This window comes from Mycobacterium sp. E1747 (genome assembly GCF_001667775.1).
Taxonomy (GTDB): domain Bacteria; phylum Actinomycetota; class Actinomycetes; order Mycobacteriales; family Mycobacteriaceae; genus Mycobacterium.
The window spans coordinates 1-56416 of record NZ_LZJI01000047.1 but is presented as its reverse complement, the minus strand read 5'-3'; the positions used below and the strand labels follow the sequence as shown (position 1 = coordinate 56416).

The window sequence follows — 56416 nt, the reverse complement described above, 5'->3', positions numbered from 1 at the left end:
TGGACACCGTCGCGGGCGTGTTCTTCCCGCGCGGCGGCGTTCGCGCCCTCCCCGACGCGCTGGCTGCGGCCGCCGCCGACGCGGGGGTCGAATTCCGTTACGACGCCACCGTCACCGGGCTCGACCGCGCCGCTGGACGGGTCAGGGCGGTGCTAACCGATCGCCTGGACCCCATCACGTGTGACGCGGTGGTGCTGACCACCGAACTGCCGCAGACCTACGAACTGTTGGGCCGCACACCGCGGCGCCCCGTGCGGCTGCGCCCGGCGCCGTCGGCGGTCGTGGCCCACCTGGGGTGCCGCCGCGTCGCTTCCGGCGTGGCTCATCACACGATCCTGTTCGGTGATTCCTGGGATCAGACCTTCACCGACATCATCCGCGATGGCCGCCTGATGCAGGATCCCTCGCTGCTGGTCACCCGCCCCACCGCCAGCGACCCGACCCTGGCACCGGACGGGAACGACCTGCTGTATGTGCTCGCCCCGGCGCCGAATCTGGATCGCGGGACCATCGACTGGGACACCGTCGGCGCGCGCTACGTCGACAACCTCATCGACCAGGTCGCGGAGCGGCTGTTGCCCGGGTTGCCCGGGGACGCAACGGTATTGGACGCCGTCACGCCCGCCGACTGGGCGCGCCAAGGCATGGCCGCGGGCAGCCCCTTCGCGCTGGCCCACACCTTCGGGCAGACGGGGCCGTTCCGGCCGGCCAATATGCTGCGCGGCGTCGAAAACGCGGTGCTCGCCGGGTCGTCAACGGTGCCCGGCGTCGGTGTCCCCACCACGCTGATCTCGGGTCGCCTCGCCGCCGACCGCATCACCGGCCCCAGCGCCGGCGGGGCCAACCGGATGACGACGCACCACGACATGAGGGCCGGGCTGACATGATTCGCAGCGAACTGGACGCGGCCGGAATCGACGATCCGCGCCTGCGCGAGGGGTATCGGCGCTGCCGCGAACTCAATGCCGCGCACGGCCGAACCTTCTTCTTGGCCACCCGCCTGCTGGCACCCGACCAACGTCCGCCGGTGCACGCCCTGTACGGTTTCGCGCGCTACGCCGACGACATCCTCGACGACCTCGACCCCAGCCTGAGCACCGACGTACGCGGCGCGCGGCTGCAGCAACTGGCCGACGAATTCTTCTGCGGCGGACACCATCTCGATGATCCCGTGCTCGCCGCGGTCACCCATACCGCCCGTCGGTACCGCATCGGCGCCCAACTGTTCGACGACTTCCTGGCGTCGATGCGGATGGATCTGACGGTCACCGACTATCCGGACCGCAAGGCGCTCAATCTTTACATGCGCGGATCCGCCGAAGCCATTGGCTTGCAGGTGCTTCCGGTGTTGGGCACCGTGGCGCCGGTACAGGAGACCGCGCCCTACGCCGCGGCGCTGGGCAGGGCGTTTCAGCTCACCAACTTCCTGCGCGACGTCGATGAAGACCTGTTGCGGCAGCGGGTCTACCTCCCGGCCGACGAACTCGCCGCACACGGTGTGGATCGCGAGCTGCTGACGTGGTGTCACCGCAATCGCCGCACCGACCCACGGGTGCGCGAGGCGCTGGCCGCCCAGCACGAGATCACCCGCGAGACTTACCGGTTCGCAGCCACCGGCATCGCCATGCTGAGCCCGCGCTCGCAACCGTGCGTCGCGGCCGCGGCGGCGCTGTACTCCGAAATCCTGGACCGCATCGAAGAGAGCGACTTCGCGGTGTTCAATCACCGGGCCACGGTCGGCCGAGCTCGACGACTGCAGGTCGCCGGCATCGGGCTGATACGGTCGTGGCGGGCGCGCAATACTTCGCCCGGCGTTACCGATGCCCCGGGGGCCGCATGACCGATCGCTGGCAATATCTTCTGGTCCTGGCCGCCTGCCTGGGGATCACCGCGCCCCTGGAGTTCATCGGTCCCGGCGTCTACCGGCAGTGGCGGCGACTGGTGAAGGCCGTCTTCCCGGTGGCCGTGGCGTTTCTGCTCTGGGACGAGATCGCCATCGCGGCACACGTGTGGACGTACAACGGCGCGTACATCACCGGCGTGGACATCCCGTTCCGGGTGCCGATCGAGGAGGTGCTGTTCTTCGTTGTCATTCCGATTTGCGCGTTGCTGACCTACAACGCCGTGAGCACGATCCTGGACAGGGTCAACCGGCGGTGAGCGGCCTGGGGTATACCGTTCCGGCCGTGGCGTCGGTATTCGCAGTCTGCACACTGGAATTGGCGGTCCTGCGCACCGGCCTCTTCCGGCGACCGGCCTACTGGTTGTCGATGCTGATCATTCTCGGGTTCCAGGTTCCGGTTGACGGGTGGCTGACCAAGCTCAGCTCTCCCATCGTCAGCTACGACCCTCACCACATCACCGGACTGCGGTTCCCGTTCGACATCCCGGTCGAGGATTTCTTGTTCGGCTTCGCACTGGCCACCGCGGTGCTGCTGGGTTGGGAACGCCAACGTGCGCGTCGGTGAGGCCGGCCCGACGCCAGGCGAACTATCGGCCGCCTTCGACGCCGGGGCGACAGCCTACGACCGCCTGGTGGGTGCCAGCCCGGGGTATCACCAGCAACTGCTGCTGTCCGCCCGCCGCATGCGGATACGCCACCGCGGCAAGGGCTTACGGCTGCTGGACGCCGGGTGCGGCACCGGCGCGTCGACGGCCGCACTGCTGGCCGTCGCCCCGGAGGCCGAGATCGTCGCCGTCGACGCGTCGCGGGGCATGCTCGACGCGGCGGTCGCGAAAAACTGGCCCCCGTCGGTGCGGTTCGTGCACACCCCGGTCGAGCAGCTGGTCGAGCACGGGATCACCGGGCCGTTCGACGGAATCTTGGCCGCCTACCTCGTCCGCAACCTCGCCGACCGGGACGGCCAACTGCGGAAACTTCGGACGATGCTGCGGCCCGGTGCCACGCTCGCGGTGCACGAGTACTCGGTGCGCGACTCCCCCGCCGCGACCCGCATTTGGCACGCCGTGTGCTGGGGCATCATTATTCCCGCGGGATGGTGGCGCACCCGTGACGCGGCGCTGTACCGCTACCTGTGGCGCAGCGTGCTGGAGTTCGACGGCGCGGCCCGATTCCGGGACCGTCTCGCCGATGCGGGTTTCACCGCCGTGCACAGCGAAACGATGCCGGGCTGGGAGGCCAACATCGTGCACACCTTCCTGGCGGACGCGCCGCTATGACGACCCTCGCCACCGATCGCCGAAGCGAAACACTGCCCGCGCCAACCGGTTTCCCGGACGCCAGTGCGCTACCGTTGACGCCCCGAGCGGTCGTCGTGGGCGGTGGCATCGCGGGGCTGGCCGCCGCCACCGGCCTGGCCGAACGCGGCGTCGCCGTCGACGTGATCGAGCGCGAGGAATATCTCGGCGGCCGGGTGGGCGGCTGGACCGAGCGCGAAGACGGCACCGAGCTTGCGATGAATCGGGGCTTCCACGCGTTCTTTCGGCAGTACTACAACCTGCGCGCCCTGCTCCGCCGCGTCGAACCGCAGCTGCGGATGCTCACACCCGTCGACGACTATCCGCTCATCGACGGTGCGGGCCGGCGCGACACCTTCCGGGGGCTGCCGCGCACCCCACCGTGGAACGCGGTGGCCTTCGCCGCTCGCAGCCCGACCTTCCGCCTTCGCGACTTCCTGCAGATCGACGCTCGCGCCGCCGCGCCGCTGGCCGCGGTGTCGGTGCCCGGAATCTACGAACGCCTCGATCACTTCGATGCCGCGACTTTCCTCAAAAGCATCCGATTCCCAGAAGCGGCAAGGCATCTGGCGTTTGAGGTGTTCTCCCGCAGCTTCTTCGCCGACCCGTCGAAGCTTTCCGCGGCCGAGCTGGCGGCCATGTTCCACATCTACTTCCTGGGCTCGTCCGAAGGCCTGATCTTCGACGTCCCCACGTCCAACTACGACACCGCCCTCTGGCAACCGCTGCGCGGCTACCTCGAGGCGCGCGGGGTGGGATTCCGGCTCGGCACCAGCGTCTCTCGCATCGAGACCGGGTCGACGCAACCGTTCCGGGTGCGGACGGATTCGGGCGATCACCTGGACGCGGACGCCGTGGTGCTGGCCACCGACGTGGCCGGCCTGCAGCGCGTCGTCGGGGCCTCGACCGGCCTGGCCACCGGCGACTGGCGCGCACAGATCGCGCGGCTGCGGACCGCGCCGCCGTTCGCGGTCCATCGGCTGTGGCTCGATCGTCCCGTCACGGCGCAGCGGCCGGCGTTCCTGGGCACGGCCGGCCACGAGCCGCTGGACAACATCAGCGTGTTGGAACGCTACGAACGCGAGGCCGCCGAGTGGTCGCGTGCGCACCACGGTTCGGTCGTCGAACTGCATTCCTACGCCCTCGACGCACCGCCGTCGCGCGCGGCGGCGCTGCGCCAGCTGCGCAGGGTGTATCCGGAAACCGCTGCGGCGCAGATTATTTGCGAGCGAATACTGCATCGCAGCGATTGCCCGCTGTTTGCGCCCGGCTCCTACGCGGACCGCCCGGCGGTGGTCACCCCCCAGCAGGGCCTGCTGTTGGCCGGCGACGCCGTGCGCGTCGACTTGCCGGTCGCACTCATGGAGCGCGCCGCCACCACCGGTTGGTGCGCCGCGAACCATTTGCTGAAAAGATGGGGACTGGCCGGGCACCCGTTGGTCACCGTACCCACCCGAGGCCGGTCGGCCCTGTTGCGATGGCTCGCCACCCGCGAAGGATCCACTCAACGATGAATATTCGCGAACAGCTTCACCAGCTATGGCCCGGGCCGCGGCCCAAAAGCTGGCCCTTGCAGGCGATCCCACGCACTCCGTGGGCCGGCCAGCGCCCGACCTACCGCGAGGCGCAGCCCGCCATCATCGACGACGCCCTGAATCGGGCCCAGAGTAGGCCGACCGGGAACTGGTTCGCGTTCGCCGGCAGCGCCGACGTGCGGTCCGGACGGCCCTTCGGCGCCCGGGTCGCAGGGGTCGACATCGTCGCCTGGCGCGACGACGAACGCCGGCTCCGCGTCGGCCCACGCAGTTGCCCCCACCTGGGCGCGGACCTGGCCACCGGGACGGTGCACGGCGGCACCCTGATCTGCCGATGGCACGGACTGGCCCTGGACGGCCGGGCGCGCGAATTCGGCTGGAGCCCGTTGCCCAGCCACGACGACGGCGTTTTGGCGTGGGTGCGGCTCGACAAGGCCGGCGGCGAGGAGCCGTCGGCCGAACCGGTGCTACCGGCCCGGCCGACCGGTGACACCCTGGCCGCCGTCGCCCGCATGGCGGGCGTGTGCGAGCCCGCCGACATCATCGCCAACCGACTGGATCCCTGGCACGGCGCCTGGCTTCACCCCTATTCATTCACCCGGCTCGAAGTGCTCACCACCCCAACTGAAACCGTCGATCGCTTCTTGGTGGCGGTGACCTTCCGGATGGGTCGCCTGGGCGTCCCGGTCGTCGCGGAGTTCAGCTGCCCGGAGGCCCGCACCATCGTCATGCGCATCGTGGACGGCGAGGGAACCGGCAGCACGGTCGAAACCCACGCCACCCCAATCGGATTGGGCTCGGACGGCCGTCCCCGCACGGCCGTGCTGGAAGCCAGCATCGCGCATTCGGACCGGCCGGGGTTCGCGCGCGCGTCGCGGGCCGCCCCAGTGATCACCCCGCTCATGCGCTTCGCCGCCAACAGGCTCTGGCGCGACGACCTCGCTTACGCCGAGCGCCGCTACCAGGTGCGCGCCGGCCTGGGCTGACGGGGGCATTGCCGTGCGGAAAGGGTATGTCGCCGCTGTCGTCGTTACCGTTGGCGTGCACCTCGCCTACTTGGCCTACGTGCCCGTCGGCGGCTTCCTCGCGTTGCGCTGGCCGCGCACCATCGTGCTGCACCGGGCGGCCGTGGCCTGGGGCGTCGCCGTCATCGCGCTCAGGCTGCCCTGCCCGTTGACGTCGGCGGAATCGTGGGCGCGCCACCGGGCCGGCATGGATCCCCCGCCCACCACCGGGTTCGTCGACCGCTATGTCGTGGGTCTAGTCGTGCCCGCCGGCCGCGTCGGCGTCGCGCAGGCATTCGCCTTCCTGGGGGCCGCGATCTCCTGGGCCCTGTTCGCACGGCGCGTCAGCCGCTGAGGCCAGGCCGTCCCCCCGAAACCCCGGCGACTGCCGAATCCGTGACGGGCGGCACCGCTACGTGGTCAGGCCGACGGGACTTGCGCTGCCACAACGCCCAAGCGGCAACCGAAATCAAAATGGTCGAGAGGATCACGGTCGGCCAGAGGGCCAGCTCCGCCAGCCACAAGTCCCGCTGCACGCGCGCCACCGTACGCCGCCCGCGCCAGACGCGCCTCGGCATCTCTTTCACAGTCATCGCAGCCCTCATACCCCGCACCGGGCGAATCAAACGCCACGGCCCGAAAGGATCTCGAGCTTTGAAGGGGTTTGGCTCGCCGCGTTGGCGGCTAGTCACCAGCATGAGCACTGAGTCCCGCGTTCCCGCCGAGCCGTCATCGCAATCGTTCACCCGGCTAGCGGCCGCCTGGTGGGCACTCGTGGTCGGCCTGCTGATCCTGATCGTGCTGCTCATCTTCGTCGCACAGAACACCGACTCGATAACCGTGCACTTCCTCGCCTTCCACTGGAACTTGCCGGTGGGAGTGGGCTACCTGCTGTCGGCGGTGGCCGGCGCCACGACGACGGTGCTCGTCGGTGCCGCCAGAATGATCCAGTTGCGCAGGGCGGCCAAGAAACAACTCAAGGCGCTTTGATTCTCACCGCCCGCAAAACCCCTTGCTCAGCAGGCATTCCCGAATGCAATGTACTGGAGCCTTCGCGATCTGATCAGTAACTTAAATATTAACCGAATTAACGTGCTGGGTGACCTCCGAGCGATTCGGCGCGGGTCTTAGCGGGAATGCCACGGCGACGGGGCGGGAGGAAACCATGAGCCATAACGGAACTAGTGATGCGGTCGCGCAGGCGGTGGGCAAAGTCACGGAGGCTCTGGAGACCATCGAGCGAGCCCGCGGACACCTGTATTCGTTTCATCAGCTGACCGGGCGCGCCGACCTACAACTCGACGAGGCGGTGGCCCGGCTGAAGGATCTCGGACACGCCGACCTGGCGGAACACCTCAGGCGGGAACTCATCGGGCGCAACGTATTACCGGGGCGGTGGAGCTTCCAGGTCGTCGACGACTACGACGACGGCTATTACCGCTGTTTTCAGGAGATCGAGCGGCTGGTGCGAGACCGGCTCACCGGCGGACGTCGTCATCTCCACGAAGCGCAGCTGAAGGAACGCCGGCGCACCGCCGGGCATCCGGCCCACACCGCCACGCCCCACGACCACTCGTCGAAGGACTGAACTGATGCATTGCGTCGTGTTCGGCGCCACGGCATCCCTGGGCACGCGGCTCTTCCCCCAGCTGCTCGCGGCCGGGCACACCGTGCGGGCGCCTGACTCCGCCAGCTCGACGACGTCGCGTGGCACGCGCGAGTCGAGGTCGTTCAGGGCGACGTCATCGACACCGGCGCCGTACGGCGGGCACAAGACGGTCAACAGGCGCTGTACTACCTCGTGCATTCGCTGATGCCCAACGGGAGTGAGCTGGGCGCCAAGCGCCACCTGGCCCAACGCCCCCACGGCAACATCGACGAGAGCACGTGGCGGTATTCGCTGATGAACTGGGGTCACGACCCGATGAAGCCCTAGAGCGCCGGCGCGCGGTCCGCGCGGCGCCCGGGTGGTTCGCCGGCGGATCCGGTGCAAATGCGAGACACTTATCGGGGTTCGCGGGCCGCGTGTGGCGGTCGCCGATACGCTGGTCGGCGAATCTCGCAAGAAGGACACAGATTAGTGACCAAGCGCGGCGCCGCAAACCGGCGAATGGACCGAGCCGAACTCGAAAAGCTGATGTCGGCCGACATGCGTGCACTCACAGCGCAATCGGACCGCATCGGCCGGCACTTCGCCCGCCAGCATGACGTCGGCGGCACCGACTTACACGCCTTGTTGCACATCATGGTCGCCGAAACCGCCGGAACGCCGCTGACGCCGGCGCAGTTGCGCCACCGCCTCGACGTGTCGCCCGCCGCTATCACGTATTTGGTGGACCGGATGATCGACTCCGGCCACCTCCGCCGCGAGCCGGATCCCGATGACCGGCGCAAGACGCTGCTGCGCTACGAGGAATCGGGTATGGCCCTGGCCCGCTCGTTCTTCACCCCGCTCGGTGCGCACCTGCACGAGGCCCTTGCCGACGTCTCCGACCGCGATTTGACCGCCGCACACCGCGTTTTCCAGGCGATGATGGCGGCGATGTCCACCTTCGAATCGCAACTCGCCACGCCGGGCCAGAAACCGCCGGAAACGGACGGCAAGCCCGCCCCCACCAGGGGCCGGCGTCGTGCGGTGCACACCGGCGACCAACCTGGCTAGGGCACCGGTCGCCGGGCCGCGGAACCAAGCACCCGCTGCTCGATCAGCTCGGCCCCGCGCCGCACCCCGCCCGTCGCGGCGAACCCGGCGGCCACCCGACGAGCGCCGTCCGCCATCGTCATCGCCGCGCGCACCTTCGCCCGCAACCGTGCGGCCGTGAGGCTCTTAGCCGCCAGGCGGGTGCCGCACCGAGCGACCTCCACACGCCGAGCGACCTCCGCCTGGTCGCGCGCGAACGGCACGACGCAGACGGGCACGCCACGGTCGAGGGCCTTCAGCGTCGTGCCCATCCCGCCGTGCGTGATGGCGCAGCTGGCTCGCCGCAAGAGGGCTGCGTGCGGGACGAAGCGGCAGACGGTCGCGTTGGCCGGCGTGGGAAGGTCCGGCGGAATACCGGCCGGAAACGTCGCCACCACGTGGACGGGCTCGTCGGCCAGCGCCCGCAAGGCGATTCGTCCGAGGGCGGCGTCTGGCTGCCTGATTGACGAGGTGTTCACCAGCACCACCGGTCGGTTGATGTCAGCGACCCAATCCGGGGTGGACGCCTGCGGAGGTTCGAATACGCACGCGCCGATGTGGTGCACCAATGCGGCCCATCCCGGGTGGGGATACTCGAAGGGCTCGCCGCCGACGGCCAGCAGCAGCGGCGCCCGCCGCACGAAGTCGTCGACCGACACCACGGGCGACAACCCCAGCTCGGCGCGAATCGCGTTGACGCGCGGCACCACTGGCCGGTCGAACAGATGCCGGACGATCGGCCGCACTGAGGCGTCACGCAGTTCGCCCAGGATGCCCGGCAACGGGCGCAGCCCCGGACCGAACGGCGGCACCCCGCGCGACCGCAGGTACGGCGTGAACGGCGAGAAGACCAGCCACGGCGTATCGCCTGCCTCAGCGGCCGACATCGCCCCCCAGCAGTTCGCGTCCACAATCACCGCGTCCGGTCGCACGGCGCACAACGCACGTCGCAGATCCTCGACTTCGAGTACCGCGCGCCGGCACAGCACGTCGATGGTTAACTTCAGCACTCCCAATGCGTTTCGGGCGCGCCAATCCTCACCGACGATCGACTCGATCGCCGGGTCGACCGGCTCGGCGTGGACGCCGACCGCGCGCATCGTCGCGACGCCAGCCGCCATGGTGCGCACGTGCACCTGGTGACCGCGGCCGGCGAGCTCGGTCAGCAGCGCGCCCGCCGGCAACAGATGCCCCAAGGCCGGCGACCCGTAGGCCAGTATCACCGCCATCTCGCACGCGGCTACGGGACGGGGGTCAGGTCGACGGCACGCAGGCCGGAGAGGCTTGCGACGCCACAGCCGTGCAGACAGACGCGGAGCTCGTCGATGAACGGCTGCAGCCAATCGACAACGGCCGCAGCCGAATCCATCGCGGCCGGAAGCAGGGGGCGAGCCACCGCTACCACGTCGGCTCCCAACGCGATCGCCTTCGCCGCATCCATACCGGTACGGATCCCGCCGGAGGCGACCAGCGGAAGGTCCGGCAGCACATCACGCACCTCCACGATCGCCCTCGCCGTCGGGATGCCCCAGTCAGCCAGATGCGGATAACGCAGCTCGCCGTAGCGGACGAATTGCTCGACCCGCGACCAGGAGGTGCCGCCGGCGCCCGCGACGTCTATTCCGGCGACCGGCAGATCTCCCTCGGCCCCAACCAGTTCCGTGGCGGCCGCCCCGCCGATGCCGTGACCCACCTCCTTGAGCAGCACAGGGCAATCGATCGCGTCGGCCGCATCACGCAGCCGGGCCAACGAGCCGGAGAAATCGGTGTCACCGTTGCGCTGGATCGCTTCCTGCAACGGATTGGTATGCACCGCAAGCGCATCGGCGCCCACCCGATCCAGGGCCTTCGCCAGATCGGGCACGGTGGCCTTGGTCAGTTGGGCCAGGCCGATGTTGCCGAACAGCAAGACATCCGGGGCCACGTCACGGACGGTGAAGCTTCCGGCGGCACGTTCACCCAACGCGCTGTCCAACATGATCCGCTGCGAGCCGAGCATCATCCCGATGCCGAGCTCTTGCGCAGCCGCGGCCAGGTTCCGGTTGATGGTCCCCGACAACTCGGCGCCGCCGGTCATCGCGCCGATCAGAACCGGGAAGCGCAGGTCCGCGCCGAACAATGTGGTCGACAGGTCGATGTCATCGAGGCTGGTCTGGGTCAGGGCGTTGTAGGGCAACCGGTAACGCTCCAGCCCGGTGGTCACATGCTCGTAGTTGACCGGCTCGGCGAGGCACACGTCGATGTGGCGCCGCTTGCGGGTGGTGGGCGCCCGATCCGCCGTCACGGCAGCCACCCCGGGGCGACGAAGCCGCGCCCGCTCGCATCCATAATGTCCATAGTGCCCCTTGTTGCGCACCGCCAATGTGCAGCGGCGCATAATTTCAGTTGATTAATGTTTAACATACTGAAAGACTTCACAGCGTGGTGTGGGATCGCTTGGCCGCGGCCGTAACGGGACGATGCTCGTGGCTGATCGCGCTGGCCGCCGTCCTCCTCGGCGGCGTTTTCCTCGCGCTGATCGGCGCCAACGGCGCGGCCGGACAGGCGCCGCTGTCGGTGCCGACCCGTTCGGACTCGGCGAAGGTCGACGCCATGTTCCGCCATTTCCCCGGGGGAGACCGTGTCCCGCTGATCCTGGTGGTCAGCCGCACCGATGGTGCCGCGCTGGGTCCCGCCGACGTCGCCGCCGCCCAAGCCGCCCGGGACCGCATGCAGGCCGCCGCCACGCCGGGTGGGGCGACCGGAGCCGCGCCCCCGCAGGTGTCGGCCGACGGCAAGGCGGCTATCTCGGTGGTGCCCATTGGCGCCGACCTCTCGGGCCTCGACTTAAGCGACGCGGTCGCCACGCTGCGCCGGGCCGCCTCCACCGGCCTGCCGGCGCAGCTGGCGGCCCACGTGACCGGCGGCCCGGCGTTCGGCGCCGACATTGCCGGCGCGTTCACCAATGCCAACGTCACCCTGCTCGCGGTGACGGCATCGGTGGTGGCGCTGCTGCTGGTCGCCACCTACCGCTCCCCCGTGCTGTGGCTGGTGCCGCTGCTGGTGGTCGGGTTCGCCGACCGGGTCGCGGCGGCGGTGGGCACCGCGGTGGCGTCGTTGACCGGGCTGAGCTTTGACGGCGCCACGTCCGGGATCACCAGCGTGCTGGTCTTCGGGGCCGGCACCAACTACGCGCTGCTGCTGATTTCGCGGTATCGGCAGGAGCTTCGGCGCCATCCCGAACATCGAGATGCGTTGCGCCGCGCGGTGCGGATGGCCGGTCCGGCGATCGTCGCCAGCAACGCCACCGTGGTGCTGGCCCTGCTCGCCTTGCTGTTCGCCTCAACCCCGAGCACGCGCAGCCTGGGCGCGCTGGCGGCCTGCGGACTGGTGGTCGCCGCGGTATCCGCCCTGGTGATACTCCCCCCGCTGCTGGCGCTGTGCGGCCGGCGATTGTTCTGGCCGTTCGTCCCGCGTCCCGAGGACACCGCCACCGCGGATTCGGGTGCCTGGCAGCGCATCGGCGAATGGGTGAACCGGCGCCCGGCATTGGTGGCGACGGCCGCGATCGCGGGCCTGGCGGTGCTTGCCACCGGCCTGCTGGGCACACGAATCGGCTTGTCGCAGACCGACCAGTTCCGGGTGCACGCGGATTCGGTCTCCGGCTATGACATCGTGGCGGCGCATTTCCCGGCCGGCCTGGTCAACCCCACGCTGGTGATCGCCCCCACCGTGTCGCAGATGCCGCAGGCCATCAGCGCGACTCGCGGCGTGGTGTCGGCGACCGAATCGGGCCGCTCGTCCTCGGGCCTTTCGAAATGGTCGGTGGTGATCGACGCGCCGCCGTCCTCCGAGCGCGCGTTCAATATCATTGCCGCACTGCGCCAGACGACGAAGTCGGCGAGCCCCTCCGCGTTGGTGGGTGGGGCGGACGCGCAGGCGCTCGACGTCCGCGACGCGGCCACCCGTGACCGGCATCTGCTGATTCCGGCGATTCTCGCCGTCATCCTGCTCGTCCTGTATGTCCTGCTACGGTCCGCGCTTGCCCCGCCCACACTGCTGGCGGCGACGATCCTGGGGGCGCTGGCCGCGATCGGCGTGGGCGGCTGGACCAGTAGCCACGTCTTCGGCTTTCCGGCGCTGGACAACAGCACCCCGTTGTTCGCCTTCCTGTTTCTGGCCGCACTCGGCGTGGACTACACCATCTTCCTGGTCACGCGCGCCCGCGAAGAGTCCGCGGAGCGTGGCGCACGCGCCGGCATGGTCGCCGCGGTGTCCGCCACCGGCGGCGTCATCACCAGTGCGGGAATCGTTTTGGCCGCCGTCTTCTGCGTGCTCGGCGTGCTGCCGTTGATCGTGCTGACCCAGCTGGGCATCATCGTCGGCCTGGGCATCCTGCTGGACACCTTCGTGGTCCGCACGCTGGTCATCCCCGCACTATTCGCCCTCCTCGGCGACCGCATCTGGTGGCCGTCAGCGCCCAGACCCGCCAAAGCCGCAGCGACACAAGCAGAGAACCAACCGGAACGGAGCATCCCTTGAACAGGTCAACCCTTGCCGCCACCAGCCTCGCCGTCGCCGCCGCCGCGGTGACCGGCAGCGTCGCCAACGCCAAAGCCGCTCCCGCCTGGTATGCGCGGCTGCGCAAGCCGGCGTATCAACCACCCAGCGCCGCCTTCCCGGTGGCGTGGACCTCCCTGTACGGCGACATCGCGGTCACGTCGGCGGTTGCCATCGACCGTTTTCGGGCGGCGGGACGAGAGGATGAGGCGCGCCGCTACGCCGCGGCGCTCGGCGTGAACCTCGTACTCAACGCCGGATGGAGCTGGCTCTTCTTCGGCTTCCACAAATTGGGCGCCTCGGCGGCCGGTGCCGCAGTGCTGACGGCCAGCAGCGCCGACCTCGCGCGGCGGGCGGCGCAGGCCGACGCGCGTGCCGGGCTGGCCCTGTCGGCTTACCCGCTGTGGTGTTCCTTTGCGACCGTACTGGCCACCCACGTTTGGCGGCTGAATCGCTGAATCATGCCGACGCTCTTGTGGTTTCGTCGCGACCTGCGGTTGGGCGACCATCCTGCGCTGAACGCCGCGGCCGGCGACGGCGAGGTGCTTGCCTGCTTCGTGCTGGACCCGAAGCTCGAGGCGTCTTCTGGGCGGCGCCGGCTCCAGTTCCTGGGTGACTCGCTGCGGCGGTTGAGTGACGACCTGGACGGCCGGCTCCTGGTGACCCGCGGGCGGCCCGATGAGGCGATCCCGCGGATCGCCAAGGAGATCACCGCGTCGGCGGTGCACATCACCGAGGATTTCGCGCCCTACGGTTGGCGCCGTGACGAAAAGGTGTGTGCAGCACTGGATTCCGTTCCCCTGGTGGCCACGGGCTCGCCGTACCTGGTCTCGCCGGGCCGCGTCGCCAAGAAGGACGGCTCGCCCTACCAGGTGTTCACACCGTTTCTGCGCCAATGGCGCGAGTCCGGCTGGCGGGCTCCGGCGAAATCCGGCGCCGGCTCGGCGCGCTGGCTCGATCCGGCGGGGCTGCGGATCAATGCGGCCCAGATCCCCGATCCCGGAGCCTCGCTCGACCTCGACGCGGGTGAGGCGGCGGCGCGCAGGCAGTGGAAATCATTCGTGGACAACGGTTTACAGCACTACGGCGTAGAGCGGAACCGGCCCGACCTGCAGGGCACCAGCCGCATGTCGGCATACCTGAAGTTCGGCTGCATCCACCCCCGCACCATGGTCGCGGACCTCGATCTCCGTCATGCCGGGGCGCAAGCGTACCTGCGTGAGCTGGCATTTCGCGATTTTTACGCCGCCGTGCTGCACCATTGGCCGGCCAGCGCCTGGCGCAACTGGAACCGTCAGTTCGACGGGATCCGCACCGACACCGGCGCCGAAGCGAAACGCCGCTTCGAGTCCTGGAAAGCCGGCAAGACCGGGTTTCCGATGGTGGACGCGGGAATGCGTCAGCTGCGGGAGACCGGTTTCATGCACAACCGGGTGCGGATGATCGTCGCCTCGTTCCTGGTGAAAGACCTGCACCTGCCGTGGCAGTGGGGCGCCGAGTGGTTTCTGGATCAATTGGTCGACGGCGATATGGCGAACAACCAGCACGGGTGGCAGTGGTGCGCGGGCTGCGGAACCGACGCCGCGCCGTTCTTCCGGGTGTTCAACCCGACCACCCAGGGCGAGAAGTTCGATCCGTCCGGGGCTTACATCCGGCGGTGGGTGCCCGAGTTGCGCTCCGTGGACGACGCACACCTGCGCAAAGGCGAACGGCCGGCGGGCTACCCCGCCCCGATCGTCGACCACGGCGCCGAGCGCACCGAGGCGCTGCGCCGTTATCAGAGCATCTGAGCCGGACGTCGACGCGCCGAATAGTCGCCCGGGTGAATGTTTGCTCATTCACCCGCCCCGAAGCTGGTTGGCATACAATCATCAGCCGATTCCCAGTTATCAAGCCGCCCGGGAGGCACGAAATGACACCCTTCTTCGTTCGGACGCTGCTGGCCTCCGGTGCCGCCGCGGGGTTGCTGGTCAGCGTGAACGCCTGTTCGTGCTCCGTCGGGTCGTCGCACACCGTCAGCAAGAGCGATGTCGCCAGCCAGATCACGTCGAAGTTGACCGACGCCGCCGGCAACAAGCCCGACTCGGTGAACTGTCCGAACGACTTGCCGGCGAAGGTTGGGGCGCAACTGAATTGCGACATGAAGGTGAAGAACCAGACCTTCAACGTCAACGTGACCGTGACGAGCGTGGACGGCAAGGACGTCAAGTTCGACATGGTCGAGACGGTCGACAAGAACCAGGTCGCCAGCATCATCAGCAATAAGCTCGCCCAGCAGGTAGGCAGGAAGCCGGACTCGGTGACCTGTCCCGACAACCTGAAGGGTGTGCAGGGCGCGACGCTGCGCTGCCAACTCGTCGACGGCAGCGACAAATACGGCATCGCGGTGACCGTCACCAACGTCGACGCTGGCGACGTCAACTTCGACTTCAAGGTCGACGACCACCCCGAACCCGCGTCCTAGCAGCGGGTCGCCGCCGTCTGCCTAGCGAGCGGCCTTCTTGCGCTCGATGTCGGCCAGCGCGGCCGCCAGTTCGGCCCGCTGGGCGGCCGAGCTCTCCCAGGCGAGCTGTCGGTTCTTGACCACCTTGGCCGGCGCGCCGACGGCGATCGAGTAGTCGGGGATCACGCCGCGCACGACGGCGTGCGACCCCAGCACGCAGCCGCGCCCGATGGCCGTGCCGCGCAGCACCGTCACCTTCACGCCCACCCAGGTGTCGGGCCCGATCCGCACCGGCGACTTCACGATGCCCTGATCCTTGATCGGCAGGTTGATGTCGTCCATGCGGTGGTCGAAGTCGCAGACGTAGCACCAGTCGGCCATTAGCACCGAGTCACCGAGCTCGATGTCGAGGTAGGCGTTGATCACGTTGTCGCGGCCCAGCACCACCTTGTCGCCGAACCGCAGCGATCCTTCGTGGGCACGAATGGTGTTTTTGTCGCCGATGTGCACCCATCGGCCGATCTCCAGCTGCGCCAGTTCGGGCGTCGCATGAATCTCCACGCCCTTGCCAAGGAACACCATCCCGCGGGTGATGATGTGCGGGTTGGCCAGCTTGAACTTCAGCAGCCGCCAATAGCGCACCAGGTACCACGGTGTGTACGCGCGGTTGCGCAGCACCCATTTCAGCGAGGCCACCGTGAGGAACTTGGCCTGGCGCGGATCCCGCAGATTCGATCCCCGCCAGCGGCGATGGATCGGTGCGCCCCACATGCTCGTCATGGCCGGACAGCCTAGCGCGCGCTTATCGCCGTCGAGAACGGCGGGCAATCCGCCGGAGCCGAGCCGCCACGGGTTACCCTCACCTGTACTCGCTGGCCGCTCATGCCGAACGCCGTGGAAAAGGATCTGGGATTCGAGGTGCTTGACCGACATCTCCCGCGAGGGCTTCGGCGTTGGTCATCCGCGCTGCTGGCGGCGGGAATCACGGTTGGGCTCGGCGGCTGCGCCAACACCGACTCCTGGGTGGAGGCGTCCGCCTCGGCGGGGTGGCCGGCGCAATACGGCGACGCCACCAACAGCAGCTACACCGGCACCGACGGCGCGTCCAAGCTGTCGCTGCGGTGGACGCGCTCGGTCAAGGGCGGTTTGGGAGCGGGCCCGGCGCTCAGCGCGCGCGGCTACCTGGCCCTCAACGCCCAGACCCCGGCCGGATGCTCGCTGATGGAATGGGAGAACGACAACAACGGCCGGCAGCGCTGGTGCGTGCGGCTGTTCCAGGGCGGTGGCTTTGCCGGCCCCCTATTCGACGGGTTCGACAACCTCTACGTCGGCCAGCCCGGCGCGTTCCTCTCCTTCCCGGTGACGCAGTGGACGCGATGGCGCCAGCCGGTGATCGGAATGCCCACCACCCCAAGGTTTCTTGGGCACGGACAACTGCTGGTCGCGACGCATCTGGGTCAAGTGCTGGTGTTCGAGGCGCACCGCGGCGCGGTGGTCGGCAGCCCGATGGATATGGTCGAGGGCGTCGATCCCACCGATGCGACGCGCGGGTTGGCCGATTGCGCGCCGGCCCGGCAGGACTGCCCGGTGGCCGCCGCACCCGCGTTCTCGGCGGCCAGCCAGATGGCGGTGCTGGGCGTCTGGCAACCGGGCGCCCCGGCCGCGGGGCTGGTCGGGCTGAAGTACCACCCCGGACAGACGCCGCTGCTGTCTCGCGAGTGGACCAGCGACGCCGTCGGCGCCGGCGTCATCGCCAGCCCCGTGCTGTCCGCCGACGGGGCGACTGTCTACGTCAACGGTCGCGACCAGCAGCTATGGGCGCTGCGCGCCGCCGACGGAAAGGTGAAATGGTCGGCGCCGTTGGGGTTCCTGGCGCAGACGCCGCCCGCGGTCACCCCCGCTGGCCTCATCGTGTCGGGCGGGGGGCCCGACACCCGGTTGGTCGCATTCAAGGACGCGGGCGATCACGCGGACCAGGCGTGGCGCCGTGACGACGTCGTCCCGCTGTCGTCGTCAAGTCTGGCCGGCGCCAACGTCGGCTACACCGTCGTCAGCGCACCGGCCACGAACGGCGCGCCCGGCATGTCATTGCTCGTGTTCGACCCCGGCAACGGCCACACGCAGGGCAGTTACCCCCTTCCGGCCGCCACCGGCTATCCCGTCGGGGTGTCGATCGGCGCCGATCGTCGCGTGGCGGCCGCCACCAGCGACGGCCAGGTGTACGGTTTCGCCCCGGCGTGACCGGGACATACTGAGCCCATGCCCACCGACGACAACGAGATGCAAGCCGCGGTCGCCGCGTACTCCAACAGAGGCCAACGCCACGCGGCGGTGGACCGCACCGCGACCGTGGTGCTGCTCGCCGTCCAGGCATTCCTGGTCGCGGTCACGATAGGCCTGCTCAGCGTCTACGTCATGGCCACTGACCCGTGCGGCTACCAGAAGTGCGGCGACCCGGCATGGATCAATCGCGCCATGGTGCTGGGCATCGGGGGCGGCGGCGTCATCTTCGCCGCGACCCTGTTCATCGCGGTCCGTCGCCTCGCCCAGCGCCGGACCGCCTTCTTCGTCCCGATCGTCGGTTGTCTGGCGCAGATCGCGCTGGCCGCCGGCGCCGTGGCCATGGAGTTTCAGGCCGGCCCCGTTTAGGCGTCGCTGGCGACCCGCTTCGCCCGGCTACGCCGCGCTCGCGATCGCGACCGGATCGATGGCGGCGACCCGCTTCGCCCGGCTACGCCGCGCTCGCGATCGCGACCTAGATTGCCAGCGGCGGGATGGCGTTGCGGGGCACCCGGGCCTGGACCGGCCCGGCGAATGCCGGCAATATCTCGCCGGGCGCGAAATAGAAGATCAGCTCGTCGTCGGTGATGGCGAAGTTCTGGTAATGCGTCGGATCCTGCCCGGTCGACGGCAAAATGGCTGCGCCCAACGGGGTCTGGCGCTCCAGGTCGCGCTGCACGATCGGGAACATGCTGTCCAGCGGCGTAGTGCCCGGCGCGAACAGATTGTCGAAGGTGATGGGCTGCTTCGTCCCGAGGTTGTAGTTGAAGGCCTTGTACCAAATCGAGGGGTGCGCTCCGCCGAGGTCCTGGAAGAACTTGAGCACGACGCTGCGGGTGTTGTGCGGCGGCTGGCCCGAGCTGCGTTGCTCGGTGGTGGCCTCCAATTGGTAGGGCTGGTCCCGCGACCCAGAACTCTGCGCGACGTTGACGAAGCCGTCCCGGTTCTGCGTGACGTAGTCGGCCAGCGCCTGCTCGTCGGGGTAGTCGGCTGGAAACGCCATGTTCAATGTGTAGGTGGGACCGGTGGCGCGCACGCGACACATTTGGCCGTCCTCGATGGTGCCGCCCACACCGGCACACGACGGTGGGGCGGCGGCCGCCGGCCAACCCAACAGGGCCGTCGCTGCGAGCACCACGGCCGCTATCACGTAACGCATTCTTTGATTGTCCTTGCAGGTGAGGCGGGGGCTGGGCGCCTGGCAGAGCGATCGCACCAGCCTACCCGGCGCTACCGTGACGGACGGCAGACGAAGGCCGTCGTGCGCCCGGTGGATCGCGAGCCGATGCGGGTGATGACCACCGACAAGTGCCGGCCGCCGCGCGGCCGCATCCGTCGCCGCAACGCGTCGGGGTCCACCCGCACACCGCGCACCAGGACTTCCAAGGTCCCGCAGTCCAGCGCCGAGAGGGCCCGGCGCAGCCGCCGCTCATCGAACGCCAGCTGCTCGATCACCTCGAACCCCCGGACCGCCGGCGGCAGCTCATCCCCCGACAGGTAGGCGATGTCCGGGTCGAGTTGCCACAGCCCGTGCCGCGCGCCGTAGTGGCGCACCAGGCCGGCCCGCACCACCGCGCCGTCGGGGTCGACGATCCACTGTCCGGCCGGCCGCACGGGGCAGTCGTCCGGGTCGGCGTCGGTGATCTGCTCGCCGCGATCGAGGACACTGGCGCGGCGCCGGACGCCGCGCTGTGCCAGTCCGGGCGACCAGAGGCACGCTTCGCGCACCGCGCCGCCGCAGGACGTCACCTCGATCTCGCCGCCGAAGCCGATCCGAGCCAACTCGTCGAAATCGATTCCGGGAGCGCATTTTACGACGAGTTCGCGGCCCCGGTAGGTGTCGAGCAGGCCGCCCAGTGCCGGCCGGTAGTCGTCGAGGCGGAAGCGGCGCCGCCCGCCGACGCGTCGCGCCGGGTCGGCGAGCACCGCGGCGACGCGAGTCACCGGAGCCATCGCGTCGGCACGGCAGAGCACGGCGGACTCCCCGAGGTTGTGCCGCGCCATCGCCAGCCGCACCGGGTCGATGTCGCTGCCGACCGCCCGCACCCCGACGGCGCGCAGCGCGGCCAGCTCGGTGCCGATCGAGCAGGTGGCGTCGTGCACGACCGCCCCGGCCGCGGCGAGCCGCCTGGACCGGTGCAGCGCCACCGGCGCCGCGGTGGCCTGCTGCAGCGCCTCGTCGGTGAACAGCCAGCTCTGCACCGGGATTTCGGCACCCAGCGCGCCCAGTTTCTCGGCCGCGCGCCGGCGCAACAACGTCGTCTCGACCAACACCGGTGCCCGGTCGGCGAATCGCTCCCGCGCCGCGCCGACGTCGGCGACCCGCGTCGCGTCGGTCAGCTCGAGCGCGTCGACCGCCGCCAGCGCGGCGGCACCGGATTCCGACCGTAGGTAACGGACATCCTCGGCGGTGAAGGTGAGGCCGCCACTCAGGAGGGCTTGACCCCGGTGATCATCACGTTGTAGAACCAGCCCTTCGGCGCCACATGCCGCCATACATTTGCGTCCAGCCAACTCAGCGTCTTCCAGCTGTTGAACGCGAACTGCGCCCAGCCCCAGCCGAGCCGTCCGGGTGGCACCGCGCATTCAAACGTGCGCAGCGGCCACCCCAGCATTGCGGCGGTGAATTCCACTGTGGCCGTTTGCACTTCGGCCGCGCCAGCGTTGCCCGCCATCCGCTCCAGGTCGCCCGGGTCAAAGGTGTGCAGGTCGACGACCGCCTCCAGCGCCGCGGCCCGGGAGGATTCGTCGAGTTCGGCCTGCGGCCGCCGCCACCCGTCCAGTCCCGGCAGCTTGGTGACGTAGGTCGCCACGCGCCACGTCAGGGTGGACAACGTGCGGGCGTAGGTGTCGCCGACCGTGGTCGGCTCGCCGGCGAACACGAACCGGCCGCCCGGCCGCAGCACCCGGATTACCTCCCGCAGCGCCAGCTCAACGTCGGGAATGTGATGCAGCACGGCATGCCCGACGACGAGATCAAAGGTGTTGTCCTCGTAGGGGATTCCCTCAGCGTCGGCGACCCGGCCGTCGATGTCCAGCCCCAGCGACTGCCCGTTACGGGTGGCAACCTTGACCATCCCCGGTGACAGGTCGGTGACCGAGCCACGCCGGGCCACCCCAGACTGGATCAGGTTGAGCAGGAAAAACCCGGTGCCGCAGCCCAATTCGAGCGCCCGATCGTAGGGCAGCTCGCGCCGCACCTCGGCGGGAACGATGGCGTCGAAGCAATCCCGGGCGTAGTCCACACAGCGCTGGTCGTAAGAAATCGACCACTTCTCGTCATAGGACTCGGCCTCCCAGTCGTGGTAGAGCACCTGGGCCAGCTTGCTGTCGTGCCGGGCCGCTTCCACCTCTTCGGCCGTGGCATGCGGGTTGGGAACGGCATCGGTCGAACTCGTCGTCATGCAGGGCAGCCTAACGGGCTCCGGGTTCGCAGTCCTCGCCGCCGGTCTGACCAGCGGCGAACACGTCGACGTACCGGCGCCGCTCGGCGGCGTCCCGGTCGGCCGGGCCAAGCTCGAACACATCGTTGATGCCCGCTTTCGCGGCGGCCAGCGCGTCTCGCGGCCCCTCGAGGAAGCGCCGGGCCCATCCCGCGGCGGCGTCGTAGACATCGTCGGGGGCCACGATCTCGTCGATCAAGCCCAGCGTCAGCGCCTCCTCGGCGTCGAAGAACCGGCCGCTGAACACCAGCTCCTTGGCCCTGCTCGCCCCGGCCGCCCGGGTCAGGCGGGCCATGCCGTCGCCGCCGGGAATCAGGCCGGCCAGGATCTCGGTGGCGCCGAACTTGACGTTGTCGCCGCTGACGCGCCAGTCGGCGGCCAACGCCAGCGTGAGTCCGGCGCCCAGCGCGTAGCCGGTGATGGCGGCCACGGTCGGCTTGGGGATGCTCGCCACGGCGTCGATGGCCTGCTGGCGCGCCCGGGCCGCGGTCTCGGCCTCCGGCGCGCTCAGTGTCCGCAGCTCGGGCATGTCGTCGCCGGCCGAGAAGATCTCGTGGCCACCGAACAGGATGACCGCGGCCACGTCGTCACGCTCTCCCAGCTCGCCGGCCGCGGCCACGATCTCCCGGTAGACCTGGCGCGTCATCGCGTTCGTCGGCGGCCGCGACAGCAGCAGCATGGCCAGACCGGCGTCCTGCGAGCCGTCGCTGACCACGGTGCTGACGAACTCGCTCAATGCCGCCATCCCATCCCGCCCGCTTCGCGTGCCTGGTGGTAGCGGTCGGAGTCGAAGAATTCGAACACCCAGTTGTCGCCCTGGATCTCCACGTGCGGCTGCACGGGCACGATCTGGCGCTCGACGGCCAGTACTTCGGCGACCGTGTGCCCGGCCAGCGAATCCAGCTGGGTCCACGTCGGCGGCAGCAGGAAGCAGCGCCCGGCGGAGAAGTCGTCGATGGCGGCCCGCGGCGTCATCCAGCCGGCGTGGTCGGATTCGGTGTTCTCACCGTCGGCCCGTTGCCCCGCCGGCAGGGCGCCGACGAAGAAATAGGTGTCATAGCGGCGGGTGCGCTCCGCTTCGGGGGTGACCCAGTTGGCCCACGGCCGCAGCAGGTCCGAGCGCAGCTCCAGGTTTTCGCGGCGCAGGAAATCCGCGAACGACAAAGTGCCGTCGGCCAGCGCGCGGCGGGCGCCGGCGTACACCGAGGCGTCGCCCACGATACTGTTCGGTGCCCTAAGGCCCTGGCCGGCCGGCCCCGCGAACAGCACCCCCGATTCCTCGAATGTCTCCCGGGCCGCGGCGCACACCAGCGCCTCGGCCAGGTCGGGCTCGATGCCGAAGCGCTCCGCCCACCATTGCGGCGGCGGGCCGGCCCAGGCCCCGATCCCACCCAAGTCGGCGTTGCGGTCGCGCTCGTCCACGCCGCCGCCGGGGAACACCATCGTGCCCGCGGCGAACTCCATCTTGGCGTGCCGGCGCATCAGGAAGACGGCGATACCGTCCGGGTCGTCGCGGATCAGCATCACGGTCGCCGCCGGCCTCGGGACGAGCGGGGCCCCTTCGGTGGGTGACGTCATAGCTGCCTCCGGTGGGCCGCACGGGTGCGGACGCGGCGGGCGAAATAGCGGCCGTCGGCGACGTCGAGCGCGATCGACTGGCCGAAGGCGGTGGACAGGTTCTCCGCGGTGAGCACGTCGGTCAGCAAGCCGGCGGCGACGACCTTGCCCTCCGACAGCAGCATGCAGTGGCTGAAGCCGGGCGGGATCTCCTCCACGTGGTGGGTGACCAGCACCAGCGCCGGGGCGTCGGGATCGGCCGCCAGGTCGGCCAGCCGCGCCACCAGCTCCTCGCGGCCGCCCAAGTCCAGCCCCGCGGCGGGTTCGTCGAGCAACAGCAGCTCGGGATCGGTCATCAGCGCGCGGGCGATCAACACCCGCTTGCGCTCGCCCTCTGACAGCGTTCCGTAGCTGCGGTCCGCGAGGTGCTCGGCGCCCAGACTCTCCAGCATGTCGACGGCCCGGCGGTAGTCGACGTCCTCGTAGCGTTCGCGCCAGCGGCCCAGCACCGCGTAACCGGCCGAGACGACCAGGTCGCGCACCAGCTCGTCGGTGGGCACCCGCTGCGCCAGGGCCGACGAGCTGAGGCCGATGCGGGAGCGCAGCTCCGAGACGTCCACCCGGCCCAGCTGCTCGCCGAGCACGAAGGCGACGCCCGACGACGGGTGCTCGGCCGCCGCCGCGATCCGCAGCAGCGACGTCTTGCCGGCCCCGTTCGGGCCGACGATGACCCAGCGCTCGTCGAGCTCGACCGCCCAATCCAACGGCCCGACGAGGGTGTGACCGCCGCGGCGCAGCGAGACACTCCTGAAATCGATCAGCAGATCGGGGTTTTCGGGCACCCGCTCATCGTGCCGTATCCCTCGCGCGGGAACGCAGAAGCCCCCCGCCCATCTTGGGTGGCGCGCGCGGCCCATGTGTACCCACGGCGTCGACCGTGACGTCAGGGCGGCCCCCGTTCGTGTCGCCGCCCTGCGCGCACGCTGAATGCCGCGCCTGCACCCGCGGGCCCGCCGCGGGTGCGATCGCTACGCCTCGGGCGGGATCTCCACCCGGCGGACCTCGCCGGTCACCGCGTCGGCGGCCTCGATCTCGCCGCGGGTCACGCCCAGCAGGAACAGCACCGTGTCCAGGTAGGGGTGGCTCAGCGAGGCGTCGGCCACCTCGCGCAGCGCCGGCTTGGCGTTGAACGCCACGCCCAGCCCCGCCGCGGCCAGCATGTCGATGTCGTTGGCGCCATCACCCACGGCCACGGTCTGCGCCATGGGCACCCCGGCCCGCTCCGCGAAGTCCCGCAACGCGGTGGCCTTGCCGGCGCGGTCGACGATCGGTCCGACGACCCGCCCGGTGAGTTTGCCGTCGACGATCTCCAGATCATTGGCGGCGACGTAGTCCAGCATCAGCTCCTCGGCCAACGGCTCGATGATCCCCCGAAAGCCACCGGAAACCACACCGCAGTGAAAACCCAAGCGCCGCAACGTCCGCAGCGTGGTCCGGGCGCCGGGCATGAGCTCGAGCTGCTCGGCCACCTCGTCGATCACACTGGCGGGCAGGCCGGCCAGCGTTGCCACTCGCGCTTCGAGCGACTGCGCGAAGTCCAGCTCGCCACGCATGGCCGCCTCGGTGATGGCGGCGACCTTGCCCTCGGCGCCCGCGCGGGCAGCCAGCATCTCGATGACCTCGCCCTGCACCAGCGTCGAGTCCACGTCGAACACGATCAACCGTTTGGCCCGCCGTTCCAGGGTGTAGTCCTCGACCGCCACGTCCACCCGCTCCTCGGCCGACACCTGGTTCAGCGCCGTCCGCAGCGCGGCATCCGATCCGGACGGCACCGAAACCCGCAACTCGAGGCCGGTCACCGGATAGTCGGAGACCCCGCGGATGAGATCGATGTTGACCCCCAGGGCCGCCACCGCGCGGGCCACCGCCCCGAACGCGCCGGCGGTGATGGGCCGCCCGAGCACGAAGATGGTGTGCGTCGATGGGTCCCGGATGATCGGCACGTCGTCGCTGCGCTCGATGCTGACGTCGAGGCCCACCCTGCGGATGGCCGATTCGACGTCACGGCGCAGGTCGGGGCCGTCGGCGACGTCGGCGGGACAGCACACCAGCACGCCCAGGGTCAGGCGGTGCCGAACCACCACCTGTTCGACATTGAGCAGCTCGACCCCGTGCCGGGAGAGCGCCTCGAACAGGGCCGACGTGACGCCCGGTTGGTCCACTCCGGTGACGGTGATCAGCACCGACACCTTCGGCGGTGAATTCACCTGCGGCTACCGCCGCTACTGTTCAGGAGTCGAGCGATCGGCTTCGGTCCGCGGACCGAATCCCTTCGGGGATTCCAGCGCCGTGGCGTGGCGTCCCACATGCGCCTCGGCGCGCAGCCGCTCCACCATGTGCGGGTAGTGCAGCTCGAAAGCCGGGCGCTCCGAACGGATTCGGGGCAGCTCGGTGAAGTTGTGCCGCGGCGGCGGGCAGCTGGTGGCCCACTCCAGGGAGTTGCCGTAACCCCACGGGTCGTCGACGGTCACGACCTCGCCGTACCGCCAGCTCTTGAAGACGTTCCAGACGAACGGGAACATCGAGACACCCAGGATGAAGGCGCCGATCGTGGACACGATGTTGAGCCCCTGAAAGCCGTCGCTGGCCAGGTAGTCGGCGTAACGGCGCGGCATGCCCATGTCACCTAGCCAGTGCTGCACCAGGAACGTGGTGTGGAAGCCGATGAAGGTCAGCCAGAAGTGCAGCTTGCCCAGCCGCTCGTCGAGCAACCGGCCGGTCATCTTCGGGAACCAGAAGTAGACGCCCGCGTAGGTGGCGAACACGATCGTGCCGAACAGCACGTAGTGGAAGTGAGCCACCACGAAGTAGGTGTCGGTGACGTGGAAGTCCAGCGGCGGGCTGGCCAGCATGACCCCGGTCAGGCCGCCCAGCAGGAACGTCACCAGGAAGCCCACCGAGAAGAGCATCGGGGTCTCGAAGGTGAGCTGCCCCTTCCACATCGTGCCGATCCAGTTGAAGAATTTGATCCCCGTCGGCACCGCGATCAAGTACGTCATGAACGAGAAGAACGGCAGCAGAACGGCTCCGGTGGCGAACATGTGGTGGGCCCACACCGCGACCGACAACGCGGCGATCGACAGCGTCGCGTACACCAGGGTGGTGTAACCGAAGACCGGCTTACGGGCGAACACCGGGATGATCTCGGTGACGATCCCGAAGAACGGCAGCGCGATGATGTACACCTCGGGATGCCCGAAGAACCAGAACAGGTGCTGCCACAACAGGACCCCGCCGTTGGCGGCGTCGTACACGTGAGCCCCTAGATGCCGGTCGGCGGCCAGCCCGAACAGCGCGGCCGTCAGGATCGGGAACGCGATCAGAATCAGGATCGACGTCACCAGGATGTTCCAGGTGAAGATCGGCATCCGGAACATCGTCATGCCGGGCGCGCGCATGCACACCACGGTGGTAATCATGTTGACGGCACCGAGGATGGTGCCCAGACCGGCGACGATCAGGCCGGTGATCCACAGGTCTCCCCCGGCGCCGGGCGAGTGGACGGCGTCGGAGAGCGGCGTGTAGGCGGTCCAGCCGAAGTCCGCAGCCCCGCCCGGGACGATGAACCCGGCCGCGGCGGTCAGCCCGCCGAAGAGGAAGAGCCAGTAGGAGAAGGCGTTCAGCCGCGGGAAGGCCACGTCCGGCGCGCCGATCTGCAGCGGCAGCACCAGGTTGGCGAATCCGAAGACGACAGGCGTCGCGTAGAGCAGCAGCATGATCGTGCCGTGCATGGTGAACAGCTGGTTGTACTGCTCATTGGACAGGAACTGCAGTCCCGGCGCGGCCAGCTCGGTGCGCATCAACAGGGCCATCAGTCCGCCGATGAAGAAGAAGACGAAGCAGGTGACCGTGTACATGATGCCGATCATCTTGTGATCGGTGGTCGTGATCAGTTTGTAGACGAGGTTCCCTTTGGGACCGGTCCGGTCCGGGTACGGGCGAACGGCCTCGAGTTCTCCCAAGGGGGGCGCTTCGGCTGTCAACAGCTTCTCCAAACAGTTAGGACAGGGGCCCAAAAACAGAGCTGACACGAATCTTAACCGCCGATCATGCCGACGTCAGGGCTGGTCCTACAAACTGTCGTAAACGGCTCGGCGGGGCGGCGTGTCGTTTCGGCGTGCCGGCTGCGGACCCCCCGGGTGTTAGCGTCTGACGCGTGCTTTTCGGCATGACCAGAACCGCTGTCCTGCCCGCGCTGGCCGCGGCGGTCGCCATCACGTGCAGCGGCTGCGGATCCGGCAAGCCCGGCACCTTGGCGACGACCCCGGCCCTGGTCACCCCCACCACGCAGATCGCGGGCGCCGGGGTGCTCGGCAACGACCGCCGACCGGACGACTCGTGCGCGCGGGACGCCGCGGCGGCCGATCCGGGGCCGAAGACGCGGCAGGCCCACAACGCGGCCGGCGTCACGCCGAACGTGGTGGATGTTCCGGCGGAGCCGCAACGCATCGTGGTGCTGTCCGGAGACCAGCTCGACGCCCTGTGCGCGCTCGGCCTGCAGTCGCGGGTGGTGGCCGCGGCCCTGCCGGACGGATCCTCGAGCCAGCCCGCCTACCTGGGCAATGCCGTGCAGGGGATCCCCGGCGTCGGCACCCGCAGCAACCCGGACCTCGCCGGGATCGCGACGAAACATCCCGACCTGATCCTGGGATCGCAGGGTTTGACGCCGACGTTGTATCCCCGGCTCGCCGCGATCGCGCCGACGGTGTTCACCGCGGCGCCCGGCGCGGCGTGGCAGGACAACCTGCGCGGTGTGGGCAACGCGACGTCGCGCGGCGGGGCGGCCGACGCGCTGCTCAACGGCTTTTCGCAGCGGGCGAGCGACGTCGGCGCCAGGCATGACGCCTCCCATTTCCAGGCGTCCATCGTGCAGCTGACCACCGACAAGATCCGCATCTACGGCACGAACAACTTCCCGGCCAGCGTCCTCGGCGCGGTCGGGGTGGACCGGCCGGCCGCTCAACGGTTCACCGACAAGCCGTACATCGAGATCGGCGCCACCGACGACGAGCTGGCCAAGAATCCGGATTTGTCCGCCGCCGACGCCGACGTCGTCTACCTGTCGTGTGCGTCCCGGGCAGCCACCCAGCGCGCTGCCACCGTGCTGGACAGCAAGCCTTGGCGCACGCTGTCCGCCAACCACGACAACCGCGTCTACGTCGTCAACGACGAGTTGTGGCAGACCGGCGAGGGACTGGTCGCCGCGCGCGGCATCGTCGACGACCTGCGGCTGGTGAACGCCCCCATCAATTAGCGCGCGGGCGGACGGGTACCCGCGGTCCTAAGGTGATACCAGCGGCCTCCGGTGGCCCAGGACCATTACCTTAGCTAAACTTTTTACATACGCGACCACATTGAAGAGGGATATCAATGAGCACTGTTTCGGCTTACGCCGCAACCTCGGCGACCGAACCATTGACCAAGACCACCATCGAGCGGCGTGACCCCGGCCCCCACGACGTAGTGATCGACATCAAGTTCGCCGGGATCTGCCACTCCGACATCCACACCGTCAAGGCCGAGTGGGGTACGCCGAACTACCCCGTGGTGCCCGGTCACGAGATCGCCGGCGTCGTCTCCGCGGTTGGCTCCGAGGTCAGCAAGCACAAGGTCGGCGACCACGTTGGCGTCGGCTGCATGGTGAACTCCTGCGGCCAGTGCAGCAGTTGCAAGGCTGGGCTCGAGCAGTACTGCAAGCCGGGCGCGACCTTCACCTACAACTCCATCGACAAGGACGGCACATCGACACAGGGTGGCTACAGCCAGGGTGTCGTCGTCGACGAGAACTTCGTCGTGCGCATCCCCGACTCGCTGCCGCTGGACAAGGCGGCGCCGCTGCTGTGCGCGGGCATCACGCTGTTCTCGCCGCTGCGCCACTGGAAGGCCGGCGAAGACACGCGGCTGGCGATCATCGGCCTCGGCGGCCTCGGGCACATGGGCGTCAAGCTGGGTGCGGCGATGGGCGCCGACGTAACGGTGCTGTCGCAGTCGCTGAAGAAGATGGAGGACGGCCTGCGGCTGGGCGCCAAGCACTACTACGCCACCGCCGACCCCGACACCTTCAAGAAGTTGCGCGGCAGCTTCGACCTGATCCTGAACACCGTTTCGGCGAACCTGAAACTGAACGACTACCTCAACTTGCTCGACGTCGACGGCACCCTCGTCGAGTTGGGCATTCCCGAGCACCCGATGGAGGTAGGGGCGTTCCCGTTGGCGTTGGCGCGTCGCAGCCTCTCCGGGTCGAACATCGGCGGGATCGCCGAGACCCAGGAGATGCTGGACTTCTGCGCCGAACACGACGTGACGCCCGAAATCGAGCTGATCGAGCCGGATTACATCAACGAGGCCTACGAGCGCGTCCTGGCGAGTGACGTTCGCTACCGGTTCGTCATCGACATCTCGAAGTTATGAGGCGACCTCTGACGGTTCTTCGGGTGCGCAGTCCCGCGCGATGACTTCGGCCGCCTCCGCATGCTCGTCGTCGGGTACGACCTCACTGACGTCGATGCCGGCCAGCGGCCATCCGGCCGCGGCCAACGTGGCGGCCACCCGGATGACGTTCTCCTTGCTGGCGTCGAACTGCGTCATGTCCGAGATGAACTCGGCGATTTCGTCGCGATCGATCGGGTGACCGATCTCCTCCGGAGACCCTTCCTTTGCGGTGATATGGCGGACCACCTCGCGGATCTGGTCTTCGGTCAGCGGTGTGCTGCGCAGCAATGCCATCAGCGGCACGCGGTCCGGGCCGGGGACACCGTTCGGGTAGCCGACCTGCAGCCACTGGATCACTGAGCGGAAGAAATGGTGGCGGTGATCCTTCTCGGAGGATGCGGTTTTCGTCACCAGAACAGTGTCGGGCAGCGCCAGCACCCGCGCTAGCGAGCCGTCCCCTGATCCCCACTATTCACATGCCATTCATGGCCCGAACATCTGCGCGTCGGGTGCGCCCCTTGCGGTTAATGACCAGGTTTTGTCGTCGCCCCTCCCTACGATCGAGGCGTGCTCACCGCACTCGTCGTCATCCCCCTGGCCTGCGGGCTGTTCGTCGGCGTCGTCGAGCACAGTCTCGGGATGGGGTTCGGGGCGTTCTACCTGATGCTGCTGCTAGAGGTGCTGGTTGCGTGGTCAACCAACCGCCGATGGCCGCGCGGTGGGCGCGCCGTCGCCACCATGCGGGCGATCGACGCGATGGGCGGGGTCGAGTTCGAGGGTTATGTGGCCGCCCGCCTGCGCCGCGCGGGCTGGCGGGTCACGTTCACGCCGCCGGTCGGCGACTACGGAGTCGACCTGATCGCGGAGAAGGACGGCCATTCGGTGGCGGTCCAGTGCAAGCGCTACGGCAAATCGGTGGGTGTCGCGGCCGTCCAGCAGGTCGTCTCCGGCGCCCGCCACCACGGGTGCGCCAGGAGCATCGTGGTGACCAACCAGGAATTCACAAGGGCCGCAAAGCAATTGGCGCATACCCACGGCTGCCAGTTGATGGGCCGCAAAGTGTTGCAGGCCTGGGTGGCGCCGCCCGCTGGGAGCGCCAAGAATCCTGCGGGAAGAAAATCGACCCAGCCGGTGTCTGAATAGGAGATCGGGCCGGCCCCAGTCCCTCCCCCCCGACGTGTGCGGCCGGCCCGATTCTCAACCGATCTGCGGCCAGAAGTACTAGTCCGCCAAGAACAGCACGGTCAGGCGACCAGCGGCGCCTGGCGAAAAGTTGCCGCATGTATGCCCTCCTTCGGCCGGGCCGCGCCCAAAGCGAGTCGACAGTTTAAGACTCAACGTCAGGGTCAATCTCTAGGATCTGCAGGTTTCCTGATGGGAGGTCCTTCGATGAGCAAGCTCATTCGCCGGGTGGCCGGCGTCGCCATGATGGCACTAGCCCCGATGGCGTACGTGACAGCGGTGACTCCGGGGATGAGCTCGGCTCAGCCCCCCGACTGCGGCCCCGGCAACTGGTGGAACCCAGGCGCCAACGCCTGCCAACCATTAGGGACACCACCGCCCGACTGCGGCCCCGGCAACTGGTGGAACCCAGGCGCCAACGCCTGCCAACCATTGGGAACACCACCGCCCGACTGCGGCCCCGGCAACTGGTGGGACCCGGGGGCCAATGTGTGCCGACCCGTCGTGCCACCCCCGCCTCCCTAAGGCGGGAGGCGTCGCGGTACGCCGAGACTGCTGAACTGCGGCTTTAGAAGTCCCAGTCCTCGTCTTCGGTGACCACGGCCTTGCCGATGACGTACGACGAACCGGAGCCGGAGAAGAAGTCGTGGTTCTCGTCGGCGTTGGGTGACAGCGCCGACAGGATCGCCGGGTTGACGTCGGTCTCGTCGCGCGGGAACAGCGCCTCGTAGCCGAGGTTCATCAGGGCCTTGTTGGCGTTGTAGCGCAGGAACTTCTTGACGTCCTCGGTCAGCCCGACCTGGTCGTAGAGGTCCTGGGTGTACTCCACCTCGTTGTCGTAGAGCTCGAAGAGCAGCTCGTAGGTGTAGTCCTTGAGCTCGGCGCGCTTGGCCTCGTCCACCAGCGCCAGCCCACGCTGGTACTTGTAGCCGATGTAGTAGCCGTGCACGGCCTCGTCGCGGATGATCAGCCGGATCATGTCGGCGGTGTTGGTCAGCTTGGCTCGGCTCGACCAGTACATCGGCAGGTAGAAGCCGGAGTAGAACAGGAAGCTTTCCAGCAGCGTCGAGGCCACCTTGCGCTTGAGCGGCTCGTCGCCCTTGTAGTACTGCATGACGATCTCGGCTTTGCGCTGCAGGTTGGGGTTCTCCTCCGACCAGCGGAAGGCGTCGTCGATCTCGGCAGTGGAGCACAGCGTCGAGAAGATGTTGCTGTAGCTGCGGGCGTGCACCGACTCCATGAAGGCGATGTTGGTGTAGACGGCCTCCTCGTGCGGGGTCAGCGCGTCGGGAATGAGGCTGACCGCGCCGACCGTGCCCTGGATGGTGTCCAGCAGCGTCAGCCCGGTGAAGACCCGCATGGTCAGCTGCTTCTCGCCGGCCGTCAGCGTCGCCCACGAGGGCAAGTCGTTGGACACCGGAACCTTCTCCGGCAGCCAGAAGTTTCCGGTCAGCCGGTCCCAGACCTCGGCGTCCTTTTCGTCCTGCAGCCGGTTCCAGTTGATCGCCGAGACGCGGTCAATCAGCTTCATGTTTTCGGTCACCAGAACCCCACTTCACACGCCGTTTTGCCTGAGGGACGTCAGGCCCCAAACACTACCCCTGGGGTACGACAACGCAGCGGAACACAAGAACTTGTGTTTGCGTGTCGCGGACACACCCCGCATCCGGTTGCACTACCCCAGTATTACGCGGTTGGCGCGGGTCTTGAGCCCCCTACCGAAGCATCGGCCTGGATGTACCATTTGGTACATGATTACCGAAGACAGCATCGAGATCGACGCGCCACCGCAGCTGGTGTGGGATGTCTTCAGCGACGTCCAGCGCTGGCCGGAGTGGACCGCTTCGGTGACGTCGCTGGTCGGGCGGGACGGGCCCGCGCTCGCGGTCGGCAGGCGGTTCGCGATCAAGCAGCCCGGCATGGCGAAGCTGGTCTGGATGGTCACCGAGATCGACTCGGGCTCGTCGTGGACATGGGTACAGCGCTCCCCCGGTGCGCTCGTGAGCGCCCGGCACGACGTCATCGCGCTGCCCAGCGGTCGCACCCTGGTACGTCAGCAACTGGATCAGCGCGGTGCGCTCGGCGCGCTGGTCGGCCGGCTGATGGCCAACAAGACCAAGCGGTTCCTCAAACTTGAGGCTCAAGGACTCAAGGCCCGGTCTGAGCAACTCAGCCGTGCCGATGGCGCGCACTGAAGATTCCGAACGGCGCCGGCAGCTGCTCGACGCACTGGTCACCGAGTTCGCGGCGGGCGGCGTCGGCGACCGATCGTTGCGCGACGTGGCTACCGCGGTCGGCACCAGCCACCGAATGCTGTTGCACCACTTCGGTTCTCGCGAGGACATGTTGCTGGCCGTCGTCGAGGAGGTGGAGCGCCGCCAGATGGGGGTCCTGGCCGATCTGCCCCGGACACCGGCCGAGGGATTCGCCGCCATGTGGGCCGACGTCCGCCGACCCGAGCTGCGCCAAGCCGAACGCCTCTTCTTCGAGTGCTACGCGCGCGCGGCCCAAGGCGAAAAGCCGTTCGCGCGAATGGTTCCCGGCGCGGTCGACGGATGGCTCGCGAAAATTGCAGAGCTGGACGCCGATTCGGACCCCGCGCTGGCCCGGCTCGGGCTGGCCGTCATCCGCGGCCTGCTGCTGGATCTGGCCGCCACCAACGACGACGCCGGCGTCGACGCCGCCGCGCAGGCTTTCGCCAACCTGCTGAGCCGCTGAGCTACTTGGCTTCGGCAACACCGAGAACGACAAGTTCTTCGGCGTTGGTGTGCCACTTGTCCAAATCCATGCGGCCTCAGGCCAATGGCACAGCGCCCCAACCGCTTCGGCCGACGCTCAGGCGCTCGGCCGCGGGTCGCAAGATCAGCCGGAGGTGTAAACGATCAGGACGTCGGTCTTTGCCCGGCGGGAGACTTCGGATGGGACAGACCCCAGTAGCCGCCCCGCGACGCTGTTGAGGCCGACGTTGCCGACCACCAGAAGGTCGGCATTGACCTCCTCGGCGAGCTGCACCAGCGCGTTGATCGGCGAACCGACGATGGCCCTCTCCTCCACGTTCTTGGCCCCGGCCTGGTGCGCCCGCTCCCTGGCGTTCTGCAGGATCGCATAGAAGGGGGCCTTGCCCAGGGTCCGGTAGTCCTGACCGTGGTCGCTCCCCGGGGGGATGGCGTAGCGGCCGCGTTCCTCGGGAACGGGGAGGTGCGCCGTCGCGACGATCAATGTCGCGCCGTGATGCGCGGCCGTCGCTGCGGCGCGCTCCACCGCACGGAGCGACGAGTCCGAGCCATCGGTGCCGACCACGACGATCTGATAGGCGCACATGTCCCATCAGTGTAAGAGCTCGACGGCGGCTCACATCGGCGAATGAAAGCAAATCGCGGGGGGCCGGCCCATCGGCTCAGCCCCGCGCGGCCGCCGCCGCGCGCTTGGCGCCTGACCCGCTGCCGAAGAACTCGTACTCCTCGGGCTTGACCGAGCGCGTCTCCCGCCAGTACTCCCAGGTGTAGCCGCCCCACAGCACGGTGTTCTTGCCGTGCTCGTCGAGATACCAGCTGGCGCAGCCACCGCTGTTCCACACCGACGGCCCCAGCCGGCGCTGCAACTCGTCGTTGAAGGCGTCTTGGGCGGCGCGGGTGGGGGCGAGCGCCTGCACGCCCAGCTTGTCGCAGGTCTTGATCGCGCTCGCGACGTAGCGAATCTGGGACTCGATCATGAACACCACCGAGTTGTGGCCCAGGCCGGTGTTCGGTCCCAGCAGGAAGAACAGGTTGGGCATGTCGGCGACGGTGATGCCGCGGTGGGCGGCGATGCCCTCCCGGTTCCAGCGGTCCACCAGGTCCTCACCGTTGTGGCCCTTGATCTGCACATAGGTGTAGGAGTCGGTGACGTGGAATCCGGTGCCGTACACGATCACGTCGACCTCGCGCTCTTTGCCGTCGGCGGTGACGATCCCGGTGGGCGTGATCCGCGCGATGTGATCGGTGATCAGTTCCGTCTTCGGATCCGCGACCGCACGGTAATAGGTGGAGGAGTTCAGGATTCGCTTGCACCCGATGCGGTAGTGCGGGGTCAGCTTGCGGCGCAGTTCGCGGTCTTTGACCGACCGGCGGATGTTGTATTTGACGTAGGCCTCGATGAACTTCAGCGCGTTGGGACGCTTGGTCATGCCGATGGCCAGCGCCTCTTGTCCCCAGTAGATCGCCAGACGCACCAGCGCCCGCAGGCCCGGGACGTTCGCCATGGCCCGGCGCACCGCCACCGGAATCTCGGGGTTGGAGCGCGGCACCACCCACGGCGGAGTGCGCTGGTAGAGCTGAAGCTCGGCGACCTGCCCGACGATCTCCGGCACGATCTGGATCGCGCTGGCGCCGGTACCGATCATCGCCACCCGCTTGCCGGTCAGGTCGACTGTGTGGTCCCATTCCGCGGAATGGAAAGCGGGACCGCGGAATTCGTCGCGACCATCGATGTCGGGCAGGGACGGGATGTGCAGCGCGCCCGCTCCTGAGATCAGGAACTGCCCGACGAATTCGCGGCCGTCCTCGGTGAAGACGTGCCAGCGCTGCTCGTCGTCGTCCCAGTGGGCCCGATCGACGTGCGAGTCGAACTCGATGTAGCGGCGCAGCCCGTATTTCTCGGTGACTCCCTTGAGGTAGTCCCAGATCTCGGGCTGATACGAGAACGGGTTCTTCCAGTCGGGCTTGGGCTCGAAGGAGAACGAATACAGGTGTGACGGGATGTCGCAGGCGCAGCCCGGGTAACTGTTGTCGCGCCAGGTACCGCCGACGTCGTCGAACTTTTCCAGGATGACGAAGTCCACGCCTTGCTGCTGCAGCCGGATCGCCATGCCCAGGCCGGAGAACCCGGTCCCGATGATGATGGCGCGGGTGTGCACGGGCTGGTGTGCGGATGTCGGTTCCGCGTGTGTCACAACGTCGGTCACGGTAGGTCGATCTTCCTGTTAGCTACCTATATACCCGGTACCCAGGGTATCGGATGGCACGAGTGTTGACGATCGCCGGAACGATGTCAACGTGCCAAAAGTCCTCAGCTCGCCGCGGGGTTGCTCGGTACCACGCTTTGAACCGGCCGGTCGGGGTCGAGCGTGATGCCGAGCGCCTCGGCGGTGCCGACGATGACCCCGACCATGATGGTCGTCAGGTGGGCGACGAACTGGTCACGCGGCATGCGGCGCGCGCTTTGCGGGTCCGGGCCCAGCCACCATTCGGTGGCCGACGCGGCCGACCCGAAGGCCGCGTGCGCGGCCAGCTCGAACGCCGCGTGGTCGAGCTCCATCTCGCGCAGCTCGTTGTCGAACAGGTCGGCCATCGCCAACGTGATCCCCCGGCCCTCGTTGAGGATCTGGGGGCTGGCCGCGGAGCGGCCCTGGATGAAGACCCGCAGCACATTGGGGTGCAGGTCGACGAGGGCGACGTATTCATCGACGGCCCGTCGGATCACCTCGCGCGCCGAGTCGGTCTTCAGATCGACCGACGGGAAGATCGCCGCCCAGAGCATGTCGCGCAGCCGTTCCCCGATGGCCTGGAACAGGTCCGACTTGTCGTGGAAATGCCGGTAGATCTTCGGCTTGGCGGTGCCGGCTTCCTCGGCGATCTCGCGAACGCTCAGCTCGGGGCCCAGGCGATCGATGGCGCGGAAGGCCGCATCCACGATCTCGCCGCGTACCTTCTTGCGGTGTTCGCGCCAGCGCTCGCTGCGCGCGTCGACCTTCGCCCCGGGCGGCTTGACGCTGGGGTGGGACGGTCGCGGAATTCTCACCACATCAAGCACCATACCCCTCCGGGTGCCCGACAAGCCCCTGACCTGGGCAGACTGAGCACACGCACCCGACGTGAGGCCTACAGCATGCAGGACACGCAGCCCTCGACCTCGGTGCCCTCCAGAGCCATCTGCCGCAGCCGGATGTAGTACAGCGTCTTGATTCCCTTGCGCCAGGCGTAGATCTGCGCCTTGTTCACGTCGCGAGTGGTGGCGGTGTCCTTGAAGAACAGCGTCAGGCTCAGCCCCTGGTCGACGTGCTGGGTGGCAGCGGCGTAGGTGTCGATGACCTTCTCGTAGCCGATTTCGTAGGCGTCCTGGAAGTACTCCAGGTTGTCGTTGGTCATGTAGGGCGCGGGGTAGTAGACGCGGCCGATCTTGCCTTCCTTGCGGATCTCCACCTTGCTGGCGATCGGGTGGATCGAGCTGGTCGAGTGGTTGATGTAGGAGATCGACCCCGTCGGCGGGACGGCCTGCAGGTTCTGGTTGTAGATGCCGTGCGCCTTGACCGACTCCTTCAATCGCTTCCAGTCGTCCTGGGTCGGGATCCGGATCTCCGCATCGGCGAACAACTGACGCACCTTGTCGGTCTGCGGCTCCCACACCTGCTCGGTGTACTTGTCGAAGAACTCGCCCGAGGCGTACTTGGACCGCTCGAATCCGCCGAACGCCCGACCCCGTTCGATGGCGATGCGGTTCGACGCCCGCAGCGCGTGGTAGAGCACCGTATAGAAGTAGATGTTGGTGAAGTCGATGCCTTCCTCGGAGCCGTAGAAAATGCGCTCCCGGGCGAGGTAGCCGTGCAGATTCATCTGTCCCAGCCCGATCGCATGAGACTCGTTGTTGCCCTGCTCGATTGACGGCACCGACGTGATATGCGTCTGGTCGCTCACCGCGGTCAGCGCGCGGATCGCCACCTCGATCGTCTGGGCGAAGTCCGGCGAATCCATCGCCTTGGCGATGTTTAGCGAACCGAGGTTGCACGAAATGTCCTTGCCCACCTTGGAATACGACAGATCGTCATTGAACTCCGAGGGCGTGGACACCTGCAGGATCTCCGAGCACAGGTTCGAATGAGTGATCTTGCCCTCGATCGGGTTCGCCCGGTTCACCGTGTCCTCGAACATGATGTAGGGATAACCGGACTCGAACTGCAGCTCAGCCAGCGTCTGGAAGAACTCCCGCGCCTTGATCTTCGTCTTGCGAATGCGCCCGTCGTCGACCATCTCGTAGTACTTCTCGGTCACCGAGATGTCGGCGAACGGCACGCCGTAGACCCGCTCGACGTCATACGGCGAGAAGAGGTACATGTCCTCGTTCTTCTTGGCGAGCTCGAAGGTGATGTCGGGGATCACCACACCCAGGCTCAGCGTCTTGATCCGGATCTTCTCGTCAGCGTTCTCGCGCTTGGTGTCCAAGAACCGGTAGATGTCGGGGTGATGCGCGTGCAGGTACACCGCTCCGGCGCCCTGGCGCGCGCCCAGCTGATTGGCGTAGGAGAACGAGTCCTCGAGCAGCTTCATGATCGGGATGACGCCCGAAGACTGGTTCTCGATGTTCTTGATCGGCGCGCCGTGCTCGCGAATGTTGCTCAGCAGCAGCGCAACCCCGCCGCCGCGCTTCGACAGCTGGAGCGCGGAGTTGATCGAGCGCCCGATCGACTCCATGTTGTCCTCGATGCGCAGCAGAAAGCAGCTCACCGGCTCGCCGCGCTGCTTCTTGCCGGAGTTCAAAAACGTCGGGGTGGCCGGCTGGAACCGCCCGTCGATGATCTCGTCGACCAGCTTCTCGGCCAGTCCGGTGTCGCCGGCCGCCAGCGTCAGCGCCACCATGACCACGCGGTCCTCGAAGCGCTCCAGGTAGCGCTTCCCGTCGAACGTTTTCAGCGTGTAGGAGGTGTAGTACTTGAACGCGCCCAAGAACGTCGGGAACCGAAACTTCTTGGCGTAGGCGCGGTCCAGCAGGTCCTTGACGAAGTTGCGCGAGTACTGGTCGAGAACCTCACGCTCGTAATAGTTTTCGCGGATCAGGTAGTCGAGCTTCTCGTCCTGATTGTGGAAGAAGACGGTGTTCTGGTTGACGTGCTGCAAGAAGTACTCGCGCGCCGCCAACACGTCCTTGTCGAACTGAATCTTGCCGTCGGCGTCGTACAGATTCAGCATCGCGTTCAGCGCATGGTAGTCCGTCTCACCGGGCAACGCGTGCGCGCCGGACGTTACAGGCTCTGCAGTGACGGTTGGTGGCACGTCTGTTCCTTCCAGAATTCTTCCAAGCCCGCGCGGACGGCTTCCACGTCGTCCGGGGTTCCCATCAGTTCGAAGCGGTAGAGATACGGAACGCCGCATTTGCGTGAGATGACGTTGCCCGCATAAGCGAATTCGGCACCGAAGTTGTTGTTGCCCGCGGCGATGACACCGCGGATCAACGACCGGTTCTGCTCGTTGTTCAAAAATGCGATGACCTGCTTGGGGACATAGCCACCGGCATTGAGGTCCGGGGTGGCGCGGCCACCGCCGTACGTGGGCAGTATCAGCACGTACGGCTCGTCGACCTCGATGCGCCCGTGCAGCGGTATCCGCGTGGCGGGAACACCCAGCTTCTCCACGAAGCGATGGGTGTTCTCCGACACCGAGGAGAAATAGACCAGTGGCGTTGATGCGGCAGCGATGTCCCGAGCCGGGCGCTGCGGGTCGTCACTCATCCAAGCCAGGTTGCGCTGCGTGCTATCCATGGCACCGCAACCTCCTTCTTACCTACCGTCCGTCGCCAAACACTCAGGCGCTCAGCGCCGATTCGGCGAGCGCCTTGATGCGGTCCGGCCGGAAGCCCGACCAGTGATCGTTGCCCGCCACCACCACGGGGGCCTGCAAGTATCCCAGCGCCATTACGTAGTCGCGCGCCTCGTTGTCGAGCGTGATGTCGACCTTCTCGTAGCCGACGCCCTGCTTGTCCAGGGCCTTGAACGTCGCGCTGCACTGCACGCATGCCGGCTTGGTGTACACGGTGATGCTCATGGAAGCCGCTCCTCTGCGGAAGGTGGGACTTGTAACGGACTGGCAACTACTCGGGTACTGCAACAAACGCTGTCTTCGCTGTGTTTCAGCGGCCCGTCAAGCCCCCGCGTTCCCGTCCTGCGGCCGTCGGGGTCGAATGACCCGGTGAGCCGATTTCGGGTGGTGAACCAGGGCCCGGTCGGCCTGGTGAACCTGGGATCTGCCGGTGCTCGAAACACTACACCTAGTGGCTGACAAGATGTCGAGATACAACATGTTCGGAATAACAATTCTGAAATTCGCTGGTCGTAAGGCCTCTGTGGCCGACACGCCCGGCGTGTCGCAGGTCACAATCTGCGTCGATCCCGTGCATGCGAATCGTTGTATCACCGGCCACCGACAAGTCCCGTCGACGCGCTTCGAGGCAACCGCGGTCCGGCCCGCCCGACCCGCCACTAGCAAAGCCGCCAGCGAGGGCTGGCGGCTTTGGCTATTCGATTGTGTCAACCTCGCTGGTCGCCCAGCGATCGGCTTGTTGACTTCTGCCAATCAGGCGACTTCGGCGGCCAGCTTCCCGAGGACGTCGCGCACGTTGCTCGGGAGCTCTCCGTGCTGCGCGGGGGCCTTGCCCTCCAGCGTTTTGAACGGCACCGAGAGCTTGATCGACTCGACCACGCGGGCGCCGGCGATCCCGAACGACTTCCGGGTTTCGTCGTGGGCCCACACCCCGCCGTACTGGCCGTAGGACCCCCCGATGACGGCCAAGGGCTTGCCCTTCAGCGCGCCGTTGCCGAACGGGCGGGACAGCCAGTCGATCGCGTTCTTGATGACGGCCGGGATACTGCCGTTGTATTCCGGAGTGACCACCAGGGCGGCGTCGGCACCAACCGCCGCGGACCGCAGCGCGGCCACCGGCGCCAGCGGCGGAGCGTCCGCGTTCATCGCGTCGTCGATCTCCTCGTTGTAGAACGGCAGGTCCGCCAGCCCCTCGAACACCGTCACGGTGACGCCCTCAGGGGCGATGTCGGCCGCCAGTTCGGCGATCTGACGATTGATCGACGCCGCGCGCAGGCTCCCCACTAACGCCAAGACCTTGATGTTGTCTGTCACCGATCCAATTCCCTTCGTTGTTGATGTCCATCCTCGCACACGCAACCGGACTACAGTCCGGTTGTATTCCCGCCGCGTTAAAGTACAGGGATGAGCAGTGTCGAGCGGTTGGGCGAACTGCCGGTCTACCCACTCCAGGCGGCTCAGCCGGAGCGGGGCGACGCGGCACGCAACCGCGCCCTGCTGTTGGATGCCGCCCGCAGCCTGATCGCCGAGCGCGGCGCCGACGCGGTCACCATGGACGACGTCGCGGCCGCCGCCGGCGTTGGCAAAGGCACGTTGTTTCGCCGGTTCGGCAGCCGCGCCGGTCTGATGATGGTGCTACTCGACGAGGACGAGCGGGCGAGCCAGCAAGCTTTTCTGTTCGGGCCGCCGCCACTGGGACCCGACGCTTCGCCGATAGACCGGCTGGTGGCATTCGGCCGGGAACGGATCTGCTTCGCCCACGCTCATCGCGAACTGCTGTCGGAAGCCCACCGCGATCCGCAGACTCGCTACAGCGCGCCCGTCCTGGTCCACCGCACCCATGTCCGGCTGTTACTCCAGGCGGCGCACACCACCGGCGATCTCGACGCCCAGACCGATGCCCTGCTGGCCCTGCTCAATGTGAGCTATGTGGAGCATCAACTCAACGATGGCGACCACACCTTGCAGACGTTGGGTGACGCGTGGGAAAGCCTGGCGCGCAAGCTCTGTGGGCGATAGCGGATGACGGGGCCGGCACAACATTGGGTCCTCCACGTCGACCTGGATCAGTTTCTGGCGTCGGTGGAGCTGCGCCGGCACCCACAGCTGGCCGGGCTGCCGGTCATCGTCGGCGGCAGCGGTGATCCGACCGAACCGCGCAAGGTGGTCACCTGCGCCTCCTACGAGGCCCGGGAATTCGGCGTCCGCGCCGGCATGCCGTTGCGGACCGCGGCGCGCCGCTGCCCCGAGGCGACGTTTCTCCCGTCGGATGCGGCCGCGTACGACGCGGCCTCCGAAGAGGTGATGGGGTTGCTGCGTGACCTGGGACACCCGGTCGAGGTGTGGGGTTGGGACGAGGCGTACGTCGGGGTCGTGGGGGCAAACCCGTCCGAAGTGGCCGAAGAGATCCGGACCGTCGTCTCGTCGGAAACCGGGCTGTCCTGCTCGGTGGGCATCAGCGACAACAAGCAGCGCGCCAAGGTCGCGACCGGTTTCGCCAAGCCGGGGGGCATCTTCACACTCACCGACGCGAACTGGATGACCATGATGGCGGACCGTCCGGTCGACGCGCTGTGGGGCGTAGGCCCCAAGACGGCGAAAAAGCTTGCGGCGCTGGGAATAACGACGGTGTGGGAGCTCGCGCACAGCGATGCCGAGTTGCTCACGTCCGCGTTCGGCCCGCGCACCGGCCTGTGGCTGCTGCTGCTGGCCAAGGGCGGCGGCGACAACGGCGTCAGCGCCGAGCCGTGGGTCCCCCGCTCGCGCAGCCACGTCGTCACCTTCCCGCGCGACCTCACCGACCGCGCCGAAATGGATTCGGCTGTAACGCGATTGGCCGAGCAGGCGCTGGCGGACGTGCTGGCGTCCGGCCGCATCGTGACGCGGGTCGCGGTCACCGTGCGAACCGCGACGTTCTACACCCGCACCAAGATTCGCAAGCTGGAAGCACCGACCACCGATCGCGACACCATCGTCGCGGCGGCGCTGCGGGTCCTTGACCTATTCGAGCTCGACCGCCCGGTCCGGTTGCTCGGGGTGCGCCTCGAACTGGCCATGCCGGACTAGCGGTGCCGGGGCGGGCCGCAGCACCCGGGTGAACACCACGTTGACCTGACGCATCGCCACGCTGTACGGCCACCAGGCCAGCCGCTTGAACGCATACAGCGCCCGGATGTCCGCCGAGGTGTAAATGAGGTAGCGGTTCTTGGCCACCCCGGCCAAGATTTTTTGGGCCGCCTTCTCCGGCGACACCGCGTGCCCGCTAAAGCGGTTCACCCAACGGGCGACCTTGGGGTCTTCGCGGTCCACACCGGCGATCTCGACGGTCTGGACCAGCGGCGTGTTAACCGCGCCCGGCACCACCACCGACACCCCGATGCGGTGCCGGGCTAGGTCGAAGCGCAGCACCTCCGACAGGCCGCGCAGCCCGTACTTGCTTGCGCTGTAAGCCGCATGCCACGGCAACGCCACCAAACCGGCCGCCGACGACACGTTGACCAGGTGCCCGCCCTTGCGGGCCGCCACCATCGGCGGCACGAACGTCTCGATGACGTGGATCGGACCCATCAGGTTGATCGCGATCATCTTGCTCCACTGATCGTGGGTCAGCCGGTCGACGGTGCCCCACGCGGACACTCCGGCGACGTTGAGCACGACGTCCATGCTCGGGTGGTCGCGATGGACGTCGGCGGCGAACGCCGCCACCTCGTCGTAGTTCGCGATGTCGAGGGCTCGGTGCGCGGGCACTTCCGCGCCCAGGGCGCGGGCGTCGGCCACGGTCAGCTCGAGCCCGTCGAGGTCCCGGTCGGTCAGATAGAGCTCGGCGCCGTCTACGGCCAGCCGTAACGCGGTGGCACGGCCGATGCCGCTGGCCGCGCCGGTGACCAGACACCGTTTGCCTGCGAAGTACCGCTGCTGCCCCATTGCCGTGACGATACCGGCGGTAGCGCCCTACGCACGCCCGCCCCAGAGCGCGTGCAGCCACAACCGCTCGAGCACGCGCACGCGGCGGTCGACATCGCTGTCGCGGCCGGCCAGGATGGGATCGCCGGTCAGCATCAGCGCCGTGGTGCCGGCCAGGGTGCGGATCAGGGTGGGCAGGTCGTCGCTGATCGGGTGGGCGGTCCCGGCCTTCATCTCAGCCTCAACGACCGCCACGATCTGGCCCAGCACCACCTCGAATTGCCGATCCATCAGGTTGCGGATCTCGACGTCGGTGTTGCGCGCCTCGTTGCAGGCGGTCATCACCGGGTCGTTGTGCGCGTAGACGGCCGCCGCGCTGCCGACCATGCGTTTGGCGAACTGCTCCGGCGACTCCCCCGGCTCCCGCGGGGCGAAATCCTGGGTGAGTTCTTCGAGTTCCTCGGCGGCCTCGGCCATCAACTGGGCGAGAACGGCGTACTTGGAGTCGAAATAGAAGTAGAAGCCGGACCGGGCCACCCCGGCGCGAAGACTGATGGTGCTGACCGACAGCTCCGCGAATGACTTCTCCTGTAGCAGTTCCCGCACCGCCTGCAGGATCGCCTGGCGCTGTTTGTCGCCCCGCCGTTGCCCGCCCGGCTCGCCGGTTGCGGGGTGGCTGCTCATTCCCCGACCTTGCACCACGCCGCCAGAAAAGCAAACTTGACAGCCGTCAAGTTTTTTCCGAAGGTTATTAGACAGTGACGGCTGTCACCTCGGAGGGAACGCGCAAAGGAGCGTCTATGACCGCCACCATCAGCACTCCGCAATACCTGCTGGACCAGGCGCGGCGCCGGTTCACCCCGTCGGTCAACAACTTCCCTGGCATGGGCGTGGCGGAGCGCAAGCTCCGCACCGTCCAGTTCCCGGAACACGTGCTGGCCGCACCACCGCCGGGCAGCGGGCTCAAACCGGTGGTGGGCGACGCGGGACTGCCGCTCATCGGACACATCATCGAGATGCTGCGCGGCGGCCCGGATTACCTGATGTTCCTGTACCAGACAAAAGGTCCGCTCGTCTTCGGCGACTCTCCCCTCCTGCCGTTCGTCGCCGCGCTGGGCCCCGACGCCGCCCAGGAGATCTACTCCAACCGAAACAAGGACTACTCCCAGCAGGGCTGGACCCCGGTGATCGGCGCCTTCTTCAATCGCGGCCTGATGCTGCTCGACTTCGAAGAGCACCTGTTCCACCGGCGCATCATGCAAGAGGCATTTATCCGCTCCCGCCTCGTCGGCTATGTCGAGCACATGGACCGGGTCGTGTCGCAGGTCATCGCGGACGATTGGGTGATCGACGACCCACGCTTCCTGCTGTACCCGGCGATGAAAGAGCTGACCCTCGACATCGCGTCGATGGTCTTCATGGGCCACGAGCCGGGCACCGACCGCGACCTGGTGACCAAGGTGAACAGGGCCTTCACCATGACCGTCCGCGCCGGCAACGCGATCATCCGCAATCCGGTGCCGCCGTTCACGTGGTGGCGTGGACTCAGGGCCCGACAACTGCTGGAGAACTACTTCGATGAAAGGGTCAAGGAGCGCCGAGGCCGGGAGGGCAGCGACCTGTTGACCGTGTTGTGTCAGACCGAGGACGAAGAGGGCAACCGCTTCTCCGACGAGGACATCGTCAACCACATGATCTTCTTGATGATGGCCGCGCACGACACGTCAACCACCACCGCCACGAACATGGCCTACCAGCTCGCCGCGAACCCGGAATGGCAGCAGCGCTGCCGCGACGAGTCGGATCGCCTCGGGGACGGCCCGCTCGACATCGAATCGCTGGAGAAGCTGGAATCGCTGGATCTGGTGATGAACGAGTCGATCCGGCTCGTGACGCCGGTGCAGTGGGCAATGCGCCGGACGGTGCGCGACACCGAACTGCTGGGCCACTACCTACCGAAGGGCACCAACGTCACCGCCTTCCCGGGGGTGAACCATCTGCTCCCGGAGATCTGGACCGATCCCCTGAAATTCGACCCGGAACGGTTCATCGAGCCCCGCAACGAACACAAGCGCCACCGGTATGCGTGGACTCCGTTCGGCGGTGGCGCGCACAAGTGCATCGGAATGGTGTTCGGCCAGTTGGAAATCAAAACGATCATGCATCGGCTGTTGCGCCGGTATCGGCTGGAGCTCCCCAGGCCCGGTTACGAGTCGAAGTGGGACTACCGCACGATCCCGATCCCGATGGACGGCATGCCGATCGTGCTGCGCCCGCTCTGATAGTCGCGAGCAGACGCAAAATCGCGCTCGGCGGCGGGCTGGCGTGCGATTTTGCGTCTGCTCGACAACGAAATCTCAGGCGAGCAGGCGGTTAGCGCAGGCGATCAGCGCGCGCAACGCCGACTGTGTCGAATCGTCCGACCAGCCCATCGCCCATTCCGCGCGTGCCCCGTTGCTGCCGCAGACGAACGTGACGGTGTGGCCGTCCGCGGCCCGCTGGTGAAACTTGACGATCTCCACCCGGATTCCGTGATCGTGCAGCATCGCGCTCAGCGCCGCGATCGGGCCGCTTGCGGCGGCGGCCGAGGTGTGAATGCGGTCGCCGACGGCGATCACGGCCTCGTAGCTGCGGGCCTGCGGCCCGAGCCGCCCGGCGGTGTCAGCGCAGGTCCAGCCGCCCAACCGGACAGGCCCGCCCGTGCGGGCGTAGGTCGCAACGAACTCGTCCCAGCGCATCGCGCCCGCCTGCTCCCGCAGCCCGCGGGGTAGCGGGGCGCCGAACTGGCGGGCGAACCACACCGTGGCGGGGCACCGGGCGGGTGGGTTGGTGGACGGATCGAGGCGCTCGGGGATGGTCATGGTGCCGGTCTTCTTCGGTCGAAAGGAGGGACCGACGGCAGTAGCTTCCGACCCACAGCGGGGGGTCGGTCTAGGTCAGACCCCGCTGCGGGTGCTAGCTACTACGGCTCGATCGAGAAGACGCACGAGCGCAGACTCTAGCCCCTTACGTCCCTGACGTGCAAGTTCCGCGTCGCCAACATAACGGGGCGGTCCGTCGCGAAATTCATCGGAAATTTTGGTTTACCTGCGTGCAACAGGGGGTATGAAGCGGGGGCAGCAGTCATTCAACGGCTGTGCAACAACCCCTCGGGAAAGAATGATGAAAGAAGGCTCATCATGAAGGTAAAACGTACCAAGAAAACCCTCAAAACCGTCGCGGCGGCCACCGGGGTGGCCGCGGTGTTGATCCTCCCCACCGGATGCGCATCATCAGCGGCCGGCAGCGGTGGCCTGCTCGGCGGCACGGTCGGCGGCGGTAGCGGCGGGATTCTGGGTACGGTCGGCGGGATTGTCGGCGGCCTCTAACCGATCTTTTTCAGGCGGCCCTCGGGAAGCGATTCCCGGGGGCCGCTCGCGTTATCCGGTCGGCCCGGCCGACGGCTCGAACCGCAGATACGCCTGGATGGTGGTACCGCTCGGCGTGGTGTGGGTGCGCACCAAATCCGAGATGGCGTTGACCAGATACAGGCCCCGGCTGGCGGGACCGCACGGCCCCGGGTCCAGGCGGCCCACCAACGGATCCTCGAAGCACCCGGTGTCGCGCGCCTCGCAGACCAGATATCCGTCGTCGCGCCAGAACGCGAGCTGGCAAGCCCCGTCTGTGTACATCAAGCTGTTGCTGGCCAGCTCGGTGGCGACCAGTTGCAGATCTTCGATTCCGTCCTGGGACAAGCCAACCCATCCCGCGTAGTTGACCGCGAACGACCGCGCGGGGCTGAGGTCCGCCGACTTCCGCACCGTGTAGGTGACCGCACCCGGATTGCCGGGCAGCGGCCGGTTGCAGCGCCGCAGGACGGCGCCGGGCGCGTAGTCGGCGCTGCGCTGCAGTGCGCCACCCCGCCACAGCAGCGGATGCGTCGCGCGCGCGTCCGCGAGCACGTCGTCGTCGAGCCGGCTCCCGTCGTAGAGGCACAAGCCCGTCACCTGGTAGCCGTCCATGGCCCCGTTGATCAGCGCCTCGTGCTCCACACAGGCGACCAACTCTTGCTCGGTGCGGCCGGGCCAGGCGAGTTGACTGACGATCCGCACGCGGCGGTCGGGGTGGTCGTCGACGAAAGACCCCGCCAGAGCCATGAATCGGCTCGGGTTGCGCCCCGCCTCCGTGATGTCCACCAATTGGAGATCGGCCGGCGCCTCGTCCGTGCCGAGCGCGTCGCGCAGCAAGGCCAGCTTGTCGGACGGGACCGCGACCAGGACCGCCTCGTCCATCGCCAACCCGTCGCGGACGAAGCGGGTCACGAAATCGAGGTATTCCTGCTGGGATTGGTAGATGAGTGCCGAGTGAACGAAGCCGAGCTGGCCAATTTCGGTGCCCGTCGTCACTCCAGCACTCCCGCTTTCGATCACTGAATGCCAACCCCCTGCTGGACCGGCCGCCTACGTTCTCCCTCCCCAGTACCCGCGGCGGGCCTTCGCTATACCGCGCAGCAGGTCACATCTGAGAACTCAGTATTTGTTAAAGCCACCAGGAGGCGGCGGCGTCTAGATGGCGGCGAACACGGTACCGGGCCAGGCTCTCGTCGCCCGCCTCGATCGCGTCGGCAATCCGCGAGTGAGCATGGGGAACGGCCAGGACGTCCTCCCAGGTCGGGGGCGCCTGCCCGGTGCTCGACCAGTGCCGTCGGAACAACTCCACGATGATGCGCAGGAACAAGTCGAGCAGCGTGTTGCCGGCCAGCCGGGCAAGTCCGACGTGGAACCGGAACTCCGCCACGGCGGCCTCCGCCACATCGCCGGGCGCTTTCTCGACGTCGGACCGGTGGGCGGCCAGGAAAGCGGCCACCTCGGGTTCGCCGCACCGCTTGACCACCTTGGTGACGTTGTCGATTTCGATGGCATCCCGGACGCAACGGAGGTCTTCGCGGCTCGGGTCCCGGTACTGCAGGTACAAGGAGATGGTGTCGATGCTGGCCTTCGCCTGCGGTCTGGCGATGACGAGGCCGCCGCCGGGGCCGCGGCGCATGTGCGCGATCGAGTGGTACTCGAGCAGCCGCACCGCTTCACGGAACACCGCGCGGCTCACCCGGTACCGCTCGAGAAGGGCCGTCTCGGTGCCGAAGACGGAACCGACCTGCCAGCCGCTTGCCGCGATGTCGTCACCGATCGTGGCCGCGAGCATTTCCGCCAGCTTGCCGCGCGGCACCTCAATGTTCAGCGGCGGCGGCCTGCGCCGCCGGATCGGGGTGGCCGAGTGGTGGTGCTGCAGCCAGGCGGTCACGGCCTCGACGTGCCGCTGGCTGAGCGTCGTGGCGCGCGCCGAGTCGCCGGCGGTGACCGCCTCGACGAGCTCGGAGTGATCAATGTGCATCCGGTCGACCGCCTCGGTGGCCTCGGACGCCGAGTCGGTCCGCGACTGCAGGGCGTACCGGGTGGTGAGCCGCATCAGCACAGTGACAAAGAGTTGCAGGACAGGGTTTTTCGATTGCTCAGCCAAGGCGATGTGGAACTCGTCCCGAGGCGTGGGGAGCCCGGGCCTCCACTCCGCTTCGCCCCGCAACACCGCCCGCAACCGCGCGATGCCCGCCTCGTCGATGCGTTCCGCGGCCAGCGAAGCCGCCAACGGTTCCAGCACCAGGCGCGCGTTGAGCAGGTCGCCCAGCGTCGTGCCGAGGTGTTCGAGATAGATCACGACGGCGCGGGTGGCGGGCCCGGCATCGGGCTCGCAGATGATCAGCCCGCCGCCCGGCCCGCGGCGCATTCGGGCGACCTGGTGGTGTTCGACGAGCCGGACGGCCTCGCGCAGCACCGAGCGACTCACCCCGAAGCGCTCTTGCAACGCGGGCTCGGAACCCAGCGATTCGCCGATGGCCCAACCGCGGCGAACGATCTCCGCCTCAAGGTCCCGCGCGATCTTGGCAGCCAGTTTGTTCGCAAGACCGGTACTCATGTCAGGCCCAACGGCGTTTGGGCACAGGTATTTTCAGCATGTGAGCAACATGCAGCCGGCGACGGGGCCGCCCCCGACCGACACGACGCCGACATCCGGGCGAGGCGATACCTGCCGCTCCCCCGCTTCGCCGCGCAACTGAAGACAACCCTCGTGCAACGCCCAGTAACCGTGCATGCGCCCGGCCGAGAGCTGGCCGCCGTAGGTGTTCAGGGGAAGATCACCGTCTCGGGCGATCCGGGCGCCGCCTTCGACGAACGGCCCAGACTCACCATCGCCGCAGACCCCGAGGGCCTCCAGCCACGCGAGGGTGAGATAGGTGAAGCCGTCGTACAACTCGGCGACCAACAGATCGGCCGGCTTGAGGTCCGTGCGTGACCACATCTGCGCCGCCGCGTCCGACATGGCCATCTTCGGGTAGTCGTCGCGATGGAACCAGCCCCCGGCACCGTCGGATCCGCCGATCGCCTCCACCGCCACCGCGCGGTGCGGGCAGTCCCGGGCGTACTCCGCATGCGAGACCACCACCGCGATCGACCCGTCGATCGGCACATCGCAGTCCAGCAGCCCGAACGGGGTGGAGACCGGCCGCGCGCTCAGGTAGTCGGCCATCGTCATCGGGTCGCGGTACACGGCGCGGGGGTTCAAGGCGGCGTTGCGCCTACCGTTGAGGGCCACCCAGCCCAGCTGCTGCTTGGTGGTCCCGTACAACTCCATGTGGCGCCGGCAGTTGAGCGCCAACCAATTCGCGGCGGAGTAGGCGTTGGCCGCGACCAGGTCGTTGACATCGTCCATCGCGCCGACCGCGGGCCGATCCGCACCCTGCCGCGTCTCGAACATCCGGGCCAGTGGCGGCGCGGACGCGTTCTCCTGCGGTTTCACCGGGACGGTGCCGCCCAGCATTTGGATGGTCCGGTACACCACCACGTGCCGGGCGCGACGCTCGGCGACCGCGCGGCACGCCGACATCACCGGGCTGAGCAAGCCGCCGGTGCCGAACCCGGACCCGCAATCGGCCGCCTCGATCCCCAATTGGGCATTGACCTCGCCGGCGGGGGTGTCGCCCAGCGTCGCGATGCCGTCGATGTCGGAGGCGACCAACCCGGCGTCGTCGATGGCGGAGCGCACCGCTTCCATCGTCAGGTCCAGGCCCGCGATGCCGGTGCGCCGGCCGATCCGCGAGATGCCGATGCCGGACAGGATCGCGTCCTTCTCGAAATGCGTCATGCACACCGCCCGTCAGACCATCGAATCAATTGAGTGTACTGTATTCACCGTGCCGGACGAGCCGCTGCTCATCGAATACTGCGAGGACTGTGCGCGCTGGGTGCATCCGGCGGCCGGGCAGTGCCGCGCCTGCGGCGGCCGGCTGGTCGCGCGGCCGGTGTCAGGGCGTGGCAACGTGTTCACCTACACCGTCAACCAGCACCCGTACAACCCGGAGATCCCGGTTCCCTACGTGATCGCGATCATCGAGCTCGCCGAACAAGAGGGTTTACGGGTGGCCGCCAATGTCGTTGATTGCGAACCCGATTCGGTCAGGTGCGGCATGCCCGTCGCCATCCGGCCGGAAAGAGGCAGCGGAGGGGCCCCGCTGTTCGCACCCGCCTGACCCGGGCAGTCAGTTGATCAGCGGGTCGCGCGGCATGCCGAGGATGCGCTCGGCGATCTGATTGCGGGCGACCTCCGAGGTACCGCCCGCGATCGCCATGCCGCGCGCCCCCATCACCAGCCGCCCCACCAGTGCACCGGGCCCGTCCATCAGCGCGACCTCCGGGCCGACCAGCGCCGCCCAGATCGCGGCCCCGTCCACCATGTGCTCGGCCAGCTTCAGCTTGGTGATGTTGCCTTCCGGGCCGGGCCCGGCCCCCTCGACGCTGCGGGCCGCGCGGCGCAGGTTCAGCAGCCGCAGCGCATGGTCGTCGGCGAGGAAGGATCCCATCCGAACGGGCGCCCCCGCCAAGCGATCCGACTGCTGCGCGAGCTGCACCAGAGTGGGCGCCAAGCCCTCATAAAACGACCCGCTGCCGCCGATGCTGACCCGCTCGTTGCCGAGCGTCGCGCGGGCGACCGTCCAGCCCGAGTTGGGCGCCCCGACGACGTCCTCGTCGGGGACGAACACGTCGTTGAAGAACACCTCGTTGAATTCCGAACCCCCGGTGATCTGCCGCAGCGGCCGCACCTCGACCCCCGGCCCCTTCATGTCGATGATGACGGTGGTGATGCCGGCATGCTTGGGGGCGTCCGGGTCGGTGCGCACGGTGGCCAGCCCGCGCGCACAGTACTGCGCGCCGCTGGTCCAGACCTTCTGCCCGTTGATCTTCCAGCCGCCGTCCACCCGGATGGCGCGGGTCTTGACCGACGCCGCATCGGAGCCGGCCTCGGGCTCGGAGAACAGCTGGCACCAGATCTCTTCCTGACGCAGCGCCTTCTCCACGAATCTTTCGATCTGCCAATCGGTTCCGTGCTGGATCAGGGTGAGGATCACCCAGCCGGTGATCGAGTAGTCGGGGCGCTTGATGCCGGCCGCGCGGAACTCCTCCTCGATAACCAGCTGCTCCACCGCGTCGGCGGCGCGGCCCCACGGCTTCGGCCAGTGCGGCATGACGTAACCCGTCTCGATCAGCTTGTCGCGCCGCTCCGCTTTGTCCAGGGCGGCGATTTCGGCGGCGTCGGCGTGGATCCGGGTGCGCAGCTCCTCGGCCTCGGGCGGCAGGTCCAGGCTGTTCTCCCGTCTGGCGCCGGCGGCGGTGCGCTCGAAGACATCCCGGGCCGGCGCGTCACCACCGAACAGCGCCGCGATCACCAGCGCGCGGCGCAGGTGCAGGTGCGCGTCGTGCTCCCAGGTGAAACCGATACCGCCGTGCACCTGGATGTTCAGCTCGGCGTTGCGCGCGTAGGCGGGGAACGCCAGGGCCGCCGCCACCGCGGCGGCCAGCTGGAACTGGTCCTCGTCCTCCGACGCCGCCCGCGAAGCGTCCCACACCGCGGCGATGCCCGACTCGGCGGCCACCAGCATGTTGGCGCAATGATGTTTCACCGCTTGGAAAGTGGCGATGGTGCGCCCGAACTGCTGCCGCACCTTGGCATAGTCCACCGCGGCATCGACGCAGTCCGCCGCGCCGCCCACCGCTTCGGCGGCCAGCAGCGTCCGGGCCCGGGCCAGCGCGGAGGCCCGCCCGCCGGTCAGGATGTCGCCGGCGCTCACGCTCACGTTCTCGAGGCGGACGCGTCCCGAACGCCGGGTCGGGTCGAAGTTGTTCGGCACCTCCACCGAGACGCCGGCACGGCCGCGTTCGAGCACCAACACGTCCTCACCCGCCGCGATCAGCAACACCTCGGCCAGCCCGGCGCCCAGCACGATGCCGGCGTCACCGTCGGCGACGCCGGCCTTGAGGTGCACCCCGCCGTCCAGACCGATCCCAGCGGTGACGGTCCCGTCGATCAATCCGGGCAGCAGCCGCGATTTCTGTTCGGCGCTACCGTCTTTGGCGATCACCGCCGACGCGATCACGGTTGGCACGAACGGGCCCGGCGCCACGGCCCGGCCGAGTTCTTCGACGACCACCACGAGTTCGGGCAGGCCGAAGCCGGACCCGCCGTGCGCTTCGTCGATATGCAGGCCGAGCCAGCCCAGCTCCACCAGGTTCTGCCAGAACGGCGGACGGGATTCCTCGGCGGCGTCAAGCAGTGAGCGCGCCGCCCAGCGGGCCTTCTGCGAGATCAGGAACGCGCGGGCGACCTCGGCGAGTTCGCGGTGGTCGTCGGTCAGTGCGATACCCATGAGGGGCCCCTCCTCGCTACCGGCTGGGTAGCCTGCCCCGCCTCGATGGAAGCGGGGCGGCTGCCTAAAGAGTGTACTTAATGCGAGGAGGGCAACCCGTGGGGGTGGCTACTTGGGCGCGAACCGCTGCCCGGCGTCCAGCCGCAGGCACTGGCCGTTGAGCATCGGGTTGTCCACGATGGCCGCCACCAGCTTGGCGTACTCGATCGGCCGGCCGAGACGCTTGGGGAAAGCGGCGTCCTTGGTGAGCGCCGACGCGAATTCGTCCGGGATCCCCTGCGTCAATCCGGTGGCGAACAGGCTGGGTGCAATCGCCAGCACGCGGATGCCCAGCGAGCCCAGGTCCCGGGCCATGGTCAAACACATACCGGCGATGCCGGCCTTGGCGGCGGTGTAGGCGACCTGCCCGATCTGCCCCTCGAAGGCCGCGATCGAGGCGGTGTTGATGATGACGCCCCGCTCGTCGTCCTCGGGCTCGTTCTGCGCCATGTGCGCGGCCGCGAGCCGGCTGATGTTGAAGGTCGCGATGAGATTGAGGTCGATCACGGATTGAAAGGACTCGAGGTCGTGCGGACCGGACTTGGTCATCGTCCGCTTGGCGATGCCGCCGCCCGCGGTGGTGATGATGACGTGCAGGCCGCCCAGTTTGTCGACGGCGGTCTGCAGCGTCTCCTCGGTGCCCTTGAAGTCGGTGACGTCAACCGGCCAGAACGCGCCGCCGACGGCTTCGGCGACCGTCTTGCCGTCGGAACCCTCGCGGTCCAGGATGGCGACCTCGGCCCCGCGCTCGGCCAGCAGCTCCGCTGAGGCGCGGCCCATTCCCGACGCGCCGCCGACGACGACGACCTTCTTCCCGTTGATCTCCATCCGGACCGTTCCTTTCGGGGTTGTCAGATCTCTTGCAATCTGTAACGTTACGTACGCACGCTAGCGCGTGCGCCGCGCAGGGCTGACCCCGCCTTGTGCAAGAGCCATGCCAAGCTGATTTCGTGCTCCTCCTCGACGTGGCGACCACCTCGCTTGGCGTGGGCGCCACGTCGTCACGGCTGGGCAAGGTCGCCCACATCGCCGACCTCTTGCGCCGCGCAGCCGACCAGCCCGACACGGTCGCCATCGTGGTCTCCTGGCTCGCCGGTGAGCTGCGCCAGCGCCAGATCGGGGTCGGCTGGGCCTCGCTGCGGTCACGGCCCCCGCCGGCGGCGCATCCGACGTTGACCGTCGCCGAAGTGGACGCGAGGTTTTCGGAGATCGGGGCGGTGTCGGGCAAGGGGTCGCAGGCGCGGCGCGCCGAACTCGTGGCGGGACTGTTCGCCGCCGCAACCGACACCGAGCAGACCTTCCTGCTGCGGCTGCTCTGCGGGGAACTGCGTCAAGGGGCGCTCGCCGGGATCATGGCCGACGCGGTGGCCAAGGCCGCCGGCATCCCCGTCGGGGCGGTGCAGCGGGCCGCGATGCTGGGCGGGGACCTGCCCGGCGTCGCGGCGGCCGGCATGGGCGGCGGGGCCGGCGCGCTGGACGCGTTCGCCCTGCGGGTCGGCCGGCCGGTCGGCCCGATGCTGGCCCAGAGCGCGACCGGCGTGGCCGACGCGCTCGAACGCCACGGCGGCACAACCATTTTCGAGGCGAAGCTGGACGGCGCCCGGGTGCAGATCCACCGGTCCGGCGACGAGGTCACCGTGTACACCCGGAGCCTCGACGACGTCACCGCCCGGCTGCCCGAGGTGGTGGAGGCGACGCTGGCGCTGCCGGTGCGCGACCTCATCGCCGATGGCGAGGCGATCGCGCTGCGGCCCGACAACTCACCGCATCGCTTCCAGGTCACCGCCTCCCGGTTCGGCCGATCGGTCGACGTGACCAAGGCCCGTACGGTCCAACCACTTTCGGTGTTCTTCTTCGACATCCTGCACCGCGACGGCGACGACCTGCTTGACGCGCCGACGGCCGAGCGGCTGGCGGCCCTGGACGCCCTGGTGCCGGCCGCACAACGGGTCGATCGGCTCGTCACCGCGGACGCCGCCGAAGCGGCCCGGTTCCTGGAGACGACACTCGCCGCCGGCCACGAGGGCGTCATGGCCAAGGCGCCGCAGGCGCCCTACCAGGCGGGCCGCCGCGGCGCGGGCTGGCTCAAGGTCAAGCCGGTGCACACGCTGGACCTCGTGGTCCTCGCCGTGGAATGGGGGTCGGGGCGCCGACGCGGCAAGCTGTCCAACATCCACCTGGGCGCGCGCGACCCCGCCACGGGCGAATTCGTCATGGTGGGAAAGACTTTCAAGGGCATGACCGACGCCATGCTGGACTGGCAGACCGCCCGGTTCAGCGAACTGGCGGTCGGCGGCACCGACGGATACGTCGTGCGGCTGCGTCCCGAGCAGGTGGTGGAGATCGCGCTGGACGGCGTGCAGAAGTCGTCGCGCTACCCCGGCGGGCTGGCGCTTCGGTTCGCCCGCGTCCTGCGTTACCGCGACGACAAAAGCCCGTCCGAGGCCGACACCATCGATGCGGTCCGGGCGCTGTATTAGGGCAGGCGGAGTTCGCTTTCCGCGCGTAGGGTTTCGCCCGTGGCAGTGAAAGTGCATGACAAAGGCGTCAGCTACATCCACACCGACGAGCAACTGCCGCCCGTCGCGATCGTCGATCGCTCCCCCATCACCGTCCGGCACCGGGCCGTGTTCGCGGCCATCGCCGTCGTCGGTGCCGTCGCGTGGGCGATCGTCGCGTTCGCGCGCGGCGAGACGGTGAATGCGGCCTGGTTCGTGGTCGCGGCGATCTGCACCTACATCATCGGGTTCCGGTTCTATGCCCGGCTGATCGAGATGAAGATCGTCCGCCCGCGCGACGATCACGCGACCCCGGCCGAGGTCCTCGACGACGGCACGGACTACGTGCCGACCGACCGGCGAGTGCTGTTCGGCCATCACTTCGCCGCGATCGCCGGGGCCGGGCCCCTCGTCGGCCCGGTGCTGGCCACCCAGATGGGCTACCTGCCGTGCAGCATCTGGATCATCGTCGGCGCGGTATTCGCCGGCGCGGTGCAGGACTACCTGGTGCTGTGGATCTCCACCCGGCGCCGGGGCCGGTCACTGGGTCAGATGGCCCGCGACGAGCTCGGCGTGATCGGAGGCGCCGCCGCGATGGTCGGCGTCCTAGTCATCATGGTGATCATCATCGCGGTGCTGGCGCTGGTGGTGGTGCGCGGACTGGCCCAGAGCCCCTGGGGCGTGTTCTCGATCGCGATGACCATTCCCATCGCCCTGTTCATGGGATGCTATCTGAGGTTTTTACGTCCCGGGCGGGTCGCCGAGGTCTCACTGATCGGGTTCGCGCTGCTGATGCTCGCGGTGTTCTCCGGCAATTGGGTCGCCGAATCCTCTTGGGGCGCTTCGTGGTTGAATCTGTCACCGGTGACGGTGTCCTGGCTGATCGTCAGCTATGGCTTCGTGGCGTCGGTGCTGCCGGTGTGGCTGCTGCTGGCACCGCGTGATTACCTGTCGACGTTCATGAAGGTCGGCGCGATCGCCCTGCTGGCACTCGGCATCTTCATCGCGCATCCGGTCGTGCAGGCACCCGCGGTCTCGGCGTTCGCCGCCCGCGGCGACGGGCCGGTGTTCCCCGGCTCGCTGTTCCCGTTCCTGTTCATCACCATCGCGTGCGGTGCGCTGTCCGGCTTCCACGCGCTGATCTCCTCCGGGACGACGCCCAAGCTGCTGGAGAAGGAAAGCCAGATGCGCTTCATCGGCTACGGCGGCATGCTCACCGAGTCGTTCGTCGCGGTGATGGCGTTGGTCAGCGCGTCGATCCTGGACCAGCACCTGTATTTCGCGCTCAACGCCCCGGCCGCTCAGACCGGCGGCACGGCGGCC

At 68.2% G+C, this 56416-nt stretch carries 58 protein-coding genes (1 of these 58 cut by a window edge); 30 read left to right on the top strand and 28 right to left on the bottom strand.

From position 1 onward, the window contains the following. The 12 genes from crtI to A5695_RS04285 all read left to right on the top strand — a co-directional run. Positions 1 to 887 carry the 3' portion of a phytoene desaturase family protein gene (gene crtI / locus A5695_RS04340; RefSeq protein ID WP_068078636.1) on the top strand. Its footprint begins 646 nt before the window's first position, so 887 of the gene's 1533 nt are visible here — the last part of the coding sequence; the start codon falls outside the window, past its left edge; the stop codon is at positions 885 to 887. Then, positions 884 to 1840, top strand: a complete 957-nt coding sequence (locus tag A5695_RS04335) for a phytoene/squalene synthase family protein (protein ID WP_068078634.1) — start codon at positions 884 to 886, stop codon at positions 1838 to 1840. The genes crtI and A5695_RS04335 overlap by 4 nt, the downstream gene beginning before the upstream one ends. Next, positions 1837 to 2160 carry a lycopene cyclase domain-containing protein gene (locus A5695_RS04330; protein ID WP_068078632.1) on the top strand — a complete coding sequence of 108 codons (324 nt, stop codon included), beginning with the start codon at positions 1837 to 1839 and terminating at the stop codon, positions 2158 to 2160. The genes A5695_RS04335 and A5695_RS04330 overlap by 4 nt, the downstream gene beginning before the upstream one ends. After that, positions 2157 to 2468 carry a lycopene cyclase domain-containing protein gene (locus A5695_RS04325; RefSeq protein WP_068078630.1) on the top strand — a complete coding sequence of 104 codons (312 nt, stop codon included), beginning with the start codon at positions 2157 to 2159 and terminating at the stop codon, positions 2466 to 2468. The genes A5695_RS04330 and A5695_RS04325 overlap by 4 nt, the downstream gene beginning before the upstream one ends. Then, complete coding sequence (locus tag A5695_RS04320; protein ID WP_068078628.1) at positions 2455 to 3180, top strand: class I SAM-dependent methyltransferase; 726 nt, start codon at positions 2455 to 2457, stop codon at positions 3178 to 3180. Before A5695_RS04325 ends, A5695_RS04320 begins: the two co-directional genes overlap by 14 nt. Further along, the gene (locus tag A5695_RS04315) at positions 3177 to 4712 is read left to right on the top strand and encodes an FAD-dependent oxidoreductase (protein WP_068078627.1); all 1536 of its coding nucleotides are present in this window, start codon (positions 3177 to 3179) and stop codon (positions 4710 to 4712) included. The genes A5695_RS04320 and A5695_RS04315 overlap by 4 nt, the downstream gene beginning before the upstream one ends. Then, entirely contained in the window at positions 4709 to 5719 is a 1011-nt protein-coding gene (locus A5695_RS04310; RefSeq protein ID WP_068078625.1) for a DUF5914 domain-containing protein, read from the top strand. Before A5695_RS04315 ends, A5695_RS04310 begins: the two co-directional genes overlap by 4 nt. Before the next feature lie 13 nt (positions 5720 to 5732). Then, positions 5733 to 6092 carry a DUF2784 domain-containing protein gene (locus A5695_RS04305; protein ID WP_068078623.1) on the top strand — a complete coding sequence of 120 codons (360 nt, stop codon included), beginning with the start codon at positions 5733 to 5735 and terminating at the stop codon, positions 6090 to 6092. 341 nt (positions 6093 to 6433) lie between these two features. Next, positions 6434 to 6727, top strand: coding sequence for a lipopolysaccharide assembly LapA domain-containing protein (locus tag A5695_RS04295; protein WP_068078619.1), 294 nt, complete (start codon positions 6434 to 6436; stop codon positions 6725 to 6727). Between the two features lie 175 nt (positions 6728 to 6902). Further along, positions 6903 to 7325, top strand: coding sequence for a hypothetical protein (locus tag A5695_RS04290; RefSeq protein ID WP_068078617.1), 423 nt, complete (start codon positions 6903 to 6905; stop codon positions 7323 to 7325). Between the two features lie 225 nt (positions 7326 to 7550). After that, positions 7551 to 7673, top strand: coding sequence for a DUF3140 domain-containing protein (locus tag A5695_RS27210; RefSeq protein WP_231974713.1), 123 nt, complete (start codon positions 7551 to 7553; stop codon positions 7671 to 7673). A 144-nt stretch (positions 7674 to 7817) separates the two neighbouring features. Continuing rightward, entirely contained in the window at positions 7818 to 8399 is a 582-nt protein-coding gene (locus A5695_RS04285; RefSeq protein WP_068078615.1) for a MarR family winged helix-turn-helix transcriptional regulator, read from the top strand. Here the strand turns inward: A5695_RS04285 and A5695_RS04280 are convergent. Together A5695_RS04280 and fni are read right to left on the bottom strand one after the other, a co-directional pair. Then, positions 8396 to 9646: a glycosyltransferase gene (locus A5695_RS04280; protein WP_068078613.1), complete on the bottom strand. Its 1251-nt coding sequence runs from the start codon at positions 9644 to 9646 to the stop codon at positions 8396 to 8398. The genes A5695_RS04285 and A5695_RS04280 overlap by 4 nt on opposite strands. An 11-nt stretch (positions 9647 to 9657) precedes the next feature. Beyond that, entirely contained in the window at positions 9658 to 10701 is a 1044-nt protein-coding gene (gene fni / locus A5695_RS04275) for a type 2 isopentenyl-diphosphate Delta-isomerase (RefSeq protein ID WP_068078611.1), read from the bottom strand. Between the two features lie 137 nt (positions 10702 to 10838). Here fni and A5695_RS04270 point away from each other — a divergent pair, with 137 nt between their 5' ends. From A5695_RS04270 to A5695_RS04255, 4 genes are all read left to right on the top strand, one after another. Further along, positions 10839 to 12938: an MMPL family transporter gene (locus tag A5695_RS04270; protein ID WP_068078608.1), complete on the top strand. Its 2100-nt coding sequence runs from the start codon at positions 10839 to 10841 to the stop codon at positions 12936 to 12938. Then, positions 12935 to 13414, top strand: a complete 480-nt coding sequence (locus A5695_RS04265) for a TspO/MBR family protein (RefSeq protein WP_068078606.1) — start codon at positions 12935 to 12937, stop codon at positions 13412 to 13414. The genes A5695_RS04270 and A5695_RS04265 overlap by 4 nt, the downstream gene beginning before the upstream one ends. Positions 13415 to 13417: 3 nt before the next feature. Continuing rightward, positions 13418 to 14746 (top strand): deoxyribodipyrimidine photo-lyase, encoded by a 1329-nt coding sequence (locus A5695_RS04260; RefSeq protein WP_068078604.1) that lies wholly within the window; start codon positions 13418 to 13420, stop codon positions 14744 to 14746. 122 nt (positions 14747 to 14868) lie between these two features. Then, positions 14869 to 15420 (top strand): DUF4333 domain-containing protein, encoded by a 552-nt coding sequence (locus tag A5695_RS04255; RefSeq protein ID WP_068078601.1) that lies wholly within the window; start codon positions 14869 to 14871, stop codon positions 15418 to 15420. 21 nt (positions 15421 to 15441) lie between these two features. Here A5695_RS04255 and A5695_RS04250 read toward each other — a convergent pair whose 3' ends face one another. After that, a complete protein-coding gene (locus A5695_RS04250; protein ID WP_068078599.1) occupies positions 15442 to 16179 on the bottom strand; it encodes an acyltransferase in 738 nt (245 codons plus the stop codon). A gap of 102 nt (positions 16180 to 16281) precedes the next feature. On the opposite strand from A5695_RS04250, the gene A5695_RS04245 reads away from it, so the two are divergent. Both A5695_RS04245 and A5695_RS04240 read left to right on the top strand, forming a co-directional pair. Continuing rightward, entirely contained in the window at positions 16282 to 17640 is a 1359-nt protein-coding gene (locus tag A5695_RS04245) for a PQQ-binding-like beta-propeller repeat protein (RefSeq protein WP_369830155.1), read from the top strand. Between the two features lie 18 nt (positions 17641 to 17658). Then, positions 17659 to 18048 carry a DUF6264 family protein gene (locus A5695_RS04240; RefSeq protein WP_068078597.1) on the top strand — a complete coding sequence of 130 codons (390 nt, stop codon included), beginning with the start codon at positions 17659 to 17661 and terminating at the stop codon, positions 18046 to 18048. Positions 18049 to 18154: 106 nt separating this feature from the next. Here A5695_RS04240 and A5695_RS04235 read toward each other — a convergent pair whose 3' ends face one another. The 8 genes from A5695_RS04235 to ctaD form a co-directional block, all read right to left on the bottom strand. After that, positions 18155 to 18838, bottom strand: a complete 684-nt coding sequence (locus A5695_RS04235; protein ID WP_068078595.1) for an esterase — start codon at positions 18836 to 18838, stop codon at positions 18155 to 18157. A 71-nt stretch (positions 18839 to 18909) separates the two neighbouring features. Beyond that, the gene (locus tag A5695_RS04230; protein WP_068078593.1) at positions 18910 to 20175 is read right to left on the bottom strand and encodes an SAM-dependent methyltransferase; all 1266 of its coding nucleotides are present in this window, start codon (positions 20173 to 20175) and stop codon (positions 18910 to 18912) included. After that, positions 20109 to 21083 carry a class I SAM-dependent methyltransferase gene (locus A5695_RS04225; protein WP_068078592.1) on the bottom strand — a complete coding sequence of 325 codons (975 nt, stop codon included), beginning with the start codon at positions 21081 to 21083 and terminating at the stop codon, positions 20109 to 20111. The genes A5695_RS04230 and A5695_RS04225 overlap by 67 nt, the downstream gene beginning before the upstream one ends. 10 nt (positions 21084 to 21093) lie before the next feature. Next, a complete protein-coding gene (locus A5695_RS04220) occupies positions 21094 to 21858 on the bottom strand; it encodes an enoyl-CoA hydratase (protein ID WP_156749454.1) in 765 nt (254 codons plus the stop codon). Further along, a complete protein-coding gene (locus A5695_RS04215) occupies positions 21855 to 22700 on the bottom strand; it encodes an NUDIX hydrolase (RefSeq protein WP_068078588.1) in 846 nt (281 codons plus the stop codon). The genes A5695_RS04220 and A5695_RS04215 overlap by 4 nt, the downstream gene beginning before the upstream one ends. Further along, positions 22697 to 23539, bottom strand: a complete 843-nt coding sequence (locus tag A5695_RS04210) for an ABC transporter ATP-binding protein (RefSeq protein ID WP_156749456.1) — start codon at positions 23537 to 23539, stop codon at positions 22697 to 22699. Before A5695_RS04210 ends, A5695_RS04215 begins: the two co-directional genes overlap by 4 nt. A 168-nt stretch (positions 23540 to 23707) precedes the next feature. After that, entirely contained in the window at positions 23708 to 24946 is a 1239-nt protein-coding gene (gene serB / locus A5695_RS04205; RefSeq protein ID WP_068078583.1) for a phosphoserine phosphatase SerB, read from the bottom strand. A 15-nt stretch (positions 24947 to 24961) separates the two neighbouring features. Beyond that, positions 24962 to 26722 (bottom strand): cytochrome c oxidase subunit I, encoded by a 1761-nt coding sequence (ctaD, locus tag A5695_RS04200; RefSeq protein ID WP_068078742.1) that lies wholly within the window; start codon positions 26720 to 26722, stop codon positions 24962 to 24964. 185 nt (positions 26723 to 26907) lie between these two features. Here ctaD and A5695_RS04195 point away from each other — a divergent pair, with 185 nt between their 5' ends. Both A5695_RS04195 and A5695_RS04190 read left to right on the top strand, forming a co-directional pair. After that, positions 26908 to 27993: an iron-siderophore ABC transporter substrate-binding protein gene (locus tag A5695_RS04195; protein WP_068078580.1), complete on the top strand. Its 1086-nt coding sequence runs from the start codon at positions 26908 to 26910 to the stop codon at positions 27991 to 27993. Between the two features lie 116 nt (positions 27994 to 28109). Then, positions 28110 to 29150 carry an NAD(P)-dependent alcohol dehydrogenase gene (locus A5695_RS04190; protein WP_068078577.1) on the top strand — a complete coding sequence of 347 codons (1041 nt, stop codon included), beginning with the start codon at positions 28110 to 28112 and terminating at the stop codon, positions 29148 to 29150. Here A5695_RS04190 and A5695_RS04185 read toward each other — a convergent pair. Continuing rightward, positions 29145 to 29582 carry a DUF3349 domain-containing protein gene (locus A5695_RS04185; protein WP_068078740.1) on the bottom strand — a complete coding sequence of 146 codons (438 nt, stop codon included), beginning with the start codon at positions 29580 to 29582 and terminating at the stop codon, positions 29145 to 29147. The two genes, A5695_RS04190 and A5695_RS04185, sit on opposite strands and share 6 nt — an antisense overlap. 156 nt (positions 29583 to 29738) lie before the next feature. Between A5695_RS04185 and A5695_RS04180 the strand changes: the two genes are divergently transcribed. Next, positions 29739 to 30314, top strand: coding sequence for a restriction endonuclease (locus A5695_RS04180; RefSeq protein WP_068078574.1), 576 nt, complete (start codon positions 29739 to 29741; stop codon positions 30312 to 30314). A gap of 607 nt (positions 30315 to 30921) precedes the next feature. Here the strand turns inward: A5695_RS04180 and nrdF are convergent. Then, on the bottom strand, positions 30922 to 31896 hold the full coding sequence (gene nrdF, locus A5695_RS04175; protein WP_197498588.1) for a class 1b ribonucleoside-diphosphate reductase subunit beta: 975 nt from the start codon (positions 31894 to 31896) through the stop codon (positions 30922 to 30924). A gap of 208 nt (positions 31897 to 32104) precedes the next feature. On the opposite strand from nrdF, the gene A5695_RS04170 reads away from it, so the two are divergent. Together A5695_RS04170 and A5695_RS04165 are read left to right on the top strand one after the other, a co-directional pair. Then, on the top strand, positions 32105 to 32548 hold the full coding sequence (locus A5695_RS04170; protein ID WP_068078571.1) for an SRPBCC family protein: 444 nt from the start codon (positions 32105 to 32107) through the stop codon (positions 32546 to 32548). Continuing rightward, positions 32535 to 33071: a TetR/AcrR family transcriptional regulator gene (locus tag A5695_RS04165; RefSeq protein WP_068078568.1), complete on the top strand. Its 537-nt coding sequence runs from the start codon at positions 32535 to 32537 to the stop codon at positions 33069 to 33071. Before A5695_RS04170 ends, A5695_RS04165 begins: the two co-directional genes overlap by 14 nt. Positions 33072 to 33215: 144 nt before the next feature. Here the strand turns inward: A5695_RS04165 and A5695_RS04160 are convergent, their stop codons facing one another. The 7 genes from A5695_RS04160 to A5695_RS04130 form a co-directional block, all read right to left on the bottom strand. Continuing rightward, a complete protein-coding gene (locus A5695_RS04160; protein ID WP_068078566.1) occupies positions 33216 to 33674 on the bottom strand; it encodes a universal stress protein in 459 nt (152 codons plus the stop codon). Between the two features lie 76 nt (positions 33675 to 33750). After that, on the bottom strand, positions 33751 to 35295 hold the full coding sequence (locus A5695_RS04155) for an NAD(P)/FAD-dependent oxidoreductase (RefSeq protein ID WP_068078563.1): 1545 nt from the start codon (positions 35293 to 35295) through the stop codon (positions 33751 to 33753). Positions 35296 to 35399: 104 nt separating this feature from the next. Beyond that, entirely contained in the window at positions 35400 to 36134 is a 735-nt protein-coding gene (locus tag A5695_RS04150; protein ID WP_156749453.1) for a TetR/AcrR family transcriptional regulator, read from the bottom strand. Positions 36135 to 36211: 77 nt separating this feature from the next. After that, on the bottom strand, positions 36212 to 38377 hold the full coding sequence (gene nrdE / locus A5695_RS04145) for a class 1b ribonucleoside-diphosphate reductase subunit alpha (RefSeq protein ID WP_068078560.1): 2166 nt from the start codon (positions 38375 to 38377) through the stop codon (positions 36212 to 36214). After that, a complete protein-coding gene (nrdI, locus tag A5695_RS04140) occupies positions 38347 to 38832 on the bottom strand; it encodes a class Ib ribonucleoside-diphosphate reductase assembly flavoprotein NrdI (protein ID WP_068078736.1) in 486 nt (161 codons plus the stop codon). Before nrdI ends, nrdE begins: the two co-directional genes overlap by 31 nt. 73 nt (positions 38833 to 38905) lie before the next feature. Further along, the gene (locus tag A5695_RS04135; RefSeq protein WP_067274703.1) at positions 38906 to 39145 is read right to left on the bottom strand and encodes a redoxin NrdH; all 240 of its coding nucleotides are present in this window, start codon (positions 39143 to 39145) and stop codon (positions 38906 to 38908) included. 528 nt (positions 39146 to 39673) lie between these two features. Then, positions 39674 to 40243 carry an NAD(P)H-dependent oxidoreductase gene (locus A5695_RS04130; RefSeq protein WP_197515360.1) on the bottom strand — a complete coding sequence of 190 codons (570 nt, stop codon included), beginning with the start codon at positions 40241 to 40243 and terminating at the stop codon, positions 39674 to 39676. Between the two features lie 81 nt (positions 40244 to 40324). Here A5695_RS04130 and A5695_RS04125 point away from each other — a divergent pair, with 81 nt between their 5' ends. Next, the gene (locus A5695_RS04125) at positions 40325 to 40939 is read left to right on the top strand and encodes a TetR/AcrR family transcriptional regulator (protein WP_068078557.1); all 615 of its coding nucleotides are present in this window, start codon (positions 40325 to 40327) and stop codon (positions 40937 to 40939) included. Positions 40940 to 40942: 3 nt separating this feature from the next. Then, a complete protein-coding gene (locus A5695_RS04120; protein ID WP_068078554.1) occupies positions 40943 to 41986 on the top strand; it encodes a DNA polymerase IV in 1044 nt (347 codons plus the stop codon). On the opposite strand, the gene A5695_RS04115 is transcribed toward A5695_RS04120, so the two are convergent. Continuing rightward, positions 41921 to 42844, bottom strand: coding sequence for an SDR family oxidoreductase (locus A5695_RS04115; RefSeq protein ID WP_068078551.1), 924 nt, complete (start codon positions 42842 to 42844; stop codon positions 41921 to 41923). The two genes, A5695_RS04120 and A5695_RS04115, sit on opposite strands and share 66 nt — an antisense overlap. 27 nt (positions 42845 to 42871) lie before the next feature. Further along, positions 42872 to 43507 (bottom strand): TetR/AcrR family transcriptional regulator, encoded by a 636-nt coding sequence (locus A5695_RS04110; RefSeq protein WP_068078548.1) that lies wholly within the window; start codon positions 43505 to 43507, stop codon positions 42872 to 42874. A 116-nt stretch (positions 43508 to 43623) separates the two neighbouring features. On the opposite strand from A5695_RS04110, the gene A5695_RS04105 reads away from it, so the two are divergent. Then, entirely contained in the window at positions 43624 to 45105 is a 1482-nt protein-coding gene (locus A5695_RS04105; RefSeq protein WP_068078545.1) for a cytochrome P450, read from the top strand. A 75-nt stretch (positions 45106 to 45180) separates the two neighbouring features. Here A5695_RS04105 and A5695_RS04100 read toward each other — a convergent pair whose 3' ends face one another. Further along, the gene (locus A5695_RS04100) at positions 45181 to 45684 is read right to left on the bottom strand and encodes a homocitrate synthase (RefSeq protein ID WP_068078543.1); all 504 of its coding nucleotides are present in this window, start codon (positions 45682 to 45684) and stop codon (positions 45181 to 45183) included. A 318-nt stretch (positions 45685 to 46002) separates the two neighbouring features. Here A5695_RS04100 and A5695_RS04095 point away from each other — a divergent pair, with 318 nt between their 5' ends. After that, the gene (locus tag A5695_RS04095; protein WP_068078540.1) at positions 46003 to 46191 is read left to right on the top strand and encodes a hypothetical protein; all 189 of its coding nucleotides are present in this window, start codon (positions 46003 to 46005) and stop codon (positions 46189 to 46191) included. Between the two features lie 51 nt (positions 46192 to 46242). Here A5695_RS04095 and A5695_RS04090 read toward each other — a convergent pair whose 3' ends face one another. The 3 genes from A5695_RS04090 to A5695_RS04080 form a co-directional block, all read right to left on the bottom strand. Beyond that, on the bottom strand, positions 46243 to 47232 hold the full coding sequence (locus A5695_RS04090) for a sensor histidine kinase (RefSeq protein ID WP_068078537.1): 990 nt from the start codon (positions 47230 to 47232) through the stop codon (positions 46243 to 46245). 109 nt (positions 47233 to 47341) lie between these two features. Next, positions 47342 to 48772 (bottom strand): FadR/GntR family transcriptional regulator, encoded by a 1431-nt coding sequence (locus tag A5695_RS04085; RefSeq protein ID WP_068078534.1) that lies wholly within the window; start codon positions 48770 to 48772, stop codon positions 47342 to 47344. 33 nt (positions 48773 to 48805) lie between these two features. Beyond that, positions 48806 to 49999, bottom strand: a complete 1194-nt coding sequence (locus tag A5695_RS04080) for a thiolase family protein (protein ID WP_068078532.1) — start codon at positions 49997 to 49999, stop codon at positions 48806 to 48808. 49 nt (positions 50000 to 50048) lie between these two features. On the opposite strand from A5695_RS04080, the gene A5695_RS04075 reads away from it, so the two are divergent. Beyond that, the gene (locus A5695_RS04075; protein WP_068078733.1) at positions 50049 to 50384 is read left to right on the top strand and encodes a Zn-ribbon domain-containing OB-fold protein; all 336 of its coding nucleotides are present in this window, start codon (positions 50049 to 50051) and stop codon (positions 50382 to 50384) included. A gap of 9 nt (positions 50385 to 50393) precedes the next feature. On the opposite strand, the gene A5695_RS04070 is transcribed toward A5695_RS04075, so the two are convergent. Then, complete coding sequence (locus tag A5695_RS04070; RefSeq protein WP_068078529.1) at positions 50394 to 52556, bottom strand: acyl-CoA dehydrogenase; 2163 nt, start codon at positions 52554 to 52556, stop codon at positions 50394 to 50396. 108 nt (positions 52557 to 52664) lie between these two features. Further along, positions 52665 to 53423: an SDR family NAD(P)-dependent oxidoreductase gene (locus A5695_RS04065; protein WP_068078527.1), complete on the bottom strand. Its 759-nt coding sequence runs from the start codon at positions 53421 to 53423 to the stop codon at positions 52665 to 52667. Positions 53424 to 53545: 122 nt separating this feature from the next. Here A5695_RS04065 and A5695_RS04060 point away from each other — a divergent pair, with 122 nt between their 5' ends. Both A5695_RS04060 and A5695_RS04055 read left to right on the top strand, forming a co-directional pair. Then, on the top strand, positions 53546 to 55075 hold the full coding sequence (locus A5695_RS04060) for an ATP-dependent DNA ligase (protein WP_068078524.1): 1530 nt from the start codon (positions 53546 to 53548) through the stop codon (positions 55073 to 55075). 39 nt (positions 55076 to 55114) lie between these two features. After that, positions 55115 to 56416 (top strand): carbon starvation CstA family protein (locus A5695_RS04055; protein ID WP_304442337.1); only part of this gene is annotated, 1302 nt, incomplete at its 3' end.

What these genes read in the sequence shown, in the direction of transcription:
- A5695_RS04115 (WP_068078551.1), bottom strand. Translation starts at nt 42,844, where the DNA reads ATGGGGCAGCAGCGGTACTTCGCAGGCAAACGGTGTCTGGTCACCGGC.
- A5695_RS04215 (WP_068078588.1), bottom strand. Translation starts at nt 22,700, where the DNA reads ATGACGTCACCCACCGAAGGGGCCCCGCTCGTCCCGAGGCCGGCGGCG.
- A5695_RS04080 (WP_068078532.1), bottom strand. Translation starts at nt 49,999, where the DNA reads ATGACGCATTTCGAGAAGGACGCGATCCTGTCCGGCATCGGCATCTCG.
- A5695_RS04125 (WP_068078557.1), top strand. Translation starts at nt 40,325, where the DNA reads ATGAGCAGTGTCGAGCGGTTGGGCGAACTGCCGGTCTACCCACTCCAG.
- A5695_RS04190 (WP_068078577.1), top strand. Translation starts at nt 28,110, where the DNA reads ATGAGCACTGTTTCGGCTTACGCCGCAACCTCGGCGACCGAACCATTG.
- A5695_RS04065 (WP_068078527.1), bottom strand. Translation starts at nt 53,423, where the DNA reads ATGGAGATCAACGGGAAGAAGGTCGTCGTCGTCGGCGGCGCGTCGGGA.
- A5695_RS04195 (WP_068078580.1), top strand. Translation starts at nt 26,908, where the DNA reads ATGACCAGAACCGCTGTCCTGCCCGCGCTGGCCGCGGCGGTCGCCATC.
- A5695_RS04335 (WP_068078634.1), top strand. Translation starts at nt 884, where the DNA reads ATGATTCGCAGCGAACTGGACGCGGCCGGAATCGACGATCCGCGCCTG.
- A5695_RS27210 (WP_231974713.1), top strand. Translation starts at nt 7,551, where the DNA reads ATGCCCAACGGGAGTGAGCTGGGCGCCAAGCGCCACCTGGCCCAACGC.
- A5695_RS04070 (WP_068078529.1), bottom strand. Translation starts at nt 52,556, where the DNA reads ATGGGTATCGCACTGACCGACGACCACCGCGAACTCGCCGAGGTCGCC.
- A5695_RS04330 (WP_068078632.1), top strand. Translation starts at nt 1,837, where the DNA reads ATGACCGATCGCTGGCAATATCTTCTGGTCCTGGCCGCCTGCCTGGGG.
- A5695_RS04295 (WP_068078619.1), top strand. Translation starts at nt 6,434, where the DNA reads ATGAGCACTGAGTCCCGCGTTCCCGCCGAGCCGTCATCGCAATCGTTC.
- A5695_RS04105 (WP_068078545.1), top strand. Translation starts at nt 43,624, where the DNA reads ATGACCGCCACCATCAGCACTCCGCAATACCTGCTGGACCAGGCGCGG.
- A5695_RS04255 (WP_068078601.1), top strand. Translation starts at nt 14,869, where the DNA reads ATGACACCCTTCTTCGTTCGGACGCTGCTGGCCTCCGGTGCCGCCGCG.
- A5695_RS04250 (WP_068078599.1), bottom strand. Translation starts at nt 16,179, where the DNA reads ATGACGAGCATGTGGGGCGCACCGATCCATCGCCGCTGGCGGGGATCG.
- A5695_RS04290 (WP_068078617.1), top strand. Translation starts at nt 6,903, where the DNA reads ATGAGCCATAACGGAACTAGTGATGCGGTCGCGCAGGCGGTGGGCAAA.
- A5695_RS04120 (WP_068078554.1), top strand. Translation starts at nt 40,943, where the DNA reads ATGACGGGGCCGGCACAACATTGGGTCCTCCACGTCGACCTGGATCAG.
- A5695_RS04225 (WP_068078592.1), bottom strand. Translation starts at nt 21,083, where the DNA reads ATGACGACGAGTTCGACCGATGCCGTTCCCAACCCGCATGCCACGGCC.
- A5695_RS04165 (WP_068078568.1), top strand. Translation starts at nt 32,535, where the DNA reads ATGGCGCGCACTGAAGATTCCGAACGGCGCCGGCAGCTGCTCGACGCA.
- A5695_RS04240 (WP_068078597.1), top strand. Translation starts at nt 17,659, where the DNA reads ATGCCCACCGACGACAACGAGATGCAAGCCGCGGTCGCCGCGTACTCC.
- A5695_RS04280 (WP_068078613.1), bottom strand. Translation starts at nt 9,646, where the DNA reads ATGGCGGTGATACTGGCCTACGGGTCGCCGGCCTTGGGGCATCTGTTG.
- A5695_RS04260 (WP_068078604.1), top strand. Translation starts at nt 13,418, where the DNA reads ATGCCGACGCTCTTGTGGTTTCGTCGCGACCTGCGGTTGGGCGACCAT.
- A5695_RS04230 (WP_068078593.1), bottom strand. Translation starts at nt 20,175, where the DNA reads ATGGCGGCATGTGGCGCCGAAGGGCTGGTTCTACAACGTGATGATCAC.
- A5695_RS04170 (WP_068078571.1), top strand. Translation starts at nt 32,105, where the DNA reads ATGATTACCGAAGACAGCATCGAGATCGACGCGCCACCGCAGCTGGTG.
- A5695_RS04160 (WP_068078566.1), bottom strand. Translation starts at nt 33,674, where the DNA reads ATGTGCGCCTATCAGATCGTCGTGGTCGGCACCGATGGCTCGGACTCG.
- nrdI (WP_068078736.1), bottom strand. Translation starts at nt 38,832, where the DNA reads ATGAGTGACGACCCGCAGCGCCCGGCTCGGGACATCGCTGCCGCATCA.
- A5695_RS04315 (WP_068078627.1), top strand. Translation starts at nt 3,177, where the DNA reads ATGACGACCCTCGCCACCGATCGCCGAAGCGAAACACTGCCCGCGCCA.
- A5695_RS04310 (WP_068078625.1), top strand. Translation starts at nt 4,709, where the DNA reads ATGAATATTCGCGAACAGCTTCACCAGCTATGGCCCGGGCCGCGGCCC.
- A5695_RS04245 (WP_369830155.1), top strand. Translation starts at nt 16,282, where the DNA reads ATGCCGAACGCCGTGGAAAAGGATCTGGGATTCGAGGTGCTTGACCGA.
- A5695_RS04095 (WP_068078540.1), top strand. Translation starts at nt 46,003, where the DNA reads ATGAAGGTAAAACGTACCAAGAAAACCCTCAAAACCGTCGCGGCGGCC.
- A5695_RS04235 (WP_068078595.1), bottom strand. Translation starts at nt 18,838, where the DNA reads ATGCGTTACGTGATAGCGGCCGTGGTGCTCGCAGCGACGGCCCTGTTG.
- A5695_RS04135 (WP_067274703.1), bottom strand. Translation starts at nt 39,145, where the DNA reads ATGAGCATCACCGTGTACACCAAGCCGGCATGCGTGCAGTGCAGCGCG.
- A5695_RS04100 (WP_068078543.1), bottom strand. Translation starts at nt 45,684, where the DNA reads ATGACCATCCCCGAGCGCCTCGATCCGTCCACCAACCCACCCGCCCGG.
- A5695_RS04085 (WP_068078534.1), bottom strand. Translation starts at nt 48,772, where the DNA reads ATGAGTACCGGTCTTGCGAACAAACTGGCTGCCAAGATCGCGCGGGAC.
- A5695_RS04110 (WP_068078548.1), bottom strand. Translation starts at nt 43,507, where the DNA reads ATGAGCAGCCACCCCGCAACCGGCGAGCCGGGCGGGCAACGGCGGGGC.